Raw genomic sequence first — 57,671 nt, 5'->3', positions numbered from 1 at the left:
CTGCGGGCCGGCCTCCCCACCCTGGTTTGCGCGGTCACCGCCGATCAGCCGTTCTGGGCTGAACGGGTCCGTGCCCTGGGCGTCGGGGCGGCCGTCCGGCTGTCGAGTTTCACCGACGACGACGCGCGCGCGGGTCTCGCGGTCCTGTTCGACGACGGAACCCGTTCGGCCGCTGCTGCTCTCGCCCGCCGGATGACGCCCGCCGACAAGGCCGCCGCGGCGGCCGCCGACATCTGCGAAGCCCGGCTGACCTAGAACCCACAGACGACTGCGGCCACCGACCCTCTCGGGTCGGTGGCCGCAGGCGTCGTCTGGCAGGTTACTCGCCGAAGGCCTCGTCGAGGATCTCCTGCTGCTCCACCGCGTGGACCTTGCTCGATCCCGACGACGGCGCGGACATCGCGCGGCGCGAGACCCGGCGCAGTCCGCCGAGCACATCCGGCAGCACCTCGGGCAGCCAGAGGCCGAGGAACGGCCACGGACCCTGATTCGCGGGCTCTTCCTGGACCCACCGGAACTCACTCGCGTTGCCGTACTGCTCGAGCGTCTTGCGCAGGCGGCGGTGCGGCACCGGGTAGAGCTGCTCGATCCGGACGACCGCGATGTCGTCGCGCTTCTCCTTGTCGCGGCGCGCGGCGAGTTCGTAGTAGAGCTTGCCGCTCACCAGCAACACCCGCTTGACCTTGCTGCGGTCCGCGCCGTCCTTGAGGAAGTGCGGGTCGTCGATCACCGAACGGAACTTGTCCTCGGTGAAGTCCTCCACCGGGCTCACCGCGGCCTTGTTGCGCAGCATCGACTTCGGGGTGAAGACGATGAGCGGACGGCTGATGCCGTCGAGCACGTGGCGGCGCAGCAGGTGGAAGTAGCTCGCCGGCGTCGACGGCAGCGCCACCGTCATCGAACCCTCGGCGCACAACTGCAGGAACCGCTCGATGCGGCCCGAGGTGTGGTCGGGTCCCTGTCCCTCGTGGCCGTGCGGCAGCAGCAGCACGACGTCGGAGAGCTGGCCCCACTTGGCCTCGCCCGAGGAGATGAACTCGTCGATGATCGACTGCGCGCCGTTGACGAAGTCACCGAACTGCGCTTCCCACACCACGAGGGCGTCCGGGTTGCCGACGGAGTAGCCGTACTCGAAGCCGACGACCGCGAACTCCGAGAGCGGGGAGTCGAAGACCATGAACCGGCCGCCGTTGCTCTCCTCGTCTGCGGGCTGCAGGTGGTTGAGGGGGGTGTACTCCGAGCCGGTGCTGCGGTCGATGAGCACCGAGTGGCGCTGGGTGAAGGTGCCACGGCGCGAATCCTGGCCGGACAGACGCACGGTGCGCCCCTCCATGACCAGCGACCCGAACGCCAGCAGTTCGGCGAACGCCCAGTCGATGTTGCCCTTGCGGGCGGCCTCGGCGCGGCGCTCCAGGACCGGCTTCACACGCGGGTGCGGGGTGAAGCCGTCGGGCACGTTGACGAACGCGTCGCCGATGAGCTCGAGCGTCTTGCTGTCGACCGCGGTCACCAGCTTCGTCGGCAGCGTCTGGTCGGCCTCGACCGAGGGCGACGGCTCGACACTGAACTTCTCGAGTTCCTTGACCTCGTTGAAGACGCGCTCGAGCTGTCCCTGGTAGTCGCGCAGAGCGTCCTCGGCCTCCTTGGTCGAGATGTCACCGCGGCCGATGAGGGCCTCGGTGTAGCTCTTGCGGACGCCGCGCTTGGTGTCGATCACCTCGTACATCGCCGGTTGCGTCATCGACGGGTCGTCGCCCTCGTTGTGTCCGCGACGGCGGAAGCACACGAGGTCGATGACGACGTCCTTGTGGAACGCCTGGCGGTAGTCGACGGCGAGCTTCGCGGCCCAGACGCAGGCCTCGGGGTCGTCGCTGTTGACGTGGAAGATCGGTGCGCCGATCATCTTCGCCACGTCGGTGCAGTACTCGGTCGAGCGCGAGTGTTCCGGTGCGGTGGTGAAGCCGACCTGGTTGTTCACCACGATGTGCACGGTGCCGCCGGTGCGGTAACCGGGCAGCATCGCCATGTTGAGCGTCTCGGCGACCACACCCTGACCGGCGAACGCCGCATCGCCGTGCAGCATGAGCGGGAGGATCGGGAACCGATCGTCCTCGTCCATGAGGTCCTGCTTGGCGCGCACCAGACCCTCCAGCACCGGGTCGACTGCCTCGAGGTGGCTGGGGTTGGCGGTCAGCGACACGTTGATCTCGTTGTCGCCGAACATCTGGTAGTACTTGCCCTCGGCGCCGAGGTGGTACTTCACGTCGCCCGATCCGTGCGCCTGCGACGGGTTCAGGTTGCCCTCGAACTCGGTGAAGATCTTCGAGTACGGCTTGCCGACGATGTTGGCGAGCACGTTCAGACGGCCGCGGTGCGGCATGCCGATGACCACCTCGGAGAGGCTGTGCTCGGCGCTCTGGTCGATGACCGCGTCCATCATCGGGATGACCGACTCGGCGCCCTCGAGCGAGAAGCGCTTCTGCCCGACGTACTTGGTCTGCAGGAACGTCTCGAACGCCTCGGCGGCGTTGAGCTTGCTCAGGATGTACTTCTGTTCACCGACCGGCGGCTTGACGTGCTTGATCTCGACGCGTTCCTGCAGCCACTTCTGCTGCTCGGGCTCGAGGATGTGGGTGTACTCGACACCGACGTGCCGGCAGTACGCGTCGCGCAGGATCGACAGCACGTCCCGCAGCTTCATCTTCTCCTGGCCGTGGAACCCGCCGACCTTGAAGCTGCGGTCGAGATCCCACAGCGTCAGCCCGTAGTTCTGGATGTCCAGATCCGGATGGCTGCTGCGCGCATCGCTGTCCATCATGAGGGGATCGATGTCGGCCATCAGGTGGCCGCGGCTGCGGTAGGCCGCGATCAGCTCGAGGACGCGGGTGCTCTTGTCGACGAGGCCTGCGGGCAGGTCGCGACGCCAGCGGATCGGCTCGTAGGGCACATGGAACGCGGTGAAGATCTCGTCGTAGAACGCGTCGTCGATCAGCAGCTCGTGGATGGTGCGGAGGAAATCGCCCGACTCCGCGCCCTGGATGATCCGGTGATCGTAGGTCGACGTCAGGGTCATCAGCTTGCCGACGCCGAGTTCGGCGATCTGCTCGTCGCTCGCGCCCTGGAACTCCGCCGGGTACTCCATCGCGCCGGCGCCGATGATGGCGCCCTGGCCCTTCATCAGGCGCGGCACCGAGTGCACGGTGCCGATCGTGCCCGGGTTGGTGAGCGAGATGGTGACGCCGGAGAAGTCGGCCGCGCCGAGCTTGCCGTCGCGGGCGCGACGGACGATGTCCTGGTACGCCGTGTAGAACTCGGCGAAGCCCATCGTCTCGCATTCCTTGATCGCGGCGACGACCAAGGTGCGGTTGCCATCCTTGCCGACCAGGTCGATGGCCAGGCCGAGGTTGGTGTGCGCGGGTGTGACGACGTTCGGCTTGCCGTCGATCTCGGCGAAGTGCCGGTTCATGTTCGGGAACGCCTTGATGGCCTGCACGATCGCGTAACCCAGGATGTGGGTGAAGCTGATCTTGCCGCCTCGGGTCCGCGCGAGGTGGTTGTTGACGACGATCCGGTTGTCGATCATCGCCTTGGCGGGCACCGCACGGACGCTGGTGGCCGTCGGGATCTCCAACGACAGCGCCATGTTCTTCGCGATGGCCGCGGCGGGACCGCGCAGGACCTTGTTGCCGTCGGCGCTCTCGGACTTCTGTGCGTCCGACTTCGCGGACCCGGACTTCTGGGCCTCGGGCGCGGCGGTCTTGCCCGCCTCGGGCTTGGGCTGCGAGCGGGCCGACCCGTCGCGGCTGGCGACGCTGTGCCCCGACGCCGCCTTCGTGGCGGTCGACTCCTTGGCGGGGGTGGGTTTGCGCGGTGCCGTGCGCGCCGGGGTCTGATCCAGGGTGACCTGCTTGCGCGGCGTGGTCTCGGTGGCCGGCGCGGAGGTGTTGCGTGCCGACCCGTTGGTCGACGCACTCGTGGTCGAGGAGGAGGACGAGGTGGCCGCTGTGGTGGCCGAAGTCTTTGCGGCAGTGGGCTTTGCGGAATTCGAGGGCGGAGCGGCGGCCGGGGCGGAGCCACCGTTGTCGCCGGGTTCGTAGTTCTTCAGTAGTTCGTGCCAACTCGGGTCGACCGAGTTCGGGTCTTCTTGGTATTGCTGGTACATTTCCTCGACCAGCCACGTGTTCTGTCCGAAGTCTGAAATCGAACTGCTGCTCACAGCGGTATCTCGCCTCAATTCCCTGAAGGTGCCGGGTTCTCTGCCACGCGTCGTCTCTTGTGGAGACTATCGGTGAACCACCTGACGATGCTACGCGTCGTCGACTCGCTCACACCTACCGACCTGTTACTACGGAGTCAGTTCCGAGGTGGCCCGCGTGACCGCCGTGGCGGCCCTCCGTGCGCTGGTCGGAGCGGGTGAGTCGGGGCGGGGCACCGCCGGCTCGTCGGGATCGACGCCGGCATCCCAGAAGCCGCGGTACCTCTGTCCCAACGCGAGCAGCTCCTCGTGTGTTCCGAGTTCGACGATCCGTCCGCCGTCCACCACCGCGATGGTGTCGGCGCGGGCGGCCGTGGCCAGTCGGTGGGCGACGATCACCGACGTGCGGTGCCGGGTCACCGCCCGTCCGGCGGCGAGGACCTGCGCCTCGGTGGCCTGGTCGAGGGTCGCGGTCGCCTCGTCGAGCAGCAGCAGATCGGGCTCGACGAGTTCGGCCCGGGCCAGTGCGATGAGTTGGCGCTGGCCCGAGCTCAGCCCCTGGCCGCGTTCCCCGATGGGATGGTTCATCCGGCCGGGCAGGGCGGTGATCATGCGCAGTGCGCCGACCGCGGAGGCGGCGTCGACGATCGCGGCCCGATCGGCGTCGGGCCGGCCGTAGGCGATGTTCTCGGCGACGGTGCCGGTGAACAGGTGCGGCTCCTGCGGGACGAGGCCGAGCCGCCGCCGATATCCGGCGAGTTCGTAGTCACCGATGTCGGTGCCGTCGACCAGGACCCGTCCGGTGGTCGGATCGTAGAAGCGCGCCAGCAGCTTGACGATCGTCGACTTGCCTGCGCCCGTCCGGCCGACGAGGGCGAGCGACGACCCGGCCGGGATGTGCAGGTCGACGGCGGACAGCGCATCCGTCGTCGAACCCTGGTAGCGGAACCCGACCCGGTCGAAGTCGACGACGCCGTCGAACCCGCCGTGTGGCGGGGACTCGGCTGTCGCCGAGGTGCGCAGCGAACTCGGCGTGCGCAGCAGGTCGCCGATCCGGCGGAGGCCCACGGCGGCCTGCTGATAGCCGTCGAAGACCTGCGAGAGTTGTTGCACCGGGCCGAACAGCATCGTCAGGTAGAGGACGAAGGCGACGAGTGTGCCCGCCGAGAGCGAACCCGACGCCACCTGCCCGGCGCCGACGCCCAGCGCGATCGCGGTCGCGATGTCGGACATGAGCTGGATGAGCGGGAAGTACGAGGCGATCGCCCGCTGCGAGACCATCCGGGCCTCGACCCATTCTCCGGAGCGACGCGCGAACCGGGCCTGGGCGTCGTCGGTGCGCAGGTAGGTCTGCGTGGTCTTGATGCCGGCGATGTTCTCCTGGAAGTCCGCATTGACGACGCTGATCAGTTCGCGCGAGCGCGTGTAGGCGCGGCTTGCGACGCGGCGGAAGACGACCGTCGCGGCGATCAGGAGGGGGAAGACGGGCAGCACCAGGAGTCCGAGCAGCGGGCCGGTGATCAGGAGCGCGACACCGACGCCGACGAGCGTCAGCACCGCCACGATCGCCGAGGTCAGTCCGGTCTGCAGGAACGTCGACAAGGCGTCGATGTCGGTCGTCATCCGGGTCATGATCCGGCCCGACAGCTCGCGCTCGTAGTAGTCGAGTCCGAGGCGCTGGATGTGGGCATAACTGCGGATCCGAAGTCCGAACAGCACCCGTTCGCCGGCCCTGGTCGAGGTGATCGCCATCGACGACGCGGCGACCCAGCCGACTCCGACCAGTACGACGCCGCCGACCGTGGCCCACATCAGGGTCGACCCCTCGGTGTGTCCGGTCGAGTCGATGACCGCCCGGGCGATGCTCGGGAAGGCCAGGCCGACGAGCGTGTCGACGGCGATGGCGAGCAGTGCGGCGGCGAGCAGCCACCGGACCGGCGCGAGGAGTCCGCGCAGGGTGAAGACCGGGTTCTCGCGTCGGGCGGCGGCGACGTCGACCTCTGGCTGCTCGACCGCAGGGGGGAGTGCGTCCACCGAGGCCTGGAGCTGGGGAGTGGCCGGCATCGAACCGAGCGCGCTGGCCACGCCGCCGCCGCGACCGGTCCGTGAGCCCGCCCCCATCGCCGGAGAGGTTCGGGCCGCGACGTCGATCGAGTCGGAAGCGATGCCGGGCCACAGGCTCTCGATCTCGGTCGGGCCCGGTCCGCGCAGCGGTGGCGCGGTGTCGGCGACCGCGGCCGCGCCGGGGATGTCGTCGTGGACGCCGTCGGGTGCCGGTTGCGTGGTGCTCGACATCAGCTCGCGGAAGCGCGGTGAGGTCGCCTCGAGTTCGGCGAGCGTCCCCAGCGCGGTGATCCGGCCGTCGTCGAGCACCGCGACGCGATCGGCGAGGACGAGCGTCGAACGTCGATGGGCGAGGACCAGCATCGTGGCGCGGCGGTCGCGGAGCCCGCCCAGGATGCGCGCCTCGGTGGTGGCGTCCACTGCGGACGTCGCGTCGTCGAGCACGAGGATGCGGGGGTCGGCGAACAGGGCGCGGGCCAGGGCGATTCGCTGACGCTGCCCGCCCGACAGAGTGAGCCCGCGTTCGCCGATGACGGTGTCGTATCCGTCGGGGAGCGCCTCGACGAATTCCGCGGCGTCGGCCGCGGTGGCTGCCGCCCGAACCCGGTCGGCGGCGTCGGCCCCGGCGGCTGCCGGGCCCATCGCGATGTTCGCGGTGATGGTGTCGGAGAACAGGAACGGCTCGTCGAAAACGACGGCGACGGCACGGTGGAGCGCCTCGGGCGCGAGGTCGTCGATCCGGTACCGGGTCCGGGACGGCTCGTCACCGGTGCTCTCGCCGAGCAGCGAGATCGTTCCGGAGTCGGGTCGTTCGAACCGGCTGACCAGGTCGGCGATGGTCGACTTGCCGGAACCGGGCGGACCCACGATCGCCACACATTCGCCCGGCTCGATCCGCAGGTCGATACCGGACAACACGGCGGGCGGGTCGTCGGCGTCATGGGTGTGGTGGGCGAACCCCACAGCGTCCAGTTCGACGCCCAGGGGGCCGCCGGGCAGCGTGCCGGTCGCGGCGTCGCCCGGATCGTGGGGATGGTCGATGACGTCGTAGACGCGTTCGACGGCCGCCCGCGCCAGCTGGGCGTTGACGATCAGGTTCGTCAGGAGTCGGGCGATGCCGGTCATGGTGGCGACGTACGTGCTGAACGCGACGAAGGTGCCGGCCGTGATCGCGCCGGTCATCGTGAGGTAGCCGCCCACGACGATCACCCCGACCATGCCCAGCTGCGGGATGGCGGCCAGGGTCGGGGCGAATCGAGCATTGATCCTGGCGGCGCGGAGCCGGCGAGCGAACACCGTCCGGCACCGGGTTACGAGGTCGTCGACCGCGCGTTCCTCCTGGCCGAAACCCTTCACGACCCGCACGCCGGTGACGGTCTCCTCCACGTGCTGGGCGACGTCGGCGGCGGCCTGCTGCGCCGACCACGTCGCCGCGAACAGCCGACGCCGGGTACGCCACACCTCGAGGGCGATGAGCGGGGCGATCAGCAACGCCACCCCGGTCAGGAGCGGCGACAGGTACGCCATGATGGCCAGGGCCACGACCATCTGCACCGCGGCGCCCAACGACAGTGGCGCCATGGCCAGGAGACTCTGGACGACCTGGATGTCGGAGATCGAGCGGGACACGATCTGTCCGGTGCGGATCTGGTGCTGGCTGCGGCCGTCGAGGTGCAGCAGGGTGTCGAGGAGTCGGAGTCGCAGCGTGTTCTGCACGTTCACCGCGAGCCGTCCCGCGAACACCCGCCGGCCGAGATGGCAGGCGTAACGGACGACGGCGAAGACGACCAGCGCGACGATCACGGTCTGTAGCGAGAGGCCGTCGTCGACGACGCCGGTGGCGTGGTCGATCGCGGCCTTGGTCAGCAGCGGCATCAGCACGTCCACCCCGACGGCGACCAGGGTGAAGATCATCGTGACGACGGCGACGCGTCGGTATCGCCAGGACTCGCCGACGAGCCGGCGGATCCAGCCGGGCGTGGCTGCCGACTGTGGGGACGGTGCGGCCGCCGCGGTCACCACGAACCGGGTGGGAGCGGATCCGGGGTGGGTGCCTCACTGAAGTCGACGTCGATGACCCACGTCCGGGGTGCCGGCCCGAACGCCTCGCGCGCGTTGTGGACGACCTTCCGGCCGAGGGCGCGACTCCCCACACCACCGATGACCGCACCGATACCGGCGGGCATGAGCTTGCCGAAGATCAGCGGCGCCCGGCGGATCGCGTACTTCTTGACGAGTTTGTTCACCAGGGTCTTGTTCAGTTTGGTGATCGCACCGGATGGCAGGGCGGCTCCACCGAGTCGGCGCAGCGCACCGCCTCCGGTGCCGACCACGCGACCGAGGGCCAGCACACCCTCTTCGCCCAGCGCGACGGTCATGACCAGGGCCTTGCGACGCTCGGACTCGTGCACCGGGATGCCGTGCACCTCGGCGATCGACAGCGCGAGCAGGGCCGACGCCTCGAGGAAGAACGCCGTGTCCCCGGTCATCGCCCCGAACGCGGTCATCGTGCCGACACCGGGCACCGCGGCCGCCGCGCCGACGGCGCCGCCGGAACCGGTGACCGCGTTCAGGTAACGCTTCTCGAGCCGCTCGATGATCTGCGCGGGTGAGTCGTCGGGGTACTTCCGCCGCAGTGAATCGACGTACTTCTTCACCGCGGGTGCCTGCAGTCGCTGTGCCCGGTCCAGGATTCCGCCGGTCACCTCGACGGCCTTGCCGGGGGGCGTACGGCCGTGGTCTGCCGAAAGTCCCTGTGACGCCTTGTCTTTCATTCCGCCGCCGCTCGTTCCGTCGGTACCCAGTCCGCTGCGGGCACGACCTCGGCCGGTGGTGGGGGACCGGGGGGTGTGCCGTCACCGAACGGGCGACCGCCCAGGTCGTCGCGATGGTGTGCGGTGAGCCAGCCGCGGAGGTCCGGGCCCTTCGGCACGATCTGCGTGGGATTCACGTCGGTGTGGACGATGTAGTAGTGCTGTTTGATCTGGGTGAAGTCGGTGGTGTCGCCGAAGCCGGGCGTCTGGAACAGGTCCCGGGCATAGGCCCACAGCACCGGCATCTCGCTCAGCTTGCTCCGATTGCACTTGAAGTGGCCGTGATACACCGCGTCGAAGCGCGCCAGGGTGGTGAAGAGCCGGACGTCGGCCTCGGTGATGGTGTCGCCGACCAGGTAACGCTGCGTCGACAACCGCTCGGACAACTCGTCGAGTTTGGTGAACAACCGGTCGTACGCCGCGTCGTAGGCTTCCTGGCTGCCGGCGAATCCGCAGCGGTAGACGCCGTTGTTGACCTCCGTGTAGATGCCGTGGCTGACCTCGTCGATCTCGTCGCGCAGACGCTCCGGGTAGAGCTCCGGCGCGCCGTCGCGATGGAAGGCGGTCCATTCCAGCGAGAAGTCGATGGTGATCTGCGGGAAGTCGTTGGTGACGACCTCGCCGGTCGGCACGTCGACCATCGCCGGCACGGTGATCCCCTTCGGGTAGCCGGGGATCCGCTTCTCGTAGGCGTCCTTGAGTCGCGGGATCTGCAGGACCGGGTCCACCCCGCCGGGGTCGAGGTCGAAGGTCCACGAGTTCTTGTCGTGCGTGGGACCGCACAGCCCGAGCGAGATGGCGTCCTCGAGGCCGAGTAGCCGCCGCACGATGAGGGTCCGGTTGGCCCACGGGCAGGCCCTGGCTGCGACGAGCCGGTACCGGCCGGCCTCCACCGGATAGCCGTCCCGGCCGTCGGCGGTGATGCGGGTCTCGATGTACTTCGTGTCCCGGACGAACTCCTCGCCGGTCATCACGTACGAACCCTGTTCGCCCTCGGACGCGGTGCTCTGCTCGGACTCTGTGCTCATGGGCTCCACAGTAATGATCCGGAGCGACATCCCGCCCCGAGCTGCCGCGAAACCCGTGATCGCGCGGGCCGTTCACGAATCGGACAGGGTGAGTGGTGTGTCTCGGAAACAGGCGACTGGTCTCCGGCGTTCGATCGGCGCCTGGCTGCGTTGTCGTCGGTCGAGATAGCTCCGCTATCGCTCCCTCCTCCGCCTTGCCAGCTCACCGATCGCTCCACCGGAGACCGGCCACCTCTTTCCGAGACACACCACTAGCATCGAGGAAATGCAGTCGAGCGACGCCGCCCGCGGCCAGAACGCGGGCACCGACGAGATGGTCACCGGCCGCCCGTGGGCCGCGATGCTGGCGCTCTGCGTGGGCTTCTTCATGATCCTCGTCGACATGACGATCGTGGCCGTGGCCCAGCCGCGTATCCAGGCCGACCTCGACACGAACGTCAACGGCGTCGTCTGGGTCACCAGTGCGTACCTGCTCACCTACGCGGTGCCGCTGCTGATCACCGGTCGCCTGGGCGACAAGTTCGGCCCCAAGACGATGTACCAGCTCGGTCTCGCGGTCTTCACCGCGGCCAGCCTCTGGTGCGGCCTGTCGTCGTCGATCGGTGAGCTGATCGCGGCCCGCGGTCTGCAGGGTGTCGGCGCCGCCCTCATCACCCCGCAGACGATGGCGCTGATCACTCGCATCTTCCCGGCCGAGAAGCGCGGCGCCGCAATGGGCGTGTGGGGCACGGTCGCCGGGGTGGCGACCCTCGTCGGTCCGCTGCTCGGCGGCGTGCTGACCGACGCGTTCGGCTGGGAGTGGATCTTCTTCATCAACCTGCCCGTCGGCCTCGCCGGTCTCGTCCTCGCGGCCGTTCTCGTCCCGCGGGTCAGCACCAACGACCACCAGTTCGACTGGATCGGTGTCGGTCTCTCCGCGGTGGGTCTGTCCGCGTTGGTCTTCGGCATCCAGGAGGGGGAGACCTTCGACTGGGACACCTGGATCTGGCTGCTCATCGTCGGCGGGGTCGCCGTCCTGGGGGTCTTCGTCTACTGGCAGTCCCGCATCCGCACCGAGCCCCTGGTCCCGTTGTCGTTGTTCCGCGACCGCAACTTCTCGCTGTCGACCATCGGCATCGCGTCGATGGGCTTCGCGGTGTCGGCGATGATGATCCCCCTGACGTTCTTCCTCCAGCTCGTCGGTGGGATGTCGCCGACGGAGTCGGCGGTCGTCCTGGTGCCGATGGCGGTGCTGACCGGTGTCCTGGCTCCGATCGTGGGCCGGGTGGTCGATCGCGTCCACCCACGCACGATCGTGTCCTCGGCACTGCTGCTGAACGCGATCGCCATCGCGTGGCTGGGCTTCGTCGCCCGCCCGGAGACCCCGGTCTGGTTGATCGTGATTCCGTTGTGCCTGATGGGCGTGGCCTCGGCCGGTATCTGGGCGCCGCTGGCCGCGACCGCCACCCGCAATCTGCCGTGGCATCAGGCCGGGGCCGGGGCCGGCGTCTACAACACCCTGCGGGTCATCGGTTCGGTCCTCGGCTCCGCCATGATCGGAGCGCTCCTGCAGACCCGGCTGGCGGCCGAGCTGCCCGGCGTCGACGCCGAGAACGCCCAGGACGGTGCGGCCGGGCAACTGCCGGAGTTCCTGCGCGAGGGGTTCGCGACCGCCATGGGGCAGTCTCTCTACCTGCCCGCGGCCGCGCTGCTGATCGGCGTCGTGGCGACCTTCTTCTTCGTCCGGCCCGCGCATCAGACGGTCCCACCGCAGGTCGTCGACCCGCACGCGGTGGGCGCCGACGCCGGTCGGTCCGACTCGGTGCCGGGGTCGACGGCGTAGGCGAGCGCGCGTCCCACGATCTGTCGGCACCCGACCGTAAGGTTGCGCCCATGCGGATCGTGCACACCTCCGACTGGCACCTGGGCCGGACGTTCCACGGGGTCGAGCTGCTCGCCGACCAGCGTCGCGCACTGTCGCATCTGGCCGCACTGGTCGACGCGGAGTCGGCCGACGCCGTCATCGTCGCCGGTGACGTGTACGACCGGTCCGTCCCGTCCGCCGACGCGGTCCGCGTGTACGACGAGGGCCTGGCCGAGATCGCCGCTGCGGGAGCACAGATCGTCGTCACCTCGGGCAATCACGACTCGCCCACTCGCCTCGGTGCGGGGTCGGGATTCGCCGCCGCCGGTGGCCTGCATCTGCGGACCTCGATCGCCGACATCGACCGTCCGGTCATCCTGTCGGACGCCCACGGAGACGTCGCGTTCTACGGCATTCCCTATCTCGAACCCGACACCGCGCGACGCCACCTCGGCGTCGAGTCGATCGGCGGGCACACCGCTGTCCTCGACGCCGCCATGACTCGCGTCCGCACCGATCTGGCTGCGCGCCGGGTTCGGTCCGTGGTCGTCGCCCACGCCTTCGTCAGCGGGGCCGCGGCCTCCGGTTCGGAGCGCTCGATCAGTGTCGGCGGGGTGGAAACGGTTCCCGCCGAGACGTTCTCGGGCGCCGACTACGTCGCCCTCGGGCATCTGCACTCGCCGCAACGTGTCACCGACACGGTCCGGTACAGCGGTTCGCTGCTGCCGTACTCCTTCGGTGAGCGAACCCACCGGAAGGCGGCGCTGGTGGTGGAGCTCGACGCCGACGGCGTCGCCGAGGTCCGCGCACACGAGCTGCCCGTCGTCCGCGAACTGAGCTCTCTCACCGGCGTTCTCGGCGACCTGCTGACCGACGAACGGTACGCCGCGGCGCAGGACCACTACGTCGAGGTGACGCTGACCGACCCGGTCCGCCCGACTGACGCGATGCGTCGGCTGCGCGAGCGGTTCCCGTTCGCGGTCCATGTGCAGTGGGAGCGGCCGCATTCCGGCTCCGGCGTCGACTACCGTTCCCGCGTGCGCGGCCGGACCGACGCCGAGATCATCGCGTCGTTCATCTCCGACGTGCGCGACGAGCCGACCAAGGGGGAGCGGGTGCTCCTCGAACGCGCACTCCGCGCCGTGGTCGGTGAACCCGAGTCCGACGCGGCCGAACTGACCCTGTTCGACATCGAGGCGATCGTCGCGGAGTCCGCATGAGGCTGCACCGTCTGCGCGTCCGGGCCTTCGGTCCGTTCGCCGACGAGATCACGGTCGACTTCGACGACCTCGGCGGTGACGGACTGTTCCTGCTGCACGGCCAGACCGGCGCCGGCAAGACCACGGTCCTCGACGCGGTCGCCTTCGCGCTGTTCGGCCGGGTACCGGGCGTGCGCGACACCAACCGGCGCCTGCACTCGGATCACGCTGCGGCCGAGGATGTCCCGGAGGTCGAACTCGAGGCGACGATCGCGTCCCGCCGACTCCGGATCACGCGGTCGCCCGAGCACGAACGACCCAAGAAGCGCGGCGACGGCACCCGCAAGGTGAATGCCCGGGCGACTCTCGTGTGGGTCGACGGATCCGGGCCCGACCTGACCCGCATCCCCGAGATCGGCGACGCCGTGGTCCGGCTGCTCGGGATGAGTGCCGATCAGTTCTTCCAGGTGGTCCTGCTGCCGCAGGGCGACTTCGCCCGATTCCTGCGCGCGCACTCCGATGAGCGGGAAGCGTTGCTGGAGCGGTTGTTCGACACTGAGCGGTTCGGTGACCTCGAGGAGTGGTTGCGTGACCGGGCGCGGGAGAGCGCGGCGAAGCTGACCGAACAGACCGCCGTGCTCGAGCGGGTCGCCGGTCAGATCGTGGCGGTGGGCGGGGTCGAACCGACCGCCGAACCCGACTTCGACTGGGCGCAGGAATGTCTCGAGCGTGCGCGCACCGCCGCGGAGCGCACGCGCCTCGAGTCAGGTGCGGCGCAGGCCGCGGCCGACCAGACGCAGGCCGCGTACGAGAGCGGGAGCCGGCTCGCCGAGCTGCGTCGCCGGGGGCGTGCGGCCACCGAGCGACTCGCACGGCTCGCGGACGGCGAAGCCGCTCTGAGCGCGGCGGCGCAGGCTCGTCGGCAGGCCCTGCAGGCGGCGCCCATCGTGCCGCTCGCCGACGACGCCGACCGTGTCACCCGCGAACTCACGGTCGCCGAGCAGGCCGTTACGCGTGCGCACGCAGAGCTGTGCGCGCTGCCGGAGGGTGAGTCGCTGTGCGCCGGCGGGTCAGACGAGGATCTCGACGCACGCCTGGATGCGGCGATCGACCGCTGGACCGAGGAGTCGGGGCGGTGGGAGCCCCTCGCCGAACGCGTCGCGCAGCGGCCGGCTCTGGTCGCCGAGATCCAGACCCTGGACTCGGCCATCGTCGAGGCGGACCGCCGCACTGCCCAGACCCGGACCCTGCTCGACGCCGCGCCGGGCCGTCGCGCCGAGGCCGTCGCCGCACTGGCGGAAGCGGGGGAGTTGCGGATGCAGGGCCCGAAACTCCGGGCCGAGCGCGACGCACTCCGCCGCGTACGCGACGCACTCACCGACCGGGACGAGGTGCTGGTCCGGCTCGCGACCGCGGAGAAGGAGTTGCTCGACGCCCGCGACGCCAATGCCGCTGCGCGGGAGCGCGTGCTCGACGCCCGCGAGCGTCGCCTCGCCGGGATGGCAGTGGAACTGGCGGGCGGGCTCGTCGAGGGTGAACCCTGCGTCGTGTGTGGTTCAGAGACGCACCCTCGACCGGCCACCGACGACGGCGACGCCCCGGCGTCCGAGGTCACAGCCTACGAAGACGCGGCAGCGGCCGCCGAGGAGCGGGCGAGCGCGATCAAGGCCATCGCGCAATCCGCGGTGGCGGCTCTCGTCGAACGCCGTACGCATCTCGACGCCGTGATCGGTGGTGCTCGTTCCGACGCCGTCGACGCCGACCTCGCCCGGGTGGGCGCCGAACTGGCTGCCGCGGAACGTGCCGCGTCGCGACTACCCGCGCTGCAGACGGCGGTCGATCGGATCGACGCCGAGGTCGATGGGTGGCGCACCACCCTCGCCGACGACGAGTCGGCCCAGTCCGCCCGTCGCGAGCGGGTGACCGCGTTGCGGCAGAACCTCACCGAGCTCGATGAGGCCGTCCGGGAGGCAACCGGCGGACGCGGCGGGGTCGCCGAGCGGCGCCGTGAACTCGCCGAGCTGGTCCGTCGCACACGTCGTCACCGGAACGCCCGGCAAGAAGCTGCGCGAGCGCGGGACCGGGTCGCCGAGGCGACCGATCGATTGTCCGCGGCGTGTGCCGACGCCGGGTTCGACGATGTCGCCGCCGTCCGAGCGGCATTCGCCCCGGACAAGCAGATCGCGGCGTGGGACACGTTGCTGCAGGAGGCCGCCAGTCTGCGCGCCGCTGCCGAGGAGACCCTCGCCGACGAGGATGTGCGCGCCGCGATGTCGGCTCCGGAGCCGGATGTCGAACAGCTCACCGCAGACCGTGATGCCGCCCGCCGCCGCCTGGACACCGCCGCGAAGGAACACGCCGTGGCCGGCCGGCAGGCGGCCGACCTCCAGGAGTACGTCACCCACTTCTGGGAGGCCATCGACGCCCTGGCGCCTCTGCAGGCACGCCACGCCGAACTCCAGGGACTCGCCGAATTGGTCAGCGGGCGCGGACAGAACGCGCGCCGGATGTCGCTGCGGTCCTACGTGCTGGCCGCGCGTCTCGACGAGGTCCTCGTCGCCGCGTCGGGGCGTCTCCGCGAGATGTCCTCGGGGCGTTATGAGTTCGTCCACACCGACGCCGCGGGTGTGCGGGGCCGGCGTGGCGGCCTCGGTATCGAGGTCCGCGACGAGTACACCGGCGCGCTCCGCCCGACGACGACGCTGTCCGGCGGCGAGACCTTCTTCGCATCGCTTGCCCTCGCACTCGGACTCGCCGATGTCGTCTCCGCGGAGTCGGGCGGCCGCGTGCTCGACACCATCTTCATCGACGAGGGATTCGGCACCCTCGATCCCGAGGCGCTCGACCTCGTCATGGGGGTCCTGGATGACTTGCGGGCCGGCGGGCGTGTCGTCGGCGTGGTGAGTCACGTTGACGAACTCCGGGCCCGAATCCCTGCCCAGCTGCACGTCCTCCGCGGCGAGCACGGGTCGTCGGTCCGAGTGCAGAGCCCGCTCGGCGTGTCCTGAGCTGCCGATTGGGATGTCGACGGATCGGTGCGCTAGGCTGAGTCCCGCCCGATGAGCCCCCGTAGCTCAGGGGATAGAGCGTCTGCCTCCGGAGCAGAAGGCCATAGGTTCGAATCCTATCGGGGGCACTGTGACATCCATGCCAGCCTCCGCCTGGTGTGCGCCCACTGTGTAGTTGGAAAGAGATTCACGCGGGCGCACCATTGCCGCAGAAGCGCCACTCGAGATCAGAAGTGCCGGTGACAACCCGTTGCAGAAGTCCTCGCGTGGCGTTCTTGCGTTGGCGTCACACGTACGGCTCGGTGAGCATCTCCAGTAGTTGTCCCGACGGGTCCTTGAAGTACACCCGCCGGCCCTCCTCGGTCGAGATCTCGTTCGGGCGACGCATCTGCGGATCGGCCCAGTGGTCGACGCCTTTACGACGAAGTGCCTCGTAACCGCGGTCGAACTCGGTGTCGTCCATCAGGAACGCCATGTGGATGGGCTCGGCGACCGGCGCCGGTGCGAGCTGCAGCAGCGTGTCGTCGTCGAGGAGGATGTTGACGAACGGGCCCCAGCCGGGGGCGGGCCGAGCCCCGAGTACGTCGAGGTAGAAGTCGGCGGATTCCTGCGGATCGTGCGCACCGATGATGATGTGATTGAAACTGACTGGCATGACGAAACTTTCGTCCTGGCGCCTCCATGCCGGACGCGGTCCGCCACCGGCACGCGACGCTGGGCAGCAGCATGCCACAGTCGTGAGCAAATCGCGACAATCCCGCGCGTGGGTGACATCGGGCGAATAGTCTCCACCTGTGCTGAACCGCTGGAGAATCCGGAACGACTTTGCGCCCGACCTGCGCCGGGTGGCGCTGATCGCGCCCGCACAACTCGTGTCCCGGCGCACGCTCCCCGTCGTCCGTCGGCTCTACCGGGTACGCAACGGACGGGCGCCGGTCACCACCGCGACGACACCCAGCGGCGTCGAGGTTCGGGTGTTCCGTCCGGCGCACTCCTCAGGTCGCCTGCCCGCGCTGCTGTGGATCCATGGGGGCGGTTACATCACGGGCAGTGCCGCCCAGGACGATCGCTGGGCGCGGGCGATGGCCGAACGTGTCGGCATCGAGGTGGTCTCCGTGGACTACCGCCTGGCCCCGGAACATCCGTACCCGGCGGCCATTGAGGACTGTTTCGACGCGCTGCGGTGGATGACCGGCCAGCCGGACATCGACACGACCCGCATCGCGATCGGCGGCAACAGCGCCGGTGGGGGACTCGCTGCGGCACTTGCCTTTCGCGCACGCGATGAAGGGGTGGGGTTGCGATTGCAGCTGTTGACCTACCCGATGCTCGACGACCGCACGCGCGAGCCCGATCCGCACCACCGCCTCTGGAACGCCTCGGCCAACGCCTTCGGGTGGTCCAGTTATCTCGGTGGTGCGGACACACAGGAGGCCGTCCCGGCGCGGCGTACCGACCTCGCGGGATTGCCGGCCGCGTGGATCGGGGTCGGCACCCTGGACCTGTTCGCCACCGAAGACCGCGACTACGCCGAGCGGCTGCGCGCGGCAGGGGTCGACTGCCAGGTGGACGTGGTGCCCGGCGCTTTTCACGGTTTCGACATCGTCGCGCCCCGAACGTCGATCGCGCAGGATTTCTTCGGCCGTCAGTGTGAGGCCGTCAGACGCGCTCTCGCGCACGACTGAGCCGACCGGTCACCTCAACCCATTGGCAACTCGATGCGCCGCAACGGATCACCGCCGTCGACAAGCAGCACTCCGCCCGGACGCAGCGCCCGGGCCACGGCCCCCACGGCCGCGTCGTAGAGATCGGGGTGTCGCCCGTCGAGTGCGCCGACGCGCAGAGCGAACGCCACGTCGAACGGGATGCGCGTGCCGAGATCGAAGTCCTCGATGGCGCTGCAGTCGAAGTCGAGTCGGTCCGGACCGAAGCCGCCGGCGATCGCGGCCCGGCGGGCGGCGTTCACGGCTTGAGGCGACCGATCGATGCCGAGTACGAAGCCGTCGGGTCCCACCCGCTGCGCCACCTCGCGTGCTGCCGGCCCGGGCCCGCAGCCGATCTCGAGGACTCGCAGACCAGGGGCCAGTGGCAACGCGGCGACCGCGGCAGCGAGGCGTGGTGAGAGCATGCCGCCATCATCGCCGTTTGGAGAGCCGCGTGGCCCGACCGAACTTGCTCACCTCACCGGCGTGCCCGCCGTGCGGGGCGCTCAGTTCAGCGGAAGTGGTTGTGCGCCACGCAGGGCCAGCATCTGGGTGATGATGGCGATCTCCTTGTCCTGGGTCCGTTTCATGCTCGACGCCAGGTCGCGGACATAGGCCTGCTCGACGTTCGCCGGGTCGGCGGCGTACTCCATCATGTGCAGACCGCCCTCGTGGTGACGCAGCATCAGCTGGAGGAACCGGATGTCGACCTCGGGACCCCGCATCGCACGGAACTGTTGCATCTCCGCCGACGTCGCCATCCCGGGCATCGGCGGCTGTTCGGCGTCGGATTCCGCGGCACCCGCCGCTGGTGCGCCGGAGGCGGGTGCCGACATGTCCCCGTGGTCCATGTCCCCGTGGTCCATGTCTCCGTGGTCCATGTCTCCGTGGTCCGAACTGCCGTCGCCACCGTGGCCGTGATCGTGACCGCCGGCTGTGTGATCCGCGGGATCGGAGTGGTCGTGCCCGTTAGTCTCGGAACCGCCGTGGCCCATCCACGCCATGGTCGCGCCGGGGTTGGTGACGGGCTGACCCCACCGCGTCAGCCACGACTGCATCTGGCCGATCTCATTGCTCTGGGCGGTGAGGATGTCGAACGCCATGCTCCGCACCTCGGGGTCGGTGCCGTGTTCGAGTTCGATGGCGGCCAGTTCCACTCCCTGCTCGTGGTGGCGGGTCATGTCCTGCGCAAAGCCGACGGCCGCCGAGTTCGCAGCCGGGGAATCGTCGCCGGTGGAGTCGTCGGCGAGGCTCGCCTGGATCAGCAGTCCCAGGCCGAGACCGAACAGGAGGAGTGCGGCGCCGCCCAGGGCGAGCAGGATCCGTGGGCGCGACGACGGCTCGGCCGTGTCGTCCGGACCCTCGGGAGTCGTTGTCCCGTCCCGCGATTCGGGCCGGTCGCTGTTGTCGGTCATCGCTGGTCCTCGCCGATCTCGTCGGGGCGTGCGGCCCGGTCCGTTACCTGGTCTGCTGGTCGGGTGGGAACCCGCGTCAGCCCGCGGGCTGCTGGTTGCCGCCATCCATCGGGACGGCGTCGGGGCCGGGCTCACCCTCGTCGGCCGGCGGGGGGTTCGACGGATCGAACCCGGGGATGGCGGTACAGGTGGCCTGGGTCTCGGGGTACGCGGCGGTCTGCGGGTTCTCCGGGTAGACCCCGGGCATCATGTTGCGGCGTAGCGCGGTGATGAACTGGTTGACGCGCGGATCGCGGGCGGATTCGAGCTTGAGCTGGTGTCCCCAGCTCTGCAGCGACACCGGCTGGTCGAGTCCGGGGTAGGGCGAGAGGAACAGGTACTGCTCACCGCGGACGAGCTGCTTGAGGTAGTCGAGGTCCTCCGGTGAGATCGTGTCCGGGTTGTAGGTGATCCAGACCGCGCCGTGTTCGAGGGCGTGGACGGCGTTCTCCGACCGCAGTGGGTTCGGGTAGACGACGCCGGTGCAGGTCGCCCAGATCTCGTCATGCGGCCCGCCGAACGGAGGCGACTGGTCGTAGGCGACACGCTGGGTCGCGGTGACGTGCCGCGCGGCCTCGTAGTAGCGCTTCGTGACACCCGGGATGTTCACCGACGGATCGGGATTCTGCGGTGAGGGCACGAACTCGGACACCGTTTCCACGGCGAAGTCGTCCTTCTGTTCGGCCCGCCGCTCGTTGAACTTGGGGACGAGGTAGACCGCGAGTCCGGCGATGAGGCCGATGACCACCACGACGGCGCCGATCAGCATCCAGTCGACCTGACGTCCCGTCGCCGAGGGAACGGATCCTGCTCGCTTGCGGGACTTGGGGACGTTGGCCCCTGGTTTGCGCGCCATTGACTTCTTTCCTCATCCGACTGCGGGGGCCGAGCGGACCCGCGGGAGACCCGGCCCGCGCTCGGCGCACACGAGTGTACTGGTGGGCCCGATGGGTGGAGCAGGGTGCGATTGTCGGTGTAGTGGCCGCGGCCAATAGGATGGTGTCCTGTGACTCCCGCCGACCTGGCCGCGCTGCTGCGCGACGTGACCCTGACCGTGGTCCGCGACCGCGGACTGGACGAGAACCTGGTGCCCGACTCCATCGTCGTCGAGCGCCCCCGTCACGCTGACCACGGCGACTATTCCACCAACGTCGCCCTGCAGATGGGCAAGCGGCTCGGCGTGAACCCGCGGGAACTCGCCGGCTGGCTCGCGGAGGCGTTCGCCGCGGCCGAGGGTGTCGCGAAGGCCGAGATCGCCGGTCCCGGGTTCGTGAACCTCTGGCTCGGGGCCGCCGCGCAGAACACCGTCGTCGCGGCGGTGCTGGCCCGGGGTGCGGACTACGGCCGCGGAAACGAACTCGCCGGCTCGGTCATCAACCTCGAATTCGTGTCGGCCAATCCGACCGGGCCGATCCACCTGGGCGGTACCCGCTGGGCGGCCGTCGGCGACGCGCTCGGCCGCGTGCTGGCCGCTCGCGGTGGTGCGGTCACGCGCGAGTACTACTTCAACGACCACGGTGCCCAGATCGACCGGTTCGCCCGGTCGCTGGAGGCCGCGGCACTGGGCAACCCGACCCCGGAGGACGGCTACGCGGGCGATTACATCGCCGACATCGCCGCGAAGGTCGTCGAGACGGTCCCCGAGGTGCTGTCGCAGCCCGACGCCGACCGCCTCGAGACGTTCCGTTCGGTCGGGGTGGACCTGATGTTCACCCACATCAAGCAGAGCCTCCACGACTTCGGCACCGACTTCGACGTCTTCACCCATGAGGACAAGATGTTCGCCACCGGCCTCGTCGACGAGTGCATCGGCGAGCTCAAGGCCAACGGCAACCTGTACGAGAAGGACGGCGCGTGGTGGCTGCGGTCCACCGAGTTCGGTGACGACAAGGACCGTGTGGTCCTCAAGAGCGACGGCAACGCCGCCTACATCGCGGGCGACATCGCCTACTACCGTGACAAGCGCAACCGCGGCTTCAACCTCTGCATCTACATGCTCGGCGCCGATCACCACGGGTACATCAGCCGGCTCAAGGCCGCGGCGGCGGCGCTCGGCGACGACCCGGCCACCGTCGAGGTGCTGATCGGCCAGATGGTCAACCTCGTGCGCGACGGCACGCCGGTCCGTATGAGCAAGCGTGCCGGCACGGTCATCACGCTCGACGACCTCGTCGACGCGGTCGGCGTCGACGGCGCGCGCTATTCGCTGATCCGCTCGTCGGTCGACGTCAACATCGACATCGATCTCGACCTGCTCACCAAACAGTCCAACGACAACCCGGTGTACTACGTGCAGTACGCCCACGCGCGGATGTCCGCACTGGCCCGCAACGCCGCTGACCTCGGGGTCGTGTCGTCGCTGGACCATCTGGACCTGCTCGACGATCCCGCCGAGGGCGAATTGATCCGCACCATCGGCGATTTCGACGATGTCGTCGCGACCGCCGCCACGTTGCGCGAGCCGCACCGGGTCTGTCGCTACCTCGAGGTCCTCGCCGGGACCTACCACCGGTTCTATGCCAAGTGCCGTGTCCTGCCGCAGGGTGACGAGAAACCGGCGGACATCCACCGGGCCCGGCTCGCCCTGTGCGAGGCCACCCGTCAGGTCCTGGCCAATGGGCTGGGTCTCGTCGGCGTCACCGCGCCGGAGCAGATGTGAACGCCCACCCCGCCGGCCCCCGGCACGCCGAACTGCTGGCCGCGCCCCATCTCGCCGAGCGTCCGAACGACCCGGCCGTGCTCGCCGCCATCCCCGCACAGGTGTGGCCACGCAACGCATCCCGCGACGAATCGGGCGAGCTGCGGTTGGCCGGCGTGCCGGTGAGTCAGCTCGCCGAAGAGTTCGGGACGCCGGCGTTCGTCGTGGACGAGGCCGACTTCCGGTCGCGCTGCCGGGACATGATGGCGGCGTTCGGCCCGTACGGGCGAGTGCACTATGCGTCGAAGGCGTTCCTGAGCACCGAGATCGCGCGCTGGGTCGACGACGAGGGGCTGTCCCTGGACGTCTGCAGCGGTGGTGAACTCGCCATCGCACTGCGCGCCGGTTTCCCGCCGGAGCGAATCGCATTGCACGGCAACAACAAGAGCGTCGACGAGCTGCGCGCTGCGGTCGATGCCGGAATCGGGCACGTCGTCCTCGACTCGATGATCGAGATCGATCGGCTCGACGCGATCGCCGGCGAACGCGGTGTCGTCGCCGACGTGCTGGTGCGCGTGACCGTCGGTGTCGAAGCGCACACCCACGAGTTCATCTCGACCGCACACGAGGACCAGAAGTTCGGATTCTCGCTCGCCGGTGGGATCGCGATGGAAGCCATCCGGCGGGTCTTCGCGACCGACAACCTCAGGCTTGTGGGTCTGCACAGCCACATCGGGTCGCAGATCTTCGACATGGACGGATTCGAGCTGGCCGCCCACCGGGTGCTCGGACTGCTCCGCGACGTCGTCGGCGAGTTCGGTGTCGAGAAGACCGCGCAGATGTCGGTCGTCGATCTCGGTGGCGGACTGGGGATCTCGTACCTCCCCGACGAGCGTCCGCTGCCGGTGCAGAAGGTGGCGGAGACGCTCGCGGCGATCGTCGAGCGGGAGTCGGCAGCACTCGGGCTGCCCATGCCGACCATCGCCGTCGAACCGGGCCGCGCCATCGCCGGTCCCGGCACGATCACGCTGTATCGCGTCGGCACCGTGAAGGACGTCGCACTCGGCGGCGGCGCCGTACGACGCTATGTCTCCGTCGACGGCGGCATGAGCGACAACATCCGCACCGTTCTCTACGACGCCGAATACGACGTGCGGCTCGTGTCCCGGGTGTCGGAGGCCCGTGCGGTGGTGTGCCGGGTCGTGGGAAAGCATTGCGAGAGCGGCGACATCGTGATCAAGGACTGTTGGCTGCCGGAGGATCTCGGCCCCGACGACCTGATCGCGGTGGCGGCGACCGGTGCCTACTGCTACTCGATGTCGAGCCGATACAACATGACCATGAGACCGCCCGTGGTGGCGGTGGCCGACGGGAACGCCCGGCTACTGCTGCGCCGGGAGACCATCGACGACTTCCTCAGCCTGGAGGTGGGCCTGTGACCGAATCCGTGCAGAACACAAGTGGCGCAACCGATGCGGACTCGCGCACCATCGGTGTCGCGGTGCTCGGCATGGGCAATGTCGGTGCCGAGGTGGTGCGCATCATCACCGACAACGCCGACGACCTCCGGGCGCGCGTCGGGGCTCCCGTGGAGATCCGCGGCGTCGCGGTGCGGGATCTCGGCCGTCCCCGCAAGATCGCGCAGGATCTCCTGACCGACGACCCGGCGGCACTCGTCGCGCGCGACGACGTCGACATCGTCGTGGAGTTGATGGGCGGCATCGACCCGGCCCGCGGTCTGATCCGGTCGGCGCTCGAGAGCGGCAAGTCGGTGGTGACGGCGAACAAGGCGCTCCTCGCCGAATACACCGGCGAACTCGCGACCGCCGCGGCGGATGCCAAGGTGGACCTCTACTTCGAGGCCGCGGTCGCCGGCGCCATCCCGGTCATCCGTCCGCTGATGCAGTCACTGGCCGGCGACACCGTCGAGCGGGTCAACGGAATCGTCAACGGCACCACCAATTTCATCCTCTCCGCGATGGACGAGACGGGCGCCGATTATGCCGACACGCTCGCCGAGGCCGGCCGCCTCGGATATGCCGAAGCCGATCCGACGGCCGACGTCGAGGGCTACGACGCCGCGGCCAAGGCGGCGATCCTCGCCTCGATCGCCTTCCACACGCGGGTCACGGCGGCCGATGTGCACCGCGAGGGCATCTCCTCGGTCACGTCCGCGGACCTGGTCGCGGCCAAGAAGTTCGACTGCACGATCAAACTGCTCTCGATCTGCGAGCGCGTCCGCGACGCCAATGGCGCGCAACGGATCTCGGCGCGCGTGTACCCCGCGCTGATTCCGCTGACCCACCCGCTGGCGACCGTGAACGGCGCGTTCAACGCCGTCGTCGTGGAAGCCGAGAACGCCGGGCGGCTGATGTTCTACGGGCAGGGTGCCGGGGGATCACCGACGGCATCGGCGGTTCTCGGCGACATGGTCATGGCCGCCCGCAACCGCGTGCACGGCGGGCGCGGACCGCTCGAGTCGACCTACGCCTCCCTGCCCGTCGCCCCGATCGACGACGTGTTCACGCGGTATTACGTCTCGATGCGGGTGGCCGACAAGCCCGGCGTGCTGGCGCAGGTCGCGGGGGAGTTCTCGAAGCGGTCGGTCAGCATCGCCGCGGTGCGCCAGGAGGGCGCGGGCGACGACGCCCGCCTGATCCTGGTCACCCACCGCGCCCCCGACCGAGCTCAATCGGATTGTGTTGCGGCGCTTGAAGACATGGACGCCGTCATCAAGGTGTCGAGTGTGTTGCGATTGGAAGGTACCGATGACTGAAGCGACTTCTACGCCTGTGCACCGCGCGTGGCCGGGCCTCATCGAGGCCTACCGGTCGCGGTTGCCCGTCGCCGACGACTGGAAGGTCGTCACGCTGCTCGAGGGTGGCACCCCGCTGATTGGTGCGCCGCATCTGTCGTCGCTGACGGGTTGCGAGGTCTACCTCAAGGTGGAGGGCCTCAACCCCACCGGTTCGTTCAAGGACCGCGGCATGACGATGGCCGTCAGCAACGCGGTCAACAACGGCAAGACCGCGGTCCTGTGCGCATCCACGGGCAACACCTCGGCATCGGCCGCCGCATACGCCACCCGGGCCGGGATCACCTGCGCCGTCCTGATCCCGCAGGGCAAGATCGCGATGGGCAAGCTCGCTCAGGCGGTCATGCACGGCGCCAAGATCATCCAGGTCGAGGGCAACTTCGACGACTGTCTCGAGCTCGCGCGCAAGGCGACCGCCGAGTTCACCGAGATCGAACTCGTGAACTCGGTCAACCCGGCGCGGATCGAGGGTCAGAAGACCGCCGCCTTCGAGATCGTCGACGTGCTGGGCCGTGCCCCCGACGTCCACGCTCTGCCGGTCGGCAACGCGGGCAACATCACCGCGTACTGGAAGGGCTACAAGGAGTATCACGCCGACGGCGTCTCGTCGTCGGTGCCGCGCATGCTCGGTGTCCAGGCCGCCGGCGCCGCGCCGCTGGTGAACGGCGCGCCGGTGAAAGACCCGGAGACCGTCGCCACCGCCATCCGCATCGGTTCCCCGGCCAGTTGGAACCAGGCCGTCGCCGCGAAGGACGAGTCGAACGGGCAGTTCCTGGCGGCCACCGACGAGAAGCTGCTCGAGGCCTACCGCCTCGTCGCCGGCAAGGAGGGCGTGTTCGTCGAGCCGGCGTCGGCGGCCAGCGTCGCGGGTCTGCTCGCCGCGAGTGCCGACGGCTGGATCGAGCGGGGCTCGACCGTGGTGTGCACGGTCACCGGCAACGGTCTGAAGGACCCCGACACCGCGCTGGCAGGCATCCCGGCGGTCGAGGCCATTCCGGTGGACCCGGTGGCGGTCGCGAATGCTCTCGGTGTCGGCTGACGGGGCCGGGTCCGCGGCGGCTGCCGCGGGTACGGTGCCGGTAGGGCTGTCGACGAGGGTCCGCGTGCCCGCCTCCAGTGCCAACCTGGGGCCCGGATTCGACTGTCTCGGAATAGCTCTCGGAATCTACGACGAGGTGATCGTCGAGACGGTCCCGGATGGCGTCACCCTCGAGGTCGAGGGTGAGGGCGCCGACGCCGTACCCCGCGACGACTCGCACCTCGTGGTGCGGGCGCTCACCCGCGGACTGGCACACGCCGGGCTGCGGGCCCCCGGTCTGACATTGCGCTGCGTCAACCGGATCCCGCATTCCCGGGGTCTGGGTTCGTCCGCCGCCGCCGCGGTGTCGGGTCTCGCCGCCGCATCGGGCCTGATCTCGGCCGCCGGCCTCGGTCCGGGGCTCTCGGCCGACGAACTGGTACAACTGTCCAGCGAATTCGAGGGCCACCCCGACAACGCGGCCGCGAGCGTGCTCGGCTCGGCGGTCGTCACGTGGACCGAATCGGCCGATGACGTCGCCTCGTATCACGCGCACCGCCTCCCGGTGCACCCCGACATCTACGCAACGGTCTTCGTGCCCGACACCGAGTCGTCGACGTCGTTCACCCGCGGACTGCTCCCGGATTCGGTCCCGCGCGCCGACGCCGTGTTCAACCTGAGCCGGTCGGCCCTCGCCGTCGTCGCGCTGACCACCGATCCGCGCAACCTCATGGCCGCGTCCCAGGATCGGCTGCACCAGCCGTACCGGGCGTCGGCGATGGCGCCGACGCACGATCTGGTCAGCGCGCTGCGTGCGCGTGGACATGCCGCGACCGTGTCCGGAGCGGGACCGACCGTCCTGGTGCTCGGTACGGCGCCGGTGCCCGCCGAGATCCGTCAGCTGGCGCAGGGCCTCGGATTCGACGCTCGGTCGGTCGCCGTCGCCGGCGGCGTCGAGATCACCGTCGGCTGATCGGCGTCGTCCGCACGACCGCCGGAGTGAATGCGCATTCATTTGGCGCTTCCGGCGTGTTGCCCCTATCATGCGAACGGGGTTACCATATTCTGGTCTAGCCGCGCAGGCTTGTCCTGCCGCTTCTCATCCTTCGCCGATCGGAGATGACCGGCTGTGTATCCGGGCCGGGGTCATGGATCTCTGTCGACGGTGCAGAAGCGCAGGTGTTTCCGGGCACGCTCGCAGCGGACCACACATTCTCACCGTCCACCGCGGACGGACTCCCTAGCGCACAGAAGCAGGGAAACGTAGACCTCACGCAGTTCTCGTCTGCGGGAGGAACGAAAGGACTTCCGTGACCGATACGGACCTGATCACCGCACCTGCCGAGCAGGAATCCGCGGGTTCGGCCGGCCCCGACTCGGGACGACCGGCCACCAAGACACGTGCACGAACCGGCCTGTCCGGCATGGTGCTCAGCGAACTGCGGACGGTCGCCGGTGAACTCGGCATTAAGGGCACCTCCGGGATGCGCAAGGGCGATCTGATCGCCGCGATCAAGGAGCGCCAGGCGGGTGGCGACGCCCCGGCCGCCAAGAGCGCTCCCGCCCGGTCGAAGGCCGGCACGTCGAAGCCGGCGACGAACGACGACCAACTGACCATCGGCGACTCCCCGGCAGCGGCCGGGGCGGACACGACCGAGAAGAACGACGCCCCCCGGAGCGGCGCGCGCACCCAGCGCGGCGCCGGCCGCAAGGCCGCTGCCGCCGACGCACCGGCCGAGGCGTCGTCCACCGAGACCGCGAACGCCGACGCTTCGGGACCAACGAACAACCCGGCTGCCACCCAGGCCGACGGCTCGAGGAACGGCGCCGACGCGGTGAAGTCCGAGGCCCAGGCCGGGGATGCACCCAAGGGTGGCAGCGCTTCCGAGACCGACTCGTCGGAGACCGGTGCGGGACGCGAGCGACGCCGCGGCCGTGACGGCTCGGGCGAGGCCGCGGGTGACTCCGACGGCAACGACCAGCGCACTCGCCGCAACCGCAACCAGAACCGCGACAACCAGAATCGCGACGGGGGCCAGAACCGCGACAAGCAGAACCGCGACGGCAACCAGAACCGCGACGGAAATCAGAACCGTGACGGGGGCCAGAACCGCGACGGTGGTCAGGACGACGACGGCGAGGGCGGCGGTCGCCGTCGGGGTCGCCGGTTCCGTGAGCGTCGTCGCGGCCAGAATCGCGACACCCCGAACGAGCCGCAGGTGTCCGACGATGACGTGTTGCAGCCCGTCGCCGGCATCCTCGACGTGCTCGACAACTACGCCTTCGTGCGCACCTCGGGGTACCTCGCCGGTCCGAACGACGTCTACGTCTCGATGAACCTGGTCCGCAAGAACGGACTTCGACGCGGCGACGCGATCACCGGTGCGGTCAAGGTGCCGCGCGAGGGCGACCAGCAGAACCAGCGCCAGAAGTTCAACCCGCTGGTGCGGCTGGACACCGTCAACGGCGGAGACGTCGAGACGGCCAAGCGTCGCCCCGAGTTCAACAAGCTCACGCCGCTGTACCCGAACCAGCGCCTGCGGCTGGAGACCACCCCCGAACGACTCGACACCCGTGTGATCGATCTGATCATGCCGATCGGCAAGGGGCAGCGGGCCCTGATCGTGTCGCCGCCGAAGGCCGGTAAGACGACGATCCTGCAGGACATCGCCAACGCGATCGCGACCAACAATCCCGAATGCCACCTCATGGTCGTCCTCGTCGACGAGCGTCCCGAGGAGGTCACGGACATGCAGCGTTCGGTGCGGGGTGAGGTCATCGCCTCGACCTTCGATCGGCCGCCGTCAGACCACACCTCGGTGTCCGAGCTCGCGATCGAGCGCGCCAAGCGACTCGTCGAGAGCGGGAAAGACGTTGTGGTGCTGCTGGACTCGATCACCCGTCTGGGTCGTGCGTACAACAACGCGTCGCCCGCGTCGGGTCGGATCCTGTCCGGTGGTGTCGATTCGACCGCGCTGTACCCGCCGAAGCGGTTCCTGGGTGCGGCGCGCAACATCGAGAACGGCGGATCGCTGACGATCATCGCCTCGGCGCTCGTCGAGACCGGCTCCACCGGCGACACGGTGATCTTCGAGGAGTTCAAGGGCACCGGCAACGCCGAGCTCAAGCTCGACCGCAAGATCTCCGAGCGCCGGGTGTTCCCGGCGGTGGACGTCAACCTGTCGAGTACTCGTAAGGACGAGCTGCTGCTGTCGCCGGAGGAATTCTCCATCGTGCACAAGCTGCGTCGCGTGCTCTCGGGTCTCGACTCGCAGCAGGCCATCGACCTGCTGATCAGTCAGCTCAAGAAGACCAAGACGAACATCGAGTTCCTGATGACCGTGCAGAAGACCGCACCGGGCGGGAACAACGACGACTGAGTTCGTCCGGCATATCCCCGCTCCCTGAGGAGCGAGCTCGCGAGCGTCATATCCCCGCTCCCTGAGGAGCGAGCTTGCGAGCGTCACGAAGGGTCCTGGTGAGACGACGGGTTGCGAAGACCCTTCGTGACGCGCCCTCCGCAAGCTCCGGGCGCTCCTCAGGGAGCGGGGTTGGACGCGCCCTCCGCAAGCTCCGGGCGCTCCTCAGGGAGCGGGGTTGGACGCGCCCTCCGCACGCTTCGGGTGCTCCTCAGGAGCAGGGGGCAGGTCGTTCTCTCGGCTTGGAGAAGCAGTGGGACGGTACGGGTGCGCGACTCGCGCGGTACCCTCTCAGCCGGCGAGGTCGGCCGCCAGGTGTTGCCACGCCTGCGCACTCGGCGGTGCGACGGCCCCGGTCTGGGTCACGATCAGCGCGCACTCGCCTCCGCGGCTGTAGATCTCGAGTGATCCCGAGCGGTCCCACACCCCGCGGGGCCACGTCACCCAGCACTCGCCGACGAGATCGAAGTTGATCATCACGCGGGTGCTGCCGGATGCCAGCACCATCTGGCCCCGATGCTCGCGGGCTCCGTCGAGACGGTCCTGGCGCATCTGGATGCATCCCGGCGCCGCCGTCGCGAAGGTCACGGTCATCCCCAGTCCCGCTGCGTGCTCGAGTGCGGCGATCACCGCACGTGTCTCGACGCGGACGGTACGCGCGCAGTCGAGATGGGGGAGGGCCGCCAGGCGGGCGACACCTCCGTCGGTGAGTACCGCGTCGAATTGTGCGACCTGATCGTCGTCGATCGAGGCGGACGGCTCCACGCACTGTGGCGCAGGCGAATCCACGAAGGGCCCATCGAGGACCGCGGCCGCGCCGGTGCAGGTCATCGCCTCGAACGCCAGCCGGTCGGAGTTCTCCGTCAGGTAGGTGGCGTGAGCGGTGTTGCCGCGGTGGTCGAACAGTCGCAGGGTCGGCGGAACGTGGGCGGCGGGATCGCTGAGCAACGCCGACGACAAGCGAGAGGGGTTGAGCCGCAGTGCGATCTGCTGCGAGTCGACACGTAGCGGACCGCCCACGGCCGTCGGGAGGTCATGGACTCCGACCGCGTTCATGATCACCGGACCGGCAACGGTGACGCCGACGACCTGGGCCAGACCGGGCAGGCGCGCGGCGACCGCGGGGACGTCGTGATTCACCGAGGATTCCGCGAATCCGGCTGTCCGCAGCAGGATCTCGAGATCGCTGCGGGCGTGCGGATGGTCCCCGGCGGAGTGGGTCATCTCAGTAGACGTCGCGAGAGTAGCGATTCTCCGCGCGCAGGCGATCGACGTACGCCACGGCCTGGTCGGGCTCGAGACCACCGTGTTCGGCGACGATCTCGTGCAGCGCCGCGTCGACGTCGTCGGCCATCGTCGTGGCGTCGCCGCACACGTACAGATGCGCGCCGGCCTCGAGCCACGCGAACAGCTCACCGCCGTGTTCGCACATCCGGTCCTGGACGTAGATCTTGTGTTCCTGATCGCGGGAGAAGGCGAGGTCGAGCCGGTCGAGAAGCCCGTCGGTGACGAACCGGTCGAGCTCCTCGGCATAGAGGTAGTCGTGGCCGCGATGCTGGTCACCGAAGAACAGCCAGTTGCCGCCGGGTGCGCCGGCCGCGGCCCGCTCATGCAGGAAACCGCGGAACGGGGCGATGCCGGTGCCCGGGCCGATCATGATGGCCGAGACGTCGTCGGCGGGCAGCCGGAACTTCTTGTTGGGGGAGATGAAGACGGGCACGGTGTCGCCGGGCGCGCAGCGGTCGGCCAGGTGGGTGGAGCACACACCTCCGCGATCCCGGTCGGCGACGCGGTAGCGCACCGTGGCCATCGTGATGTGGACGGTGTCGCCGTGGACCCGCGGGCTCGACGACATCGAGTACTCGCGGTGCGCGAGGGGACTCAACTCCTCGAGCAGTTCCTCGGGAGTCGGGGTGAAGGTCGGGTCCAGATCCAGCAGATCGAGGACGTCGAGTCCGTGGAGCCACGCGTCGAGTGCCTGCGGGTCACCGGCGTCGAGAAGTCGGGCGAGTTCGGGGTGTCCGGTGCGTTCGGCGACGACCCGGACGAGGTACTTCGACGGCGCGCCGATCTCGTACCTGCTGGTCAGTGCCTCGCGCAGGGTATAGGTCGCCTTGCGGTCGGCGATGATCTCGTCGCCCACCGCGCGCAGCCGGGCGAGCAGGAGATCGACCAGCGCGGGATCGTTCGTCGGAGCGATGCCGATGCCGTCGCCGGGCTCGTAGGTGATGCCGCTGTCGCCGAGATCGAGTTCGAGATGCCGGACCTCCTTGGCCGATCCGGGACCGGAGAGGAGTTCGTTCCGCACGACCGTCGCCGGGTAGGGATTGCGCCGGTTCCACGGCGATCGGGCCGTCTTGCCGGTACGACGGGCGGGGGAGGTCCGTGCGGTGTCGACTGCGAGGCTGCTGCCGGTGGAGGCGGCGTCGTACATCGAGGATTCCTTCGGGGACGGGGTGCGGGGGAGCGTGTGCCGCCGACAGGGCGGGCGACGCCACGGTACTACACTTAGGCAACCCTTACGAGGATCGCGATCTGCGTCACGTGCAGTGGAGTGCGGGTGGCCGTGCCGGGAATGGATCCGAGCGGCCTGCCGTTGAGGCACCTGCGACCGCGGTGACCGGGATTTTTCCCGGGTGATGCCCCCGTGGCATACTGATCGGTCGAGTCCGGTTCCGGTTCACACCGTCGACAAGCGACGGTGACCCGGCGACCTCAGAAAGGGACAGTCAGACATGAAGCAGGGAATCCACCCCGAGTACGCGACGACCACCGTCGTCTGCGGCTGCGGCAACACCTTCGAGACCCGCAGCACCGCTGCCAACGGTCGGATCAACGTCGAGGTCTGCTCGCAGTGCCACCCGTTCTACACGGGCAAGCAGAAGATCCTCGACACCGGCGGCCGCGTTGCCCGGTTCGAGAAGCGCTACGGCAAGCGCGCCAAGTAGACCACGCTGCGACGCCCGCCCGACGATGTCGGGACGGGCGTCGCTGTGTTTTCCGGTCAGAGTTCTTCCCGGTGTCGCCGATCATCCGGCGTGCGCCGGTCGACAAGTGAGGTCGCCTTCATGAGTACGCAGAGTCCCTCGGCCATCGACGACATCCTGGCCGAGCACTCGGGTCTCGAACGCCAGCTGGCCGATCCCGCCCTGCACGACGATCCCGCCGCGGCCCGTCGCGTCGGCAAGCGATTCGCCGAGCTCGCGCCCGTCATGGCGACCTACACCCGGTTGAAGGCGGCACGCGAGGATCTCGAGGCCGCACGGGAACTGGCCGCCGATGACGCGTCGTTCGCCGCCGAGATCCCCTCTCTCGAAGAGGCCGTCGAGGAACTCGACGCGACGTTGACCGACCTGCTCGCCCCGCGCGACCCCCACGACGCCGACGACGTGGTCTTGGAGATCAAATCCGGTGCGGGCGGCGAGGAATCGGCACTGTTCGCGGCGGACCTGGCCCGGATGTACCTCAAGTACTGCGAGCGTCACGGCTGGAAGGCGCAGGTGCTCGGCGTGACCGAGTCCGATCTCGGCGGCTACAAAGAGGCCACCTTCTCGATCAAGTCGAAAGAGGCCGTGCGCGACGGGGTCTGGTCGCGACTGAAGTTCGAGGGCGGTGTGCACCGCGTCCAGCGGGTGCCGGTCACCGAGTCGCAGGGCCGCATCCACACGTCGGCGGCCGGGGTGCTGATCTACCCCGAGCCCGAAGAGGTGGCCGAGGTGACGATCGACGAATCGGAACTGCGCATCGACGTCTACCGCTCGTCCGGCAAGGGCGGCCAGGGCGTGAACACCACCGATTCGGCGGTCCGGATCACCCACCTGCCCACCGGAATCGTCGTCACATGCCAGAACGAACGTTCGCAGTTGCAGAACAAGGCGCGCGCGATGCAGGTCCTCGCCGCCCGGCTGCAGTCCGCAGCCGAGGAAGAAGCGGAGGCCGCCGCCGCGCAGGGTCGTGCGGCCCAGATCCGCACCGTGGACCGGTCCGAGCGGATCCGGACCTACAACTTCCCCGAGAACCGCATCACCGATCACCGCATCGGTTACAAGGCCAGCAATCTCGACGCGGTGCTCGCCGGTGACATGGACAACCTGCTCGACGCGCTCGTCGCCGCGGACCGGCAGGCCCGCATGGAAGCGGAATAGGTGTTGTGACCGGCAGGCCGACCCCGGTGCTGGACGAACTGCGTGCCGCAACCGCCCGTCTCGCCGCGTCCGGGATCGACTCCGCCCGCCGTGACGCCGAATGGCTGATGGCGCACGTGCTCGGGATCGATGCGGGCCGTCTCGTGCTGGTGGACGCGATCGACGACGCGCCGGCCCGCGCGTTCCGGTCCGCGATCGACCTGCGGTCGCAGCGAATTCCGTTGCAGCACATCATCGGGACCGCCGCGTTCGGCCCGGTCGAGCTGGCCGTCGGCCCCGGAGTGTTCATCCCCCGGCCGGAGACCGAGTACCTCCTCGAATGGGCGGTCGACCGACTCCGCGCCACCCCCGGGCCGCATTCCGCGGCTGATTTCTGCAGCGGCAGTGGGGCACTGGCGATCGGCATCGCCGCGATGAGTCCGGCGACCCGGGTCGTGGCGGTCGAGGCCGACGAGGATGCGCTGGTGTGGTTGCGTCGCAACGTCGCCGCCGCGACACCGGCCGGCGGGTCACGGGTCGACGTGGTCGCCGCGGACGTCACCGATCCGGATCAGGTCGCGGGAGCCATCCCGGCCGGCAGCGTGTCGGTCCTGGTCACGAACCCGCCCTACGTGCCGCTCGACGCCGTGGTCGGACCCGAGGTCGCCCACGACCCGGCTCGCGCGGTCTTCGGCGGCGCGGACGGGATGTCGGTCATCGTGCCGATGGTGCCGGTCATCGCCCGCACGCTGACGCCGGGTGGCGTCGTCGGGATCGAACACGACGACACGACCGCCGACGCCGTCGTGTCGTGCCTGCACGCGCACGGCGACTTCGAGGAAGTCACCCGGCACACGGATCTGACGGGCCGGCCGAGGTTCGTGACGGCGCGCCGACGGCAGGCCGGGTCCGTCGGACGCGGCATGGCAGGATGATCGCGTGAGCACTGTTTTCGACTGCAACGATCCACAGAACCGCTCGTCGGGGATTCGGGCGGCGGTCGGGGCGGCGAAGGCCGGACGGCTGATCGTGATGCCCACCGACACGCTCTACGGCGTCGGATGCGACGCGTTCGATTCCGACGCCGTCGGTGCGCTGCTGGCGGCCAAGCACCGCGGCCGGGACATGCCGGTGCCGGTCCTGGTCGGCTCTTGGCACTCGATCGACGGACTGGTCCTCTCGGTGCCGCAGCCTGCCCGCGACCTGATCGAGGCCTTCTGGCCGGGCGGCCTGAGTCTGGTTGTCCGACAAGCACCCTCGCTGGCGTGGGACCTCGGCGACACCGACGGCACCGTCATGCTGCGGATGCCGCTGCACCCGGTCGCGATCGACGTTCTGCGCGAGGTGGGGCCGATGGCGGTCTCGAGCGCGAACGTCTCGGGGCGTCCGCCGGCGACCACCGCCGACGAGGCGCGCGAACAACTCGGTGACGAGATCGCGGTGTACCTCGACGGTGGCCCGGCGCCGGCCGCGCAGGCGTCGACGATCGTCGATGTCTCCGGGCCGAGTCCGCGCATCCTGCGCGAGGGCGCGGTCTCGACGGACGCCGTCGCCGACGTACTCGACACGGACCCGGCCGCGCTGCTCGCGGAGCGATGAGCCCCGACGCGCCGAGGTTCGGACCACACGGCGTCGAGGCGGGCAGCGCCCCGACCGGTGACGCCGCGGTCGACGCCCTGGTGAGCCGCGAGGTCGGCCGGCGCCGCGACACCTTGCAGCTGCTCGCCAGCGAGACCGAGCCGACGCCCGGGGTGCGTGCCGCGATGGCGTCGGTCTTCGACGCGAAGTATGCGGAAGGGTATCCCGGGGCGCGCTACCACGGCGGTTGTGAGGTGGCCGACGAGCTCGAGGAGCTCGCCGTCGGACGGGCCCGCGCGCTGTTCGGCGCCGAGTACGTCAATGTCCAGCCGCTGTCGGGGAGTGCGGCGAACCTCGCCGTCTATGCCGCCTTCGCCCAGCCCGGAGACCCGGTGCTCGCGCTGCGCCTCGAACACGGCGGCCACCAGACGCATGGTTCTCGGGCGAACTTCTCCGGCCGGTGGTTCTCGCCATTGCACTACGAGGTCCGCCGCGACGACGAACTCGTCGACTACGACCAGGTCCGGGATCTCGCGCTGGTGCACCGCCCCCGCATCCTCGTCGCCGGCGCCGCGTCCTACTCGCGGACGTTCGACTTTGCGTCCCTGCGCCGGATCGCCGACGAGGCCGAATGCATCCTCTGGGTCGACGCCGCACATCTCGCCGGGCACATCGCGGCCGGCCTGCTGCCCTCGCCGGTGCCGCACGCCGACATCGTCACCCTGTCCACCAACAAGGTGATCCGCGGTCCGCGCGGCGGGGTCATCCTCGCGCGGGCCGAACACGGCGAGGCCCTGCGCAAGGCGGTCTTCCCGTTCGTGCAGGGCGGTCCCGCGATGCACGCCGTCGCCGCGAAGGCGGTCGCCTGCGCGGAATCCGGTACCGACGAGTTCGCCGGCTACGTCCGTCGTGCGGTGGACAACGCCCGCGGTCTCGCCGCGGAACTGGCGTCTCGGGGCGCCCGGGTGGTGTCCGGCGGCACCGACATCCACCTCGCGGTCGTCGACGTCAGCGGCTTCGGCATCTCCGGGATGGAGGCGCAGCACCGGCTCGGCGCGGCCGGGATCGTCGTCGACAAGGCGGTCCTCCCGTTCGACACCCGCCCCGTCTCCGAGGGATCGGCGATCCGGATCGGTACGCCGGTGGCCACCGAGCGCGGCATGACCGCCGCGATGCATCCGGTCGTCGCCGACGCGATGGCCGCGGCGATGTCGACGCGCGACCGTGAGACACACGAGCGGATCCGTCGCGAGATCGCCGCACTGGCCTACGGGTAGCGTGGTCGCAATGTCAGAGACCCTTGCCCGTCTGACACCGGTGGTGGCGCGATGACCGGTGGCGCACCGGCCTTGCTCGCCGCCGCCGCGGACGGGGGAGGGACGGGGGTTCCTCTGCGCGAGCTCCTGCTCGTGGGGCTCACTGCCGCGGCCATGACCTACCTCCTGACCTCGGCGGTCCGCGTGTTCGCGATCCGCGCCGGCGCGGTCGCCGTGCCGCGGGTCCGCGACGTGCATGTGATCCCGACACCTCGCCTCGGCGGGCTCGGGATGTTCGGTGGGGTGGTGGCCGGGATCGCGCTCGCCGCGAACCTCCCCGCGCTCAATCGCGGATTCGCCTACACCACGGACATGACGGCGGTGATCGCCGCCGGCACGGTGATCGTCCTCGTCGGCGTCGTCGACGACCGGTGGGGCCTGGACGCGCTGACCAAATTCGTCGGTCAGCTCACCGCCGCCGGCGTTCTGGTGCTGCTCGGCATCAGCTGGCTGCAGCTCTACATCCCGTTCGCCGACATCGGCACGCTGGTGCTCGACCCGCTGCAGGCCGGTCTCCTCACGGTCGCGATCACGGTCGCGACGATCAACGCGATCAACTTCGTCGACGGCCTCGACGGTCTGGCCGCGGGATTGGGACTCATCGCCGCGGCGGCGATCTGTATGTTCTCGCTCGGTCTGCTGCGCGACCAGGGCGGCGACGTCAGCTACTACCCCCCGGCCCTCATCTCGGTGGCACTGGCCGGCGCGTGCCTCGGATTCCTCCCGCACAACTTCTCGCCGGCACGGATCTTCATGGGTGACTCGGGTGCGATGCTGATCGGTCTGCTGCTCGCCGCGGCCTCCACGAGTGCCTCGGGCCGTATCGCCGTGAACGCCTACGGACCGGCCGACATCTTCACGCTGCTGTCCCCGCTGATCCTGGTCGCCGCCGTCGTCTTCATCCCGATGCTCGACATGCTGCTGGCGGTGATCCGGCGGACCCGGGCCGGCGTCGGTTTCTACACCCCGGACAAGATGCACCTGCACCACCGCCTGCTCGAACTCGGGCACTCGCAGCGCCGGGTCGCGCTGATCATCTATCTGTGGGTCGGGGTGCTCGCGTTCTCGGCGGCGGCCAGCACGCTGTTCCCGCTGTCGGTGGTCGCCCCGGCCTTCGGTGCGGGCCTCGTCGTCGCGATGCTGGTGACGATGGCGCCGCGCCTGCATCGACGCCTCGCCGAACTGCGAACGTCGACGAAGGCGTACCGCTGACCGGCGTCTGCGACCCTGTCATTTCCGTGAGGGCGATACCTGGGCCTAAGGTAAGGAAACCGTAAATTATCGTGTACTATCGCCCGTAGTAGTCAACATGTGCGCAGACCCGGACACAAAGCCCCGGTTCTGTCTCACACGACGCAATACCCCCCGGTGAGACACCAAGAATGGTGTTGGTAGGGTCACAACGAAACGCGAGCTGACGCCCAGCGGCCATGTGTTGCTGCACGTACGCGGGTGATCCGTGCCATCGGTATGGAGTAGGAGAGCTGAGGAGGGACATGACCGCATCTGCCCCTGATTCGGCCCCCGTCTATCCCCAGGCGCCGACCGGACTCCGCCGCCCCGCGCTCATCGCGGGCGGGTTCATCGTGGTCGTGGCTGCCGTCTCGCTCGCCGTCGGACATCCGCTCTTCGCGGTGTTCTTCCTTCTCGGTGTCGCCGGGATCTTCGTCAACGCGATCCTCGTCCGACGTGCCGTCGACGTCGTGGTCGCCGACGAGAACCCGCGCAAGACCGCCCTTGCTCTCAACTCCGCCATGCGACTCGGTGCCATCACGGCGCTCGCGCTGCTGGCGGCTTTTCTGGTCCAACCCGACGGGTTGGGCGCGATGTTCGGACTCGCCATCGGCCAAGTGGTCTTGGTGCTGAACACGGTCATTCCGGTGATGAAAGGACTTCGTAGCCAACCATGACGACCGCCTTCAACCTTGCCGCAGAGGATGGCGAACCGGCCATCCAGGTGGGTCACTACACCAAGTTCGAGCTGTTCGGACTGACCTTCAACCTGGAGACCATCATCGCGACGGCGCTGGCCGCGGCGATCATGCTCGCGCTGGCGTTCTACCTGAAGTCGAAGGTCACCTCGACCGGCGTGCCGTCGGGTGTGCAGCTGTTCTGGGAGGCCATCACCATCCAGATGCGTGGGCAGGTCGAGAGTGCCATCGGCATGAAGATCGCCCCCTACGTTCTCCCGCTCGCGGTCTCGCTCTTCACCTTCATCCTGATCTCCAACTGGCTGTCCGTCCTGCCGGTCCAGGTCGGTCACCACGAGATCCTCAAGCCGCCGGCCGCGGACGTGAACTTCGCCTACGCCCTCGCGCTCTTCGTCTTCGTCTGGTACCAGATCGCCGGCTTCCGGAAGCGCGGCCTGCTGGGTCACCCGAAGCGGATCATCAAGGGCCACGTCGCATTCCTCGCGCCGATCAACGTCATCGAGGAGTTCACCAAGCCGATCTCGCTCTCGCTGCGACTCTTCGGCAACGTCTTCGCCGGCAGCATGATGGTCGCCCTGATCGCACTCTTCCCGCCGTACATCATGTGGGCGCCCAACGCGATCTGGAAGTCCTTCGAGCTTTTCGTCGGTCTGATCCAGGCGTTCATCTTCGCGCTGCTGACGATCCTCTACTTCTCGCAGTCGATGGAGACCGAGGATCACTGACCCGCCCGAACCCGGGCACCGCGCGGAGACGGACACGGCCGCGCCCACAACCGAACATGACGACCTGCTCCGGCACCTGTCGGCGCAACTCCAGACCTGACACACCAGATGTCAGCAACGAAAGGGAAATATCACAATGGATCCAATGATTGGCCTCGGCGCACTCATCGGTGGCGGCCTGATCATGGCCGGTGGCGCCGTCGGTGCCGGTATCGGTAACGGTCTGGCCGGTAGCCAGCTGATCGCCGGTATCGCTCGCCAGCCCGAGGCACAGGGTCGCCTGTTCACCCCGTTCTTCATCACCGTCGGTCTGGTCGAGGCGGCCTACTTCATCAACCTGGCCTTCATGGCGCTCTTCGTGTTCGCCACCCCGATCAGCGCCGGCTGATCGTCGCTCTCCCTTTTGTCGCCGAGTAGAAACGACACCTCACCACAATGACGCTTGCTGCAGAGAACTTCCTGCTCCCGAATGGAACGTTCTTCGTTGTCCTGCTCATCTTCGTGATTTTGCTGCTGGTCATCCGCAAGTTCGTGGTTCCGCCGATCCAGCAGGTCCTCGAGGAGCGGGACGCGATGATCCACCGCACCGTGGAGGACAACCGGACCGCCGCCGCCGAATTCGAGGATGCGGACGTCCAGTTCCGTTCGCTCCTCAAGGAAGCGCGCGGTGAGGCCACCGCCAAGCGCGACGATGCTCGCGCCCAGGGGCGGGAACAGCTGAACGAGATGAAGCAGCGAGCGACCGCCGAGGCCGACGCCGCCCTGCAGTCGACCAGCTCCGAGCTGGCGACGCAGGGTGAGCAGGCCGCTTCGACGGCTGCAGCTGATGTGGACGCACTCGCCAAGACGCTTGCGGCGCGTGTGCTCGGTGTCGACTCGGCAACTCTTTCCGATACCCGATCGACGAGCGGAGCGGTGAACTGATCATGGCTGCCAACACTGAGACCGAATCCGACCAGGGCCCCATCGGCACCTGGCTGCACGACATCGGTGCTGCGTTCGACCCCGCGATCTTCATCGCTCAGCTCTTCGGCTTCGCGGTCATCCTCTTCCTCCTGTGGAAGTACGTCCGGCCGCCGGTGGCGAAGATGATGCGGGATCGACAGGAGACCGTGCGTCAGCAGCTCGCCGAGAGCGAGGCCGCTGCCAAGCGCGTCGCCGACGGCAAGCAGGCCCGCGAGAAGGCGGTCGCCGAGGCCAAGGCCGAGGCGGAACAGATGCAGAAGGACGCCGCGGCCGACGCCGAGGCGATCACCTCCGACATCCGCGCACAGGCCGACCACGAGGTCAAGCGCATCTCCGAGCACGGCCGCAACCAGGTCGCCCTGGTGCGCGCCAACCTCGTTCGTCAGCTGCGCACCGATCTCGGACTCACCGCGGTCGACAAGGCCGGCGAACTGGTGCGCAATCATCTCGCCGACGACTCGGCCCAGGCGGCGAGCGTCGACCGGGTCATCGACGAACTCGAGGAGATGTCGTCGGGTTCGGCGAACGCGGTTCCCTCGAGCGCCTCGCTCGTCGGTCTGCACGCGATGCGTGCCGCCAGCCGCGACGCCGCTCTCGCCGTGTCGGAGCACTTCGATTCGGCGGCAATCGATCTCGACGGTTCGGCACTTGCCGACGCCTCGGGTGACCTCACCGCGGCCATCAACTTCCTCGGCGAGAACCCGGTCCTGCGCAAGCGCCTGGTCGAGGACGACGAGAACCCCGAGGGCAAGAAGGCCATGGTGCACCGTCTGTTCGACGGCAAGCTCGCCCCGGTCGTCGTCGAGGTGCTCGCGACCGCGTCGAGTCAGCGGTGGTCGTCGTCGAGCGACTTCGTCGTCGGTCTGCGTCGTCAGAACTCCCTGATCGTCCTCACCGCCGCCGAACGCGACGGGGTCATCGAGCAGGTCGAGGACGAGCTCTTCCGGGTGAGCCGAGTCCTCGAGGCCAACCCGCAGCTGTCCTCGCTGCTGTCCGACCACGGCAAGGACGCCGACAAGCGCGTCGACCTGCTGAAGAAGCTGGTCGGCGACAAGGTCGGCACCCACACCTGGACGCTGCTGTCCTCGACCGTGCGCCTGCTGCACGGCCAGGCCGCCGACGTCGCGGTCGATCAGCTCGCCGAGCTGGCCGCCGCCCGTCGCGGCGAGTCGGTCGCCCACGTGGTGTCCGCCTCACCGCTGTCCGATGCCCAGATCGATCGACTGTCGGGCGTGCTCGGCGGAATCTACGGTCGGACCATCTCGGTGCAGACCGAGATCGCCCCGGAACTGCTCGGCGGTCTCCGGATCAGTGTCGGCGACGAGGTCATCGACGCCGATGTCGCGACACGGCTGGCCAAGGCCGCCGAGACGCTGCCGCGCTGACGACCACCCCGACACACCCGAACCCACGAAGCCCAGAGCTCAGAGCCTTCGAGACTCCGAGCCACATCAAGGAAAGACGAGAACCCATGGCGGAGTTGACGATCTCACCAGACGAGATCAAGGGAGCGATCGAGCAGTACGTCTCGTCGTTCGAAGCCGAAGCGTCGCGTGACGAGGTCGGCATCATCACCGATACCTCGGACGGCATCGCCCACGTCAGCGGCCTTCCGAGCGCAATGGCCAACGAGCTCCTCGAGTTCCCCGGCGGCGTCCTCGGCGTCGCACTGAACCTCGACGAGGACGAGATCGGCGCCGTGATCCTGGGTGACTACGAGTCCCTGGAAGAAGGCCAGCAGGTCAGCCGCACCGGCGACGTGCTCTCCGTCCCCGTCGGTGATGCGTTCCTGGGACGCGTCATCAACCCGCTGGGTGCCCCGATCGACGGCCAGGGCGACATCGAAGCCGACGAGCAGCGCGTCCTCGAGTTGCAGGCCGCCACCGTGCTCGAGCGCCAGCCGGTCGAGGAGTCCCTCGCCACCGGCATCAAGGCCATCGACGCCATGACCGCCATCGGCCGCGGACAGCGTCAGCTCGTCATCGGCGACCGCAAGACCGGCAAGACCGCGGTCTGCATCGACGCCATCCTGAACCAGAAGGCCAACTGGGAGACCGGCGACCCCACCAAGCAGGTTCGCTGCATCTACGTCGCGATCGGTCAGAAGGGTTCGACCATCGCCGGCGTCAAGTCCGCCCTCGAAGAGGCGGGCGCGATGGAGTACACCACCATCGTCGCGGCTCCCGCCTCGGACTCGGCCGGCTTCAAGTGGCTGGCCCCGTACACCGGCTCGGCCATCGGCCAGCACTGGATGTACCAGGGCAAGCACGTCCTCATCGTGTTCGACGACCTGACCAAGCAGGCCGAGGCCTACCGCGCCATCTCGCTGCTGCTGCGTCGTCCGCCGGGCCGCGAGGCATACCCCGGTGACGTCTTCTACTTGCACTCCCGTCTGCTGGAGCGTTGTGCGAAGCTGTCCGACGAGCTCGGCGGTGGCTCGATGACCGGTCTGCCGATCATCGAGACCAAGGCCAACGACGTCTCGGCGTTCATCCCGACCAACGTCATCTCGATCACCGACGGCCAGGTCTTCCTGGAGTCGGACCTCTTCAACAAGGGTGTTCGACCGGCCATCAACGTCGGTACCTCGGTGTCGCGCGTCGGTGGCGCCGCCCAGACCAAGGGCCTCAAGAAGGTCTCGGGATCGCTGCGTCTGGAGCTGGCCCAGTTCCGTGAGCTGGAGGCCTTCTCGGCCTTCGCCTCCGACCTCGACGACGCCTCGAAGGCACAGCTCGAGCGCGGTGCCCGCTGGGTCGAGATGCTGAAGCAGGACCAGTACAGCCCCTTCTCGGTCGAGGATCAGATCGTCTCGATCTATCTCTGCGGTGAGGGCCACTACGACTCGGTCCCGGTCGACGACGTGCGCAACTTCGAGACCCAGCTGCTGAGCCACCTGCACCACAACGCGACCGGTGTCTACGACTCGATCGCCGGCGGCAAGGTGCTCAGCGACGACCAGGCCGAGGCCCTGATCGCCGAGACCAACAAGTTCAAGAACGGCTACCTCACCCACGACGGCCGTCGCGTCGTCAACGAGGCCGAGGCCGAGGCGATGGATGCCGACAACGTCGAGAACGAAGAGATCAAGATCCGCAAGTGATCTCAGACGTCAACGGACATCGCGAAAAGGAAGGGGTGAGGGCTCATGGCCAGCATTCGTGAGCTGCGCTCACGCATCCGGTCGGTCCAGTCGACCAAGAAGATCACCAAGGCTCAGGAACTGATCGCGACCTCGCGTATCACCAAGGCACAGGGACGGGTGGCGGCGGCCAAGCCGTACTCGCAGGAGATGACCGCCGTGCTCTCGGAGCTGGCGAGCAACTCGGGATCGCTGGACAACCCGCTGCTCAACGAGCGGGAGAACCCGAAGCGCGCGGCGATCCTGGTCGTGACCAGCGACCGCGGTATGTGCGGTGGTTACAACGCGAACGTGCTCAAGGCGACCCGCGAACTCATCGCGCTCCTGCGCGACGAAGGCAAGGAAGCGGTCCTGTTCGTCATGGGTCGCAAGGGTGTCGGGTTCTTCAGCTTCCGGGGTCTGGAGATCTCGGACTCGTGGACGGGCTTCTCGGAGTCACCGCAGTACTCGGACGCGGCGACGGCGACCAGCTTCCTGGTGGACCTCTTCCAGGCAGGATCGGGCACCGAGGTCGAGCGCCCAGAAGGAGACGGCACCCTCGAGGGTGTCGACGAGCTGCACCTGGTCTACACGCGGTTCCAGTCGATGCTGGCGCAGGTGCCCGAGGTCCGGCGGATCGCCCCGCTGGTCGTGTCGCACGACGAGGATTCGTCCGACGACACGCCGTCGCGCAACTACACCTTCGAACCCGGGGCCGACGCCCTGCTCGACGCGCTGCTGCCGAAGTACGTGGCGACGCGGGTCTACGCGGCGCTGCTGGATTCGTCGGCATCGGAGTCGGCCGCGCGCCGCACCGCGATGAAGGCCGCGACGGACAACGCCGAAGAACTGTCCAAGTCGTTGTCGCGCGAGGCCAACCAGCTCCGCCAGGCCCAGATCACCCAGGAAATCAGCGAGATCGTCGGCGGCTCGAGCGCACTGGCGAATTAGCGTGCGCGCCAGCCGAGTCCGGATCGACGAGAACCCATACTTCGATAAAGAGGAAGTGACCCAAGCACCATGACCGCAGCAGTAGAAACCCCCTCCGCGCAGTCGGTGGGTTCCGCCGACGGGCGGGTCGTCCGCATCATCGGCCCCGTGGTCGACGTCGAGTTCCCGCGGGGCTCGATTCCTGAACTGTTCAACGCCCTGCACGCCGAGGTCGCTCTCTCCTCGGTCGCCAAGACCCTGACCCTCGAGGTCGCGCAGCACCTCGGTGACAACCTGGTGCGCACGATCTCGATGCAGCCGACCGACGGCCTGGTCCGCGGCGCGGCCGTGTCCGACACCGGCAAGTCGATCGTCGTGCCGGTCGGCGACGTCGTCAAGGGCCACGTGTTCAACGCCCTCGGTGACTGCCTCGACAGCCCGGGCCTCGGCCGCGACGGCGAGCAGTGGAGCATCCACCGCAAGCCGCCGGCCTTCGACGAGCTCGAGGGCAAGACCGAGATCCTCGAGACCGGCATCAAGGTCATCGACCTGCTGACCCCGTACGTCAAGGGCGGCAAGATCGGTCTGTTCGGTGGTGCGGGCGTCGGCAAGACCGTCCTCATCCAGGAGATGATCACGCGTATCGCGCGTGAGTTCTCCGGCACCTCGGTGTTCGCCGGCGTCGGTGAGCGCACCCGTGAGGGCACCGACCTCCACCTCGAGATGGAGGAGATGGGCGTTCTCCAGGACACCGCGTTGGTGTTCGGTCAGATGGACGAGCCGCCGGGCACGCGTATGCGCGTGGCGCTGTCGGCGCTGACCATGGCGGAGTACTTCCGCGATGTGAAACACCAGGACGTGCTGCTCTTCATCGACAACATCTTCCGCTTCACGCAGGCGGGCTCGGAGGTCTCGACCCTCCTCGGCCGTATGCCGTCCGCGGTGGGTTACCAGCCGACCCTGGCCGACGAGATGGGTGAGCTCCAGGAGCGCATCACCTCGACCAAGGGTCGTTCGATCACCTCGCTGCAGGCGATCTACGTCCCCGCCGACGACTACACCGACCCGGCACCGGCCACGACCTTCGCGCACCTCGACGCGACCACCGAGCTCTCGCGTCCGATCTCGCAGCTGGGTATCTACCCCGCCGTGGACCCGCTGACCTCGACCTCGCGCATCCTCGAGGCGTCGATCGTCGGCGACGAGCACTTCCGCGTCGCCAACGAGGTCAAGCGCATCCTGCAGAAGTACAAGGAACTGCAGGACATCATCGCCATCCTCGGTATGGACGAGCTCTCCGAAGAGGACAAGGTCACGGTGCAGCGTGCGCGCCGTATCCAGAAGTTCCTCGGCCAGAACTTCCTCGTCGCCGAGAAGTTCACCGGCCAGAAGGGCTCGGTCGTCCCGCTCGCCGACACCATCGAGGCCTTCGACCGTGTCGCCAAGGGCGAGTTCGACCACCTGCCCGAGCAGGCGTTCAACAGCTGCGGTGGACTCGACGACGTGGAGGCCGCCGCCGCCAAGATCAGCGGAAAGTAGCGGTTCGCCATGGCTGAGAAGTCCTTCCACGTCGAGGTTGTCTCCGCGGATTCGAGCCTGTACTCGGGAGAGGCCACGTTCGTGATCGCGCAGACCACCGTCGGTGAGCTGGGTGTCCTGGCCAACCACGAGCCGCTCCTGGGCCAGCTGGTCCCGGGTGGCTTCGTGGTCATCGTCGAGGAGAACGGCAACCGTCGTGCGGCAGCGGTCGAGGGCGGGTTCCTCTCCGTCACCGGCGAGGCCGTCACGGTGCTGGCGGAGTCGGCCGACTGGGCCGACGACGTCGACGTCAACGCGGAGAAGACCGCGCTCGACGAGGCGGAGCCGGATTCGCCCGAGTACCACCGTGCTCACGCGCGTCTGACTGCGGCACAACACCTTTCCCGGTAGAGCGAGCCGCGCGAGCGGTTAGGGTCAACGACCGACCTCGGCCGGCCATCGGAATTCTCCGATGGCCGGCCGAGGTCGTTTGGCGTCTCATGTGCACGTTCTGGCATGCTTGTTCCACAGCCCCCCTGTCCCGCGTGTATGCAGCCCAAGCCGTCTGGAGCCCTACCGGGTTCGACGCTTCGCCTATCCGCGGTGACTGCACGAAGGAGTAGGTGATGTCGCTGGCGGTCGTGATGCTCAGTGTGCTGCTGGCGGTGGCGCTCCTGTTGTGTGGCTTCCTGGCGCTGCGTCTGGCGCAACTCCGTCGCGCGGGCACTCCGGTCCTGCTGCGCACGGTGCCGGCCGGCGTCGACCAGGGATGGCGTCACGGCACCGTGCACTACAGCGACGACTCTCTGCGCTACTACCGGCTCACGTCGCTGAAACCGGGGCCGAACGTGACGTTCGCACGACAGGGCATGGAGATCTCCGGTCGTCGCGCCCCCGAGGGCACCGAGACGGAGATCCTCGACGGCATGCTCATCCTCCAGGTGCAGACCGCCGGCCGCGCCGAGGACGACTACGAACTGGCGATGGGCCCGGGTGCGGTGACCGCGTTCCAGTCCTGGCTCGAATCCCGGCAGTCCGCGAGATCGCAGCGGCGCCGCAGCGCCTAGGAATCCGGCTGCGCCGGGGCTTTCCCGCCCGTCTTCGCCGGGTCTTGATGGACCGGCTTCGCCGGGGGCCGTTGCCGGTTGCCGCCCGGAACCCACTTGACGTCGCCGGGGGAGTTCGCGCCCTGCTGGTCGCCTCCCGCGGCGGGGCGAGTGCGGTTCGCCACCCGCGACAGGATGAACAGCAGATCCGACAACCGGTTCAGGTATTTCGCGGGCAGCACGCTGGTGTCGTCGGGGTGGGCGGCGACCGCGGCCCACGCCGAGCGCTCGGCCCGTCTGGTCACCGTTCGTGCCTGATGCAGCAGGGCAGCCAGCGGTGTGCCGCCCGGCAGGATGAACGAGTCCAGTGCGGGCAGATCGGCACCGAAGGAGTCGCACCAGCGCTCGAGGGCGTCGATGTAATCCTGCGCGATGCGCAGCGGCGGGTACTCGGGGTCGTCGACGACCGGCGTGGAGAGGTCGGCGCCGGCGTCGAAGAGGTCGTTCTGGACGGTCGTGAGCACTTCCCGCAGGTCGTCGGGGACGTCACCCCCGAGTGCCAGGGCGACACCGATGACGGCGTTCGCCTCGTCGCAATCGGCGTAGGCGACGACACGCGGATCGGTCTTGGACACCCGGGAGAAGTCGCTCAGCCCGGTGGAGCCGTCGTCGCCCGTTCGGGTGTAGATCCTCGTCAGGTGTACCGCCATGCGTCGAATGTACTGCGCCGGACCCACGGGATCGGACGCACGGTCGGAGGACGTACTGGCCGGTGGGCCGGTGACCCCGGACGGTTAAGGTGGCAGTCGTGAGCGATCGGTTTCTGGTGTCCGGGGGAGCGCGTCTGTCCGGCGAGGTGGCAGTGGGGGGCGCGAAGAACAGCGTCCTGAAACTCATGGCCGCGGCCCTCCTCGCCGAGGGGACGACCGTGCTGACCAACGCACCCGAGATCGCCGATGTCCCGCTGATGGCGGACGTTCTCCGCGGTCTGGGTGCGGTCGTCGACATGGACGGCGAGACGGTCACCATCACGGCGCCGGCGGAGCCGAAGTTCCATGCCGACTTCGCGGCGGTCCGGCAGTTCCGCGCCTCGGTCTGTGTCCTCGGCCCGCTGATGGCGCGTTGTCACCGGGCCGTCGTGGCGCTGCCCGGCGGAGACGCGATCGGGTCGCGGCCGCTCGACATGCACCAGGCGGGTCTGCGCGCCCTCGGCGCCACCAGCTCGATCGAGCACGGCTGCGTGGTGGCCGAGGCCGACACGTTGGTCGGCGCACCGATCGCGCTGGAGTTCCCGTCGGTGGGGGCGACCGAGAACATCCTCATGGCCGCCGTGCTGGCCGAGGGACAGACCACCATCGACAACGCCGCCCGCGAGCCGGAGATCGTCGACCTGTGCGTGATGCTGCAGCAGATGGGCGCACAGATCGACGGCGCCGGCACCTCGACCCTGACCGTCGTCGGTGTGGACCGGCTGCATCCGACGACGCACCGGGTGGTCGGAGACCGCATCGTCGGTGCCACCTGGGGGATTGCGGCCGCCATGACGCGCGGTGACGTCACCGTGCGCGGCGTGAAACCCGAGCACCTGCAGCTGGTTCTGAACAAACTGGGCGACACCGGCGCGGTGGTCGACACCTTCGACGACGGCTTCCGGGTCCGGCACGACCGCCGGCCCACCGCCGTCAACGTCTCGACGTTGCCGTTTCCCGGATTCCCCACCGATCTGCAGCCGATGGCGATCGGCCTCGCCGCCATCTCCGACGGCATGTCGGTGATCACGGAGAACGTCTTCGAGGCCCGGTTCCGCTTCGTCGAGGAGATGGTCCGTCTCGGTGCGGATGCGCGGACCGACGGCCACCACGCCGTCATCCGCGGGATCGACCGCCTGTCGAGTGCGCCGGTCTGGTGTTCGGACATCCGGGCGGGCGCCGGCCTCGTGCTGGCCGGGCTCGTCGCCGACGGCGTGACCGAAGTACACGACGTCGAGCACATCGACCGCGGGTACCCGCACTTCGTGGAGATCCTGCGCAGTCTCGGCGGTGAGATCGAGCGCGTGCGCGACTGAACCCTGTCCGATCGGACAGGTACCGGCCCGTCCGGCCGGGTGCACTGTGGTCGAGGACGGGCAGGACCCCTTGTCCCGGTTGTGATCTGGACGACATTCTCGTTGTGACAGACCAACCGTCACAAGGAGTTCACCACCATGGCCATTGAGCTGAACCAGATCTGGGACTTCCCGATCAAGGAGTTCCATCCGTTCCCGAAGGCGAAGCTGGGTGTCGGCGCGCACGACATGCTCGGTGTCGAGGCCAAGGACCTGGGCATGACCCGTGCGCTCCTGATGACGACGGGTCTACGCGGCTCCGGGATCATCGAGGAGCTGATCGGCAAGATCGAGTACCAGGGCGTCGACGTGGTGCTCTACGACCAGGTGGAGTCCAACCCCAAGGACTACAACTGCATGGACGCCGCGGCCCTCTACCAGTCGGAGAAGTGCGACGGCATCATCTCGGTCGGTGGCGGCTCCAGCCACGACGCCGCCAAGGGTGCACGTATGGTCATCGCCCACGACGGCCGCAACATCAACGAGTTCGAGGGCTTCTCCAAGGCCACCAACAAGGAGAATCCGAAGCACATCGCGGTCTCGACGACGGCCGGCACCGGCTCGGAGACCTCCTGGGCCTACGTCATCACCGATACCTCGGACATGAACAAGCCGCACAAATGGGTGGCCTTCGACGACACCTGCCTCGTCGACCTGGCGATGGACGACCCGCTGCTCTACTACACGTGCCCCGAGCACTTCACCGCCTTCTGCGGTTTCGACGTGCTCGCGCACGCGAGCGAGCCCTACGTGTCGCGTCTGGACTTCGCACCCTCGCTGGGCAATGCCAAGTACTCGATCGAGCTGATCCGCGACCATCTGCGCACCGCCGTGTACGACCCGCGAAACCTGGCGGCCCGCACCGGGATGATGTACGCGCAGTACATCTCCGCGCAGGCGTTCAACTCCGGCGGCCTCGGTCTCGTGCACTCGCTGTCGCATGCGGTGAGCGCGTTCTATGACAGCCATCACGGGCTGAACAACGCCATCGCCCTTCCCCGCGTCTGGGAGTACAACCTGCCGTCTCGCTACGAGCGTTACGCCGAGATCGCCGCGCTGCTCGGTGTCGACACATCGAAGATGACGACGGTCCAGGCCGCCGACGCCGCCGTCGAGGAGGCCATCCGGCTGGGCAAAGACCTTGGTATCCCGGACAACTTCGGTCAGCTGTCGACGAGCAGTTACGACAAGAACCGGATGAACACCGGCAAGTACGAGGGTCGTGGCGAGACCATGGATACCTCCGACAAGCAGATCCGCGCCATCGCCGAGCACATGATGGACGACTGGTGCACGCCGGGCAACCCGCGTGAGAGCACCGTCGAATCGCTGATTCCGATGGTGGCGCACGCATTCACGGGCAGCTACTGATCCGCCCGCTCGCCCGCCTGATCCGAGATCCCGACTGTTCCGAGAACCGCAGGCCGACAAGGAGTCCGACATCCGATGACGCACGTGTGCGCACCTCGGGAAACCGCCGAGGACATCACCCGGGACATCACCCCGGACAGCCGTTCCTTCCCGTCCGTGGAGGAGCTGACCGACGCGTTGGGTGAGCAGGGCTACCTGATCGGTCCGGAACTCGCGGTCGTCGTCCATCTCGCGACGCTCCTCGACCGGCCCCTCCTGCTGGAGGGGCCGGCCGGGGTCGGCAAGACGGAGCTGGCGAAGGCGTTGGCGGCGGCTTCGGGGCGCGAGCTGGTACGGCTGCAGTGCTACGAGGGTCTCGACGAGTCGCGTGCCCTCTACGAATGGGATTACGCACGACAGCTTCTCCATGTGCAGATGCTGCGCGATCGCATCAGTGCGGAACTCGCCGCCGAGACGACCCTCTCGGCCGCGAGTTCGGCGCTGGCGCGCGCCGAGGTCGGCGTCTACACCGAAGACTTCCTGGTGGCCCGGCCACTGATGGCGGCCATCACGTCGCCCTCGCCGACGGTCCTGCTCGTCGACGAGATCGACCGCACCGACGAGGCGATGGAAGCGGTGATGCTCGAGGTCCTCGCCGAGCGCCAGGTGACGGTCCCCGAACTCGGGACGTTCACGGCACGGTCGTCGCCGTGGGTCATCCTGACCTCCAACGACACCCGCGAACTCTCGCCCGCGCTCAAACGTCGCTGCCTGCACTTCCAGGTCGACTACCCGGATCCGCAGACCGAGCGGGACATCGTCGCGGTCCGCGCCCCCGACGTCGAGGAGACGATCATCGGCGAGGTCGTCGACCTCGCCCGGCGGCTTCGCGATCTCCCGTTGCGCAAGAGTCCGTCCATCGCGGAGGTCATAGACGCCGCGCGGGCCGCCTCGTACCTCGGAGCACGGGACGGACAGGTGGGCACGCCGATCGACGCCGAGCATCGCAGCGCTCTGCTGGCGTTGCTCGTGAAGTTCGGTTCGGACGGCGAGATCGCCCGTCGCGCTCTGTCTTCCGAACACGGAGGGTCGCCGCCGGCAGGCTCGCCGGTCGGCGTGGACGGGACCACGCCCGGAGGGTCGGTGACCGCGCGCGCCTTCGGAGCGGGGCGCGCCCGCAGTGCGGGTGTCCGACCGGGACGATGACGCCGATGACTGCGGCGTCGGCCACCCCGGTACCCGTCGCGAAGGCGAGGCGGGCGGACCCGCTCGACCTGCTCGCGGTCGCGTTCGGAAGGGTCCTGCGGAGCTCCGGGATCGCGGCCTCGCCCGCCGAGGTCATCGAGATCCGGCGGACCCTGTCGATGGTCGGCTGTGCCGAGCCGGCGGTCCTGCGTGCGGCGCTACAGAGCGTGTGCGTCAAATACGGCTACGAGACAGCGGGTTTCGAGCGGGCCTTCGAGCTTTTCTTCCTCGGCGCCGAACCCGATAGCGCCGACGAGGACGACCTTCCCCGGGCCCGCGGCGTCGCGGCCGATCTGCCCGATGACGTGGTCTGGGACGAGGAATTCGAGGGCGCTGCCCGCCAGATCGGCGCCGACGAACACACCGACGAGATCGGCCACCTGATGGCCGACGATCCCGACGCCGCGCACCGGAACGCCGAGAGCGCTCACCGGGAGGAGAACGACTTCAGCGTCTCGGCCGGCGCCGAGCAGCTCGGCGTCGACCCGGACGGCGGCACGACCGGTGGGGGAGTGACCTACACGGTCGAGGTCGACTCCGCCGACTCGTCGACCGTCGGCGAACTGACCGGATCGGCGGCCCGGGTCTCGAGTCGGCCGCTCGGGCTGACCGGCGCCCACGCCATCCTCGCCGCACTCGACGCCTACGATCCGCGCAAGGCATACGGCACCGACGGCAACGACGACCTCGGCGATGCGCGGAGAGCCGAACTCGAACGCGCACTGGGTGCTTTCGTCGACGCACTGGTCGCCCGACTGGACGCCGACGGAGTCGTCGAGGCAGTGTCCGGCGCGGACCGGCGGGCCGAGGGGTACGTCGACCAGGCGGAGATCGATCGCGCGTGCCACCGGCTGATCCAGCGCATGCGCGGCGCGCCGCGACGGGTGGTCCGTCCGGTCGACCGTGGTGCGCTGGACATCAGGGCAACGATGCGAGCGGCGGCCGCGACCGACGGTGTGCCCGCCGAACTGTGGCGACGCCGCCGGCGCCCCGGTCCGGTCCGGATGCTCGTCCTCGTGGACGTCTCGCTCTCGGTCCGGCCGGTCACGGGGTTCATCCTGCGTCTGGCACAGACACTGCACCGCTTCGGTGACCGTTGCGAGGTCATCGCGTTCGTGGATAGGCCGGTGCGCGTCACGACCGCATTGCGGACCGCGGCCGCCGACTCGGCCCTCGCAGCGGTGCTGGCCGCCGACGGTCTCGATCTCGCCGCGACGAGCGATTACGGGCGCATGTTCGGCGAACTGCTGGGCGAGTTCGGAGACCTGATCAGCAGACGGACCTCGGTACTGGTCGTCGGGGACGCGCGCAGCAACGGACTCGACCCGCGCGTCGACCTCGTCGCCGAGGTGGGCCGGCGATCGCATCGGATCGCCTGGATCACACCGGAACCCGAACGCTACTGGCAGCAGTCCGGGTGCGCGATGGCCGACTACGCCGACCACTGCAGCGGCGTCGTCAGCGTGCGCGACGGTGCCGAGATGCTCGCGCGCTGCGACGAGTTGGGTGCGGCGCTCCGATGAGGTGGGTAGCGTCGGGGTACCGGTGAGACGACCGGCCGGTGTGGTCGAGCGGAGTGGTCGGGACGGATGGATCGGAGGCAGGTCGGATGCTGGGTGACGCGCGCCGCCGGACCTCGGGCCAGGTCGCCAAGTTCCACACCCCGGAGATCGTCCTCGGACCGGGAGCCTTCGGAGAGGTGCCGGTGGCGACGGCGGGACTCGGGATGCGCAGACCGTTCGTCGTCAGCGACCGTTGTCTCGAGCGCACGCCCTGGTACGCCCAGCTGATCGCCGGGCTGCGCGCCGGTGGACTCGACGCGGCGTCGTACCTGGATGTGTCGCCGAACCCGCGGTCAGGCGAGGTCGCGGCCGCGTTCCTCGCCTACAAGGCGCACGACGCCGACGGACTCGTCGCACTGGGTGGCGGCTCGGTGATCGACGCCGCGAAAGGGGTCGCCGTGCTGGCTGCAAACGGCGGCCACATCCTCGAGTACGAGGGGATCGACCGCGCGCGGCGACCGCTCCCACCGCTCATCGCGGTGCCGACGACGGCAGGTAGCGGCGCGGACGTCTCCCAGTTCTGCATCATCAACGACGCCGAGCGGCGCACCAAGGTGACCATCATCGGGCGGTCGCTGGTGCCGGATGTGACGGTGAGCGACCCGACCCTGCTGATGACCGCGCCCGCCGAGGTCACCGCGCAGGTCGGCATGGACGTGCTGACCCACTGCGTCGAGGCCTATGTCTCGCTCGCGCACGGGCGGCTCACGGATTCGCTTGCGCTGGAATCGATTCGCGGTGTGTGGACGCATCTCGAACGGCTCGTCGACGATCCGCGTGACCGGGTGGCGGCCGAGGAGATGTCGCTCGCGGCGCTACGGGCGGGGATGGCGTTCACCAACGCGATACTCGGCGCCACGCACGCGATGAGTCACCCGGTCGGCGGGCACTGCGACGCCCCGCACGGCGCGATCAACGCCGTCCTGCTGCCGCACGTGATCCGCTACAACGCCCATGTGTGTGCCGACGGCTTCGTCGACCTGGCCGACGCCATCGGGGTCGAGACATCCGGTGACGCCCGGACCGTCGCCGACCGACTGGCCGATGCGATCGCCGCGCTCGGCGCCCGGGTCGGCATGCCGGCGTCGCTCGAACCGCTGGGCGTGCGCAGCGCCGACCTCGACCGCCTCACCGCCCACGCGCTGGCCGATTCGTGCATGACCACCAACCCGCGGCGTCCGCAGGCCGCAGGCATCCGGGACCTCTACGCCGAAGCGCTGTGATGACCGGTCCGTCGCCCGAGCGAAGCGCTCTCCCCGAACAGGCCGACCTCGAGAGCCTGGTCGGACTCCGCAGCGTCAAGGGCAGCCATTACGCGGCGCTGCGCGGTGTCGAGGCGCGACTGAGTCGCGTCGTCGATGCGCTGGAACGGATTTCGCGCGCGCTCGTCCGTACGGCTGAGGGGCCCGAGGCCCTGGTCATCGCGGTCGTCGAGGCGGCACGGGACCATCTGGGCGCGGACTGGGTCGTCTTCGCGCTCGCGGACGGCCGACTCGAGCAGTCGGCCCCGCGCCACCTGATCAGCGCGAGCGGTGGTCGGCTCTACGCCTTCGAAGGGTCCGAGCGGGCCGCCACACCCGACGACCTGCCCGACGAGGTGCTCAACCGGCTCAACGACATCCTCCGCGGACACGAGACCGTCCTGCACGGCGCGATCCTCCAGGAGGACCACGTCCACGTCCCCGTCGAACTCGACGGCAACGTCGTCGGGGGACTGTCGGCCTGGACACCGGTCGGTCGCATGGTCGATCCCACCGATCTCGTCGTGCTGCGCATCCTGGCCAGCCAGGCGATCGTCGCACTGCTCAACGCCGAGCTGTTCTCCGAGACCGACCGCCACGCAATGGAACTCGCCGAGCGCAACACCGAACTGGAACGTACCCAGCGCGAACTGTCGGCGGCGATGCGGGCGACCGTGCTCAACGAGGAGCGCGGACGGATCGCCCGCGAGCTCCACGACTCGGTCACCCAGTCGGTGCTGTCGGCGGGGGTGCAGATCGAACTGTGTCGCGGCATCGTCGAAGGTCCCGCACTCGATCGCCTGGAGATGGCGGGCCGGCTGACCAAGGAGGCCGTGGAGCAGTTGCGGTCGTTCATCTACGCGCTCAACAACGCCACGAACGCGCCGTCGCCGAGTGTGCGCGACGTCCTGACCGAGCTGTGCTCGTTGCACATGCCGCCGGACCTGCGCACGGCGGTCCACATGCGCGGCCGGGAGCGCGATCTTGCCGATGAGGTCCAGCACGCCCTGCTGCGGATCGCCGGCGAGGCCCTCTTCAACACCGCCGTACACTCGCGTGCCCACCAGGTCACGGTGACCCTCACCTACGCCATGGACACCGTCGCACTGTCGGTCGACGACGACGGCGTCGGTGATCCCGAACATCTGCGCCGGGTGATGCGCACTGCGTCGCTCGGCGATCTCACGGCCGGACGGCACCGCGGCCTGGCCAACATGTCCTCGCGCGCCGCCGAGCTCGGAGGCGAACTGCGGATCCGCCGGTCGCGCATCGGCGGTATCCGCGTCGCGGTGGTGCTGCCGATCGGCACGGCCGGCACCGCGACGCCCGACGACCCGCTCAGAACGAAGGAGTTCGGTTGAGTGACAACGACATCAGGCGCCCCATCCGGACCCTTCTCGTCGACGACCACGCCCTCCTGCGCCAGGGGATGCGGTCGCTGCTGGAGCGCGAGGACGTCGTGGACGTGGTCGGCGAGGCGGGATCGGCCGACGCCGCGCTGGCCGAGGTGAACGCCCGACACCCCGATGTCGTCGTGGTCGACCTCAAGCTGTCGGCGGGCACCGAGTACGAGGGGCTGCGGCTCATCGAGCAGATCGCGCAGCGCCACCCGGAGGTCGCCGCGCTGGTGCTGACCACGTTCCTCGACGACGATCTGGTCGTGCGCGCCGTGCGGGCGGGAGCCCGGGGGTACGTGGTCAAGGATGTCGACACGACCGAACTCGTGCGCGCGATCCAGGCGGTGTCCGGCGGCGGCAGCGCCTTCGACCCGCGCAGCGCGGCCGTCGTCCTCCGCGCGGTGTCCGGCGAGAACGAGAAGTCCGAGGCACTCAGCGACCGGGAGCGCGAGGTCTTGCGGCTCCTCGCCGACGGGCTGTCGAACAAGCGGATCGGCGAGACGCTCTACATCTCGGAGTCAACCGTGAAGTTCCACATTCGCAACATCATTCGCAAGCTCGGGGTGTCCAAGCGGACCGACGCGGTGTACATCGCCAGCAAACGCGGGCTGATATGACGCGGTCGCTCGGTACCGCGGCCGGACTCGAGGAATCAGGACCCGGGGGTGAGGACGAGCCATCCGCCGTGATCGACGAGGACCTCGGCGCCGGCATGCGGGACGGCTCGAGCCCAGCCGCACAGGTCGTTCTCGGTGAGCCGGACGAGGTGGCCGAAGTGCGGGCTCGGCTCGTCTTCGAACGGCACGCCGATGACCACGCGCTGCCGGGCGACCCGGAGGGCCTCGCCGATCGCGGCGTGCGCCCCCGCGGGATCGAGGTGTTCGAGGAGATGGATGAGCGTGACGGTGTCGGCCGAGTCGTCGGCGTAGGGGAGAGCGATCGCGTTCCCGACGGTTGCGACGACGGGCAGTCGGAGTCGGTGAGCGGCGTCGGAGAGCAACGACACCGCTCCGGGCGAGATGTCGCAGGCCGCGACCTGGAGACCGTCCAGGGCGCAGGCGAGAGCGAAGAAGCCGAAGCACGATCCCACCTCGAGGACGGCCCCGCCCGAGACGAGTCTCCGCGCGCGTTTGTGGACGGGCGCGAATGCCGATGCGCCCGTGCGTAGTTCGCGAAGCGAGTTGTCGTAGAAAGCCGCCCACGCGTCGGTGGACCTACTCGCCGAGGTGCGGATGATCCCCATCGCGGCGGATTCGAACTGCGACTGCCCGGCCAACACGCCGGCCTCGACGAGAGCGACGAGTCCGTCGACGACCACGGCGTCGGAGATGCTGTGCTCGTCGAAGGGATGGGCGATGTGCAGGACGCCCGCCTGTCGGCGCCAGGAGAGGAGACCGCAACGCGTGAACCCCTCGGGGACAAGCGCGGACGAGACAACCCGCGGTGGGAGTCCGGGTACCGGCGATGCGCCGATGGGCGCGGTCGTCGGGGTCGTGGCCAGTTCGGTCGCGGTCATGTTTCGACCGTATGAACCCTCTGACCTGCGCATAACTGACCGACCGGGGGTGATGACCTGTCCGAAAGGACGGTCTGCGACGCACGTCACATCGATGTGATTCACCGAAATCCGCGCGCAGCAGCGGGATTCGACTCCGATGGGAAAGCGATGACCTGCGACGATGGCTGTACTGGCGGGCGGCGAGCAGGCGATTTGACCCCAGCGATCCGCTTGCGTAACTTTCTTCAAGTCAGCGAGCCACGGCGCCGCCCCGGAAGGGCCTGGAAGGGTCTGATGGTGGGGAGTGGAGACCGGGTTTCTTGGCTGGCCGCCCCTGAATATTTTGGCTTGAGTCGTTGTGGCTCGGGTAGAGTGTTTGGGGTTGCTGGGTCTCTCAGTGGTTCGGAATTCTTCGGGGTTGCGGGCTGCGGGTGGGGTCTGGTAGGCTGGAAGAGTTGCCCCGGAGACGGGGTGGCTGGCAAGGTTGAATGCGAAGTCTGCTGGTGAGAGCCCTGATGTGGGGTGGGTAGCTGGTGGGTGTGTGTTCTTTGAGAACTCGATAGTGTGATGATGAATTGTCTGATGCCAATTTGGCATCGTGCATCTTTGTGGATGTAGATGTTTGTTTTTTGTGTGGCGTTCGGGCCCCGTCCTGGGTGTCACATTTTGCTAGGTTTATTTTGGTCAGGTTGTGCTTTCCTGATTGTGTTGAAACGCCGGCCCTTGTGGGGTTGGTTTTGTTTCACGGTTTTTTCATGGAGAGTTTGATCCTGGCTCAGGACGAACGCTGGCGGCGTGCTTAACACATGCAAGTCGAACGGAAAG

Annotated in this window: 46 protein-coding genes, 1 tRNA gene and 1 rRNA gene (1 of these 48 running past the window's edge); 36 read left to right on the top strand and 12 right to left on the bottom strand. The window is 68.7% G+C overall.

Features of this window, described 5'->3' with window-relative positions:
* Positions 1 to 255: the end of a glycosyltransferase gene (locus B1818_RS04080; RefSeq protein WP_058252733.1), read on the top strand. 1,044 nt of this gene lie to the left of the window's left edge; only the last 255 of its 1,299 coding nucleotides appear in the window; the start codon falls outside the window, past its left edge; it ends in the stop codon at positions 253 to 255.
* A 64-nt stretch (positions 256 to 319) separates the two neighbouring features.
* On the opposite strand, the gene B1818_RS04075 is transcribed toward B1818_RS04080, so the two are convergent.
* The 4 genes from B1818_RS04075 to B1818_RS04060 form a co-directional block, all read right to left on the bottom strand.
* Positions 320 to 4,216 (bottom strand): multifunctional oxoglutarate decarboxylase/oxoglutarate dehydrogenase thiamine pyrophosphate-binding subunit/dihydrolipoyllysine-residue succinyltransferase subunit, encoded by a 3,897-nt coding sequence (locus B1818_RS04075; protein ID WP_078112020.1) that lies wholly within the window; start codon positions 4,214 to 4,216, stop codon positions 320 to 322.
* Between the two features lie 129 nt (positions 4,217 to 4,345).
* Complete coding sequence (locus tag B1818_RS04070) at positions 4,346 to 8,281, bottom strand: ABC transporter ATP-binding protein (RefSeq protein WP_078112019.1); 3,936 nt, start codon at positions 8,279 to 8,281, stop codon at positions 4,346 to 4,348.
* A complete protein-coding gene (locus B1818_RS04065; RefSeq protein WP_058252736.1) occupies positions 8,275 to 9,033 on the bottom strand; it encodes a hypothetical protein in 759 nt (252 codons plus the stop codon). Before B1818_RS04065 ends, B1818_RS04070 begins: the two co-directional genes overlap by 7 nt.
* On the bottom strand, positions 9,030 to 10,100 hold the full coding sequence (locus B1818_RS04060) for a glutathione S-transferase family protein (RefSeq protein ID WP_058252737.1): 1,071 nt from the start codon (positions 10,098 to 10,100) through the stop codon (positions 9,030 to 9,032). The genes B1818_RS04065 and B1818_RS04060 overlap by 4 nt, the downstream gene beginning before the upstream one ends.
* Before the next feature lie 265 nt (positions 10,101 to 10,365).
* Here B1818_RS04060 and B1818_RS04055 point away from each other — a divergent pair, with 265 nt between their 5' ends.
* From B1818_RS04055 to B1818_RS04040, 4 genes are all read left to right on the top strand, one after another.
* Positions 10,366 to 11,922 carry an MFS transporter gene (locus B1818_RS04055; RefSeq protein WP_058252738.1) on the top strand — a complete coding sequence of 519 codons (1,557 nt, stop codon included), beginning with the start codon at positions 10,366 to 10,368 and terminating at the stop codon, positions 11,920 to 11,922.
* Between the two features lie 50 nt (positions 11,923 to 11,972).
* A complete protein-coding gene (locus B1818_RS04050) occupies positions 11,973 to 13,163 on the top strand; it encodes an exonuclease SbcCD subunit D (protein WP_058252739.1) in 1,191 nt (396 codons plus the stop codon).
* Positions 13,160 to 16,150: an AAA family ATPase gene (locus B1818_RS04045; RefSeq protein WP_078112018.1), complete on the top strand. Its 2,991-nt coding sequence runs from the start codon at positions 13,160 to 13,162 to the stop codon at positions 16,148 to 16,150. Before B1818_RS04050 ends, B1818_RS04045 begins: the two co-directional genes overlap by 4 nt.
* Before the next feature lie 55 nt (positions 16,151 to 16,205).
* Positions 16,206 to 16,278, top strand: a tRNA-Arg gene (locus tag B1818_RS04040).
* Between the two features lie 158 nt (positions 16,279 to 16,436).
* Here B1818_RS04040 and B1818_RS04035 read toward each other — a convergent pair.
* Positions 16,437 to 16,805, bottom strand: coding sequence for a VOC family protein (locus B1818_RS04035; RefSeq protein ID WP_078112017.1), 369 nt, complete (start codon positions 16,803 to 16,805; stop codon positions 16,437 to 16,439).
* A 139-nt stretch (positions 16,806 to 16,944) separates the two neighbouring features.
* On the opposite strand from B1818_RS04035, the gene B1818_RS04030 reads away from it, so the two are divergent.
* Positions 16,945 to 17,835 carry an alpha/beta hydrolase gene (locus B1818_RS04030; RefSeq protein ID WP_231742520.1) on the top strand — a complete coding sequence of 297 codons (891 nt, stop codon included), beginning with the start codon at positions 16,945 to 16,947 and terminating at the stop codon, positions 17,833 to 17,835.
* Between the two features lie 14 nt (positions 17,836 to 17,849).
* Here B1818_RS04030 and B1818_RS04025 read toward each other — a convergent pair whose 3' ends face one another.
* The 3 genes from B1818_RS04025 to B1818_RS04015 all read right to left on the bottom strand — a co-directional run bounded on the left by B1818_RS04025 (position 17,850) and on the right by B1818_RS04015 (position 20,163).
* Complete coding sequence (locus B1818_RS04025; protein ID WP_058252742.1) at positions 17,850 to 18,278, bottom strand: bifunctional 2-polyprenyl-6-hydroxyphenol methylase/3-demethylubiquinol 3-O-methyltransferase UbiG; 429 nt, start codon at positions 18,276 to 18,278, stop codon at positions 17,850 to 17,852.
* Positions 18,279 to 18,359: 81 nt separating this feature from the next.
* Entirely contained in the window at positions 18,360 to 19,268 is a 909-nt protein-coding gene (locus tag B1818_RS04020) for a DUF305 domain-containing protein (protein WP_078112016.1), read from the bottom strand.
* Between the two features lie 76 nt (positions 19,269 to 19,344).
* The gene (locus B1818_RS04015; RefSeq protein WP_078112015.1) at positions 19,345 to 20,163 is read right to left on the bottom strand and encodes a DUF3105 domain-containing protein; all 819 of its coding nucleotides are present in this window, start codon (positions 20,161 to 20,163) and stop codon (positions 19,345 to 19,347) included.
* A gap of 150 nt (positions 20,164 to 20,313) precedes the next feature.
* On the opposite strand from B1818_RS04015, the gene argS reads away from it, so the two are divergent.
* The 6 genes from argS to rho all read left to right on the top strand — a co-directional run bounded on the left by argS (position 20,314) and on the right by rho (position 29,158).
* Positions 20,314 to 21,966 (top strand): arginine--tRNA ligase, encoded by a 1,653-nt coding sequence (gene argS / locus B1818_RS04010; protein WP_058252745.1) that lies wholly within the window; start codon positions 20,314 to 20,316, stop codon positions 21,964 to 21,966.
* A complete protein-coding gene (lysA, locus tag B1818_RS04005) occupies positions 21,963 to 23,384 on the top strand; it encodes a diaminopimelate decarboxylase (protein ID WP_078112014.1) in 1,422 nt (473 codons plus the stop codon). The genes argS and lysA overlap by 4 nt, the downstream gene beginning before the upstream one ends.
* Positions 23,381 to 24,721: a homoserine dehydrogenase gene (locus B1818_RS04000; protein ID WP_058252747.1), complete on the top strand. Its 1,341-nt coding sequence runs from the start codon at positions 23,381 to 23,383 to the stop codon at positions 24,719 to 24,721. Before lysA ends, B1818_RS04000 begins: the two co-directional genes overlap by 4 nt.
* Positions 24,714 to 25,799 (top strand): threonine synthase, encoded by a 1,086-nt coding sequence (gene thrC, locus B1818_RS03995; protein WP_078112013.1) that lies wholly within the window; start codon positions 24,714 to 24,716, stop codon positions 25,797 to 25,799. Before B1818_RS04000 ends, thrC begins: the two co-directional genes overlap by 8 nt.
* Positions 25,780 to 26,751 carry a homoserine kinase gene (gene thrB, locus B1818_RS03990; RefSeq protein ID WP_078112012.1) on the top strand — a complete coding sequence of 324 codons (972 nt, stop codon included), beginning with the start codon at positions 25,780 to 25,782 and terminating at the stop codon, positions 26,749 to 26,751. The genes thrC and thrB overlap by 20 nt, the downstream gene beginning before the upstream one ends.
* A gap of 337 nt (positions 26,752 to 27,088) precedes the next feature.
* Entirely contained in the window at positions 27,089 to 29,158 is a 2,070-nt protein-coding gene (rho, locus tag B1818_RS03985) for a transcription termination factor Rho (RefSeq protein WP_078112011.1), read from the top strand.
* A 330-nt stretch (positions 29,159 to 29,488) separates the two neighbouring features.
* Here the strand turns inward: rho and B1818_RS03980 are convergent, their stop codons facing one another.
* Positions 29,489 to 30,421, bottom strand: a complete 933-nt coding sequence (locus B1818_RS03980) for a heme transporter (protein WP_058252751.1) — start codon at positions 30,419 to 30,421, stop codon at positions 29,489 to 29,491.
* Between the two features lies 1 nt (position 30,422).
* Positions 30,423 to 31,631: a sulfite reductase subunit alpha gene (locus tag B1818_RS03975; protein ID WP_058252752.1), complete on the bottom strand. Its 1,209-nt coding sequence runs from the start codon at positions 31,629 to 31,631 to the stop codon at positions 30,423 to 30,425.
* A 301-nt stretch (positions 31,632 to 31,932) separates the two neighbouring features.
* On the opposite strand from B1818_RS03975, the gene rpmE reads away from it, so the two are divergent.
* From rpmE to B1818_RS03895, 16 genes are all read left to right on the top strand, one after another.
* A complete protein-coding gene (rpmE, locus tag B1818_RS03970) occupies positions 31,933 to 32,145 on the top strand; it encodes a 50S ribosomal protein L31 (RefSeq protein WP_010842972.1) in 213 nt (70 codons plus the stop codon).
* A gap of 120 nt (positions 32,146 to 32,265) precedes the next feature.
* Positions 32,266 to 33,342 (top strand): peptide chain release factor 1, encoded by a 1,077-nt coding sequence (gene prfA, locus B1818_RS03965; RefSeq protein ID WP_058252753.1) that lies wholly within the window; start codon positions 32,266 to 32,268, stop codon positions 33,340 to 33,342.
* A 5-nt stretch (positions 33,343 to 33,347) separates the two neighbouring features.
* Positions 33,348 to 34,256: a HemK/PrmC family methyltransferase gene (locus B1818_RS03960; protein ID WP_058252754.1), complete on the top strand. Its 909-nt coding sequence runs from the start codon at positions 33,348 to 33,350 to the stop codon at positions 34,254 to 34,256.
* Positions 34,257 to 34,260: 4 nt separating this feature from the next.
* Complete coding sequence (locus tag B1818_RS03955; RefSeq protein WP_058252755.1) at positions 34,261 to 34,920, top strand: L-threonylcarbamoyladenylate synthase; 660 nt, start codon at positions 34,261 to 34,263, stop codon at positions 34,918 to 34,920.
* Complete coding sequence (gene glyA / locus B1818_RS03950) at positions 34,917 to 36,176, top strand: serine hydroxymethyltransferase (protein ID WP_078112010.1); 1,260 nt, start codon at positions 34,917 to 34,919, stop codon at positions 36,174 to 36,176. Before B1818_RS03955 ends, glyA begins: the two co-directional genes overlap by 4 nt.
* Before the next feature lie 51 nt (positions 36,177 to 36,227).
* Positions 36,228 to 37,427: a glycosyltransferase family 4 protein gene (locus B1818_RS03945; RefSeq protein WP_078112009.1), complete on the top strand. Its 1,200-nt coding sequence runs from the start codon at positions 36,228 to 36,230 to the stop codon at positions 37,425 to 37,427.
* A 284-nt stretch (positions 37,428 to 37,711) separates the two neighbouring features.
* Positions 37,712 to 38,125, top strand: a complete 414-nt coding sequence (locus tag B1818_RS03940) for a hypothetical protein (protein ID WP_004021250.1) — start codon at positions 37,712 to 37,714, stop codon at positions 38,123 to 38,125.
* Positions 38,122 to 38,871, top strand: a complete 750-nt coding sequence (gene atpB / locus B1818_RS03935; RefSeq protein WP_058252757.1) for a F0F1 ATP synthase subunit A — start codon at positions 38,122 to 38,124, stop codon at positions 38,869 to 38,871. Before B1818_RS03940 ends, atpB begins: the two co-directional genes overlap by 4 nt.
* A 136-nt stretch (positions 38,872 to 39,007) precedes the next feature.
* Positions 39,008 to 39,259, top strand: coding sequence for a F0F1 ATP synthase subunit C (locus B1818_RS03930; protein WP_004021252.1), 252 nt, complete (start codon positions 39,008 to 39,010; stop codon positions 39,257 to 39,259).
* Between the two features lie 47 nt (positions 39,260 to 39,306).
* Complete coding sequence (locus B1818_RS03925; protein WP_055474991.1) at positions 39,307 to 39,795, top strand: F0F1 ATP synthase subunit B; 489 nt, start codon at positions 39,307 to 39,309, stop codon at positions 39,793 to 39,795.
* 2 nt (positions 39,796 to 39,797) lie between these two features.
* Entirely contained in the window at positions 39,798 to 41,222 is a 1,425-nt protein-coding gene (locus tag B1818_RS03920; RefSeq protein ID WP_058252758.1) for a F0F1 ATP synthase subunit B/delta, read from the top strand.
* Between the two features lie 86 nt (positions 41,223 to 41,308).
* Positions 41,309 to 42,937: a F0F1 ATP synthase subunit alpha gene (gene atpA / locus B1818_RS03915; protein WP_055474989.1), complete on the top strand. Its 1,629-nt coding sequence runs from the start codon at positions 41,309 to 41,311 to the stop codon at positions 42,935 to 42,937.
* 45 nt (positions 42,938 to 42,982) lie between these two features.
* On the top strand, positions 42,983 to 43,906 hold the full coding sequence (locus B1818_RS03910) for a F0F1 ATP synthase subunit gamma (RefSeq protein WP_055474988.1): 924 nt from the start codon (positions 42,983 to 42,985) through the stop codon (positions 43,904 to 43,906).
* 69 nt (positions 43,907 to 43,975) lie between these two features.
* Positions 43,976 to 45,424 (top strand): F0F1 ATP synthase subunit beta, encoded by a 1,449-nt coding sequence (gene atpD / locus B1818_RS03905; RefSeq protein ID WP_078112008.1) that lies wholly within the window; start codon positions 43,976 to 43,978, stop codon positions 45,422 to 45,424.
* Between the two features lie 9 nt (positions 45,425 to 45,433).
* Positions 45,434 to 45,814 (top strand): F0F1 ATP synthase subunit epsilon, encoded by a 381-nt coding sequence (locus tag B1818_RS03900; RefSeq protein ID WP_055474987.1) that lies wholly within the window; start codon positions 45,434 to 45,436, stop codon positions 45,812 to 45,814.
* Positions 45,815 to 46,029: 215 nt separating this feature from the next.
* On the top strand, positions 46,030 to 46,470 hold the full coding sequence (locus B1818_RS03895) for a DUF2550 domain-containing protein (RefSeq protein WP_058252759.1): 441 nt from the start codon (positions 46,030 to 46,032) through the stop codon (positions 46,468 to 46,470).
* On the opposite strand, the gene B1818_RS03890 is transcribed toward B1818_RS03895, so the two are convergent.
* Complete coding sequence (locus B1818_RS03890; protein WP_058252760.1) at positions 46,467 to 47,159, bottom strand: cob(I)yrinic acid a,c-diamide adenosyltransferase; 693 nt, start codon at positions 47,157 to 47,159, stop codon at positions 46,467 to 46,469. The two genes, B1818_RS03895 and B1818_RS03890, sit on opposite strands and share 4 nt — an antisense overlap.
* Positions 47,160 to 47,257: 98 nt before the next feature.
* Here B1818_RS03890 and murA point away from each other — a divergent pair, with 98 nt between their 5' ends.
* The 7 genes from murA to B1818_RS03855 all read left to right on the top strand — a co-directional run bounded on the left by murA (position 47,258) and on the right by B1818_RS03855 (position 55,965).
* Positions 47,258 to 48,514 (top strand): UDP-N-acetylglucosamine 1-carboxyvinyltransferase, encoded by a 1,257-nt coding sequence (gene murA, locus B1818_RS03885; RefSeq protein WP_058252773.1) that lies wholly within the window; start codon positions 47,258 to 47,260, stop codon positions 48,512 to 48,514.
* A 138-nt stretch (positions 48,515 to 48,652) separates the two neighbouring features.
* On the top strand, positions 48,653 to 49,924 hold the full coding sequence (mdo, locus tag B1818_RS03880) for an NDMA-dependent methanol dehydrogenase (RefSeq protein ID WP_004021262.1): 1,272 nt from the start codon (positions 48,653 to 48,655) through the stop codon (positions 49,922 to 49,924).
* Between the two features lie 75 nt (positions 49,925 to 49,999).
* On the top strand, positions 50,000 to 51,109 hold the full coding sequence (locus tag B1818_RS03875) for a MoxR family ATPase (protein WP_058252761.1): 1,110 nt from the start codon (positions 50,000 to 50,002) through the stop codon (positions 51,107 to 51,109).
* A 5-nt stretch (positions 51,110 to 51,114) separates the two neighbouring features.
* Entirely contained in the window at positions 51,115 to 52,671 is a 1,557-nt protein-coding gene (locus B1818_RS03870) for a VWA domain-containing protein (RefSeq protein WP_058252774.1), read from the top strand.
* 86 nt (positions 52,672 to 52,757) lie between these two features.
* Positions 52,758 to 53,933: an iron-containing alcohol dehydrogenase gene (locus tag B1818_RS03865; RefSeq protein ID WP_078112007.1), complete on the top strand. Its 1,176-nt coding sequence runs from the start codon at positions 52,758 to 52,760 to the stop codon at positions 53,931 to 53,933.
* Complete coding sequence (locus tag B1818_RS03860) at positions 53,933 to 55,312, top strand: GAF domain-containing sensor histidine kinase (protein ID WP_058252763.1); 1,380 nt, start codon at positions 53,933 to 53,935, stop codon at positions 55,310 to 55,312. Before B1818_RS03865 ends, B1818_RS03860 begins: the two co-directional genes overlap by 1 nt.
* Complete coding sequence (locus B1818_RS03855; RefSeq protein ID WP_058252764.1) at positions 55,309 to 55,965, top strand: response regulator transcription factor; 657 nt, start codon at positions 55,309 to 55,311, stop codon at positions 55,963 to 55,965. The genes B1818_RS03860 and B1818_RS03855 overlap by 4 nt, the downstream gene beginning before the upstream one ends.
* A gap of 35 nt (positions 55,966 to 56,000) precedes the next feature.
* Here B1818_RS03855 and mftM read toward each other — a convergent pair whose 3' ends face one another.
* Positions 56,001 to 56,864: a mycofactocin oligosaccharide methyltransferase MftM gene (gene mftM, locus B1818_RS03850; protein ID WP_058252765.1), complete on the bottom strand. Its 864-nt coding sequence runs from the start codon at positions 56,862 to 56,864 to the stop codon at positions 56,001 to 56,003.
* Between the two features lie 734 nt (positions 56,865 to 57,598).
* Between mftM and B1818_RS03845 the strand changes: the two genes are divergently transcribed.
* Positions 57,599 to 57,671: ribosomal RNA gene (locus B1818_RS03845) — 16S ribosomal RNA — on the top strand; the annotation flags it as partial.

It is taken from the genome of Gordonia sp. IITR100, from assembly GCF_002009645.1.
GTDB lineage: Bacteria > Actinomycetota > Actinomycetes > Mycobacteriales > Mycobacteriaceae > Gordonia > Gordonia hongkongensis.
Note: the sequence above shows the minus strand (reverse complement) of the source record. Positions and strands in the feature narration are given on the sequence as shown.

Coding starts and splice junctions, on each gene's coding strand:
- B1818_RS04065 (WP_058252736.1), bottom strand. CDS start 9,033: ATGAAAGACAAGGCGTCACAGGGACTTTCGGCAGACCACGGCCGTACG.
- B1818_RS04060 (WP_058252737.1), bottom strand. CDS start 10,100: ATGAGCACAGAGTCCGAGCAGAGCACCGCGTCCGAGGGCGAACAGGGT.
- B1818_RS04055 (WP_058252738.1), top strand. CDS start 10,366: ATGCAGTCGAGCGACGCCGCCCGCGGCCAGAACGCGGGCACCGACGAG.
- B1818_RS04050 (WP_058252739.1), top strand. CDS start 11,973: ATGCGGATCGTGCACACCTCCGACTGGCACCTGGGCCGGACGTTCCAC.
- B1818_RS04045 (WP_078112018.1), top strand. CDS start 13,160: ATGAGGCTGCACCGTCTGCGCGTCCGGGCCTTCGGTCCGTTCGCCGAC.
- B1818_RS04035 (WP_078112017.1), bottom strand. CDS start 16,805: ATGCCAGTCAGTTTCAATCACATCATCATCGGTGCGCACGATCCGCAG.
- B1818_RS04025 (WP_058252742.1), bottom strand. CDS start 18,278: ATGCTCTCACCACGCCTCGCTGCCGCGGTCGCCGCGTTGCCACTGGCC.
- B1818_RS04020 (WP_078112016.1), bottom strand. CDS start 19,268: ATGACCGACAACAGCGACCGGCCCGAATCGCGGGACGGGACAACGACT.
- B1818_RS04015 (WP_078112015.1), bottom strand. CDS start 20,163: ATGGCGCGCAAACCAGGGGCCAACGTCCCCAAGTCCCGCAAGCGAGCA.
- thrC (WP_078112013.1), top strand. CDS start 24,714: ATGACTGAAGCGACTTCTACGCCTGTGCACCGCGCGTGGCCGGGCCTC.
- thrB (WP_078112012.1), top strand. CDS start 25,780: ATGCTCTCGGTGTCGGCTGACGGGGCCGGGTCCGCGGCGGCTGCCGCG.
- B1818_RS03980 (WP_058252751.1), bottom strand. CDS start 30,421: ATGACCCACTCCGCCGGGGACCATCCGCACGCCCGCAGCGATCTCGAG.
- B1818_RS03975 (WP_058252752.1), bottom strand. CDS start 31,631: ATGTACGACGCCGCCTCCACCGGCAGCAGCCTCGCAGTCGACACCGCA.
- rpmE (WP_010842972.1), top strand. CDS start 31,933: ATGAAGCAGGGAATCCACCCCGAGTACGCGACGACCACCGTCGTCTGC.
- prfA (WP_058252753.1), top strand. CDS start 32,266: ATGAGTACGCAGAGTCCCTCGGCCATCGACGACATCCTGGCCGAGCAC.
- glyA (WP_078112010.1), top strand. CDS start 34,917: ATGAGCCCCGACGCGCCGAGGTTCGGACCACACGGCGTCGAGGCGGGC.
- B1818_RS03945 (WP_078112009.1), top strand. CDS start 36,228: ATGACCGGTGGCGCACCGGCCTTGCTCGCCGCCGCCGCGGACGGGGGA.
- B1818_RS03940 (WP_004021250.1), top strand. CDS start 37,712: ATGACCGCATCTGCCCCTGATTCGGCCCCCGTCTATCCCCAGGCGCCG.
- atpB (WP_058252757.1), top strand. CDS start 38,122: ATGACGACCGCCTTCAACCTTGCCGCAGAGGATGGCGAACCGGCCATC.
- B1818_RS03930 (WP_004021252.1), top strand. CDS start 39,008: ATGGATCCAATGATTGGCCTCGGCGCACTCATCGGTGGCGGCCTGATC.
- B1818_RS03925 (WP_055474991.1), top strand. CDS start 39,307: ATGACGCTTGCTGCAGAGAACTTCCTGCTCCCGAATGGAACGTTCTTC.
- B1818_RS03920 (WP_058252758.1), top strand. CDS start 39,798: ATGGCTGCCAACACTGAGACCGAATCCGACCAGGGCCCCATCGGCACC.
- atpA (WP_055474989.1), top strand. CDS start 41,309: ATGGCGGAGTTGACGATCTCACCAGACGAGATCAAGGGAGCGATCGAG.
- B1818_RS03910 (WP_055474988.1), top strand. CDS start 42,983: ATGGCCAGCATTCGTGAGCTGCGCTCACGCATCCGGTCGGTCCAGTCG.
- atpD (WP_078112008.1), top strand. CDS start 43,976: ATGACCGCAGCAGTAGAAACCCCCTCCGCGCAGTCGGTGGGTTCCGCC.
- B1818_RS03900 (WP_055474987.1), top strand. CDS start 45,434: ATGGCTGAGAAGTCCTTCCACGTCGAGGTTGTCTCCGCGGATTCGAGC.
- B1818_RS03895 (WP_058252759.1), top strand. CDS start 46,030: ATGTCGCTGGCGGTCGTGATGCTCAGTGTGCTGCTGGCGGTGGCGCTC.
- B1818_RS03890 (WP_058252760.1), bottom strand. CDS start 47,159: ATGGCGGTACACCTGACGAGGATCTACACCCGAACGGGCGACGACGGC.
- mdo (WP_004021262.1), top strand. CDS start 48,653: ATGGCCATTGAGCTGAACCAGATCTGGGACTTCCCGATCAAGGAGTTC.
- B1818_RS03875 (WP_058252761.1), top strand. CDS start 50,000: ATGACGCACGTGTGCGCACCTCGGGAAACCGCCGAGGACATCACCCGG.
- B1818_RS03870 (WP_058252774.1), top strand. CDS start 51,115: ATGACTGCGGCGTCGGCCACCCCGGTACCCGTCGCGAAGGCGAGGCGG.
- B1818_RS03865 (WP_078112007.1), top strand. CDS start 52,758: ATGCTGGGTGACGCGCGCCGCCGGACCTCGGGCCAGGTCGCCAAGTTC.
- B1818_RS03860 (WP_058252763.1), top strand. CDS start 53,933: ATGACCGGTCCGTCGCCCGAGCGAAGCGCTCTCCCCGAACAGGCCGAC.
- mftM (WP_058252765.1), bottom strand. CDS start 56,864: ATGACCGCGACCGAACTGGCCACGACCCCGACGACCGCGCCCATCGGC.